Origin of the sequence: Klenkia terrae (assembly GCF_037083865.1) — a bacterium.
In the GTDB taxonomy this organism is placed as follows: domain Bacteria; phylum Actinomycetota; class Actinomycetes; order Mycobacteriales; family Geodermatophilaceae; genus Klenkia; species Klenkia terrae.
Window position 1 is genome coordinate 1 of the sequence record NZ_JBAPLV010000023.1, and the last position, 56,359, is coordinate 56,359.

At 74.8% G+C, this 56,359-nt stretch carries 56 protein-coding genes and 2 tRNA genes (1 of these 58 cut by a window edge); 30 read left to right on the plus strand and 28 right to left on the minus strand.

All coding sequences use genetic code 11. The features are described 5' to 3' along the window. Nucleotides 1-85: 85 nt before the first annotated feature. Nucleotides 86-1,105, minus strand: a complete 1,020-nt coding sequence (locus UXQ13_RS18060; protein ID WP_336392644.1) for an LLM class flavin-dependent oxidoreductase — start codon at nt 1,103-1,105, stop codon at nt 86-88. A gap of 115 nt (nt 1,106-1,220) precedes the next feature. Continuing rightward, nucleotides 1,221-2,303 carry an alkene reductase gene (locus tag UXQ13_RS18065; protein ID WP_336392645.1) on the minus strand — a complete coding sequence of 361 codons (1,083 nt, stop codon included), beginning with the start codon at nt 2,301-2,303 and terminating at the stop codon, nt 1,221-1,223. 199 nt (nt 2,304-2,502) lie between these two features. Between UXQ13_RS18065 and UXQ13_RS18070 the strand changes: the two genes are divergently transcribed. Continuing rightward, entirely contained in the window at nt 2,503-4,260 is a 1,758-nt protein-coding gene (locus tag UXQ13_RS18070; RefSeq protein ID WP_336392646.1) for a putative bifunctional diguanylate cyclase/phosphodiesterase, read from the plus strand. 15 nt (nt 4,261-4,275) lie between these two features. Here UXQ13_RS18070 and UXQ13_RS18075 read toward each other — a convergent pair whose 3' ends face one another. After that, entirely contained in the window at nt 4,276-5,034 is a 759-nt protein-coding gene (locus tag UXQ13_RS18075; RefSeq protein WP_336392647.1) for an SGNH/GDSL hydrolase family protein, read from the minus strand. Nucleotides 5,035-5,051: 17 nt separating this feature from the next. Here UXQ13_RS18075 and UXQ13_RS18080 point away from each other — a divergent pair, with 17 nt between their 5' ends. Continuing rightward, nucleotides 5,052-5,900, plus strand: coding sequence for a transglutaminase-like domain-containing protein (locus UXQ13_RS18080; protein WP_336392648.1), 849 nt, complete (start codon nt 5,052-5,054; stop codon nt 5,898-5,900). 82 nt (nt 5,901-5,982) lie between these two features. Here UXQ13_RS18080 and UXQ13_RS18085 read toward each other — a convergent pair whose 3' ends face one another. Then, entirely contained in the window at nt 5,983-7,404 is a 1,422-nt protein-coding gene (locus tag UXQ13_RS18085; RefSeq protein WP_336392649.1) for a dihydrolipoyl dehydrogenase family protein, read from the minus strand. Nucleotides 7,405-7,438: 34 nt separating this feature from the next. Between UXQ13_RS18085 and UXQ13_RS18090 the strand changes: the two genes are divergently transcribed. The 6 genes from UXQ13_RS18090 to UXQ13_RS18115 all read left to right on the plus strand — a co-directional run bounded on the left by UXQ13_RS18090 (nt 7,439) and on the right by UXQ13_RS18115 (nt 15,728). Beyond that, the gene (locus UXQ13_RS18090; protein ID WP_225232481.1) at nt 7,439-7,951 is read left to right on the plus strand and encodes a flavin reductase family protein; all 513 of its coding nucleotides are present in this window, start codon (nt 7,439-7,441) and stop codon (nt 7,949-7,951) included. 17 nt (nt 7,952-7,968) lie between these two features. Next, on the plus strand, nt 7,969-10,569 hold the full coding sequence (locus tag UXQ13_RS18095; RefSeq protein ID WP_336392650.1) for a bifunctional FO biosynthesis protein CofGH: 2,601 nt from the start codon (nt 7,969-7,971) through the stop codon (nt 10,567-10,569). A gap of 214 nt (nt 10,570-10,783) precedes the next feature. Then, on the plus strand, nt 10,784-11,464 hold the full coding sequence (locus tag UXQ13_RS18100) for a hypothetical protein (RefSeq protein ID WP_225232483.1): 681 nt from the start codon (nt 10,784-10,786) through the stop codon (nt 11,462-11,464). Then, nucleotides 11,461-12,957, plus strand: a complete 1,497-nt coding sequence (locus tag UXQ13_RS18105; RefSeq protein WP_336392651.1) for a glycosyltransferase family 2 protein — start codon at nt 11,461-11,463, stop codon at nt 12,955-12,957. Before UXQ13_RS18100 ends, UXQ13_RS18105 begins: the two co-directional genes overlap by 4 nt. Nucleotides 12,958-13,008: 51 nt before the next feature. Beyond that, nucleotides 13,009-14,664, plus strand: coding sequence for a DUF885 domain-containing protein (locus UXQ13_RS18110; protein ID WP_225232485.1), 1,656 nt, complete (start codon nt 13,009-13,011; stop codon nt 14,662-14,664). Between the two features lie 53 nt (nt 14,665-14,717). Next, complete coding sequence (locus UXQ13_RS18115; protein WP_225232486.1) at nt 14,718-15,728, plus strand: NADPH:quinone reductase; 1,011 nt, start codon at nt 14,718-14,720, stop codon at nt 15,726-15,728. 25 nt (nt 15,729-15,753) lie between these two features. Here UXQ13_RS18115 and UXQ13_RS18120 read toward each other — a convergent pair whose 3' ends face one another. The 5 genes from UXQ13_RS18120 to UXQ13_RS18140 form a co-directional block, all read right to left on the minus strand. Then, a complete protein-coding gene (locus UXQ13_RS18120; protein ID WP_225232487.1) occupies nt 15,754-16,005 on the minus strand; it encodes a Txe/YoeB family addiction module toxin in 252 nt (83 codons plus the stop codon). Then, entirely contained in the window at nt 16,002-16,247 is a 246-nt protein-coding gene (locus UXQ13_RS18125) for a type II toxin-antitoxin system Phd/YefM family antitoxin (protein WP_225232488.1), read from the minus strand. The genes UXQ13_RS18120 and UXQ13_RS18125 overlap by 4 nt, the downstream gene beginning before the upstream one ends. Before the next feature lie 154 nt (nt 16,248-16,401). Continuing rightward, entirely contained in the window at nt 16,402-17,559 is a 1,158-nt protein-coding gene (locus tag UXQ13_RS18130; protein ID WP_225232489.1) for an acyl-CoA dehydrogenase family protein, read from the minus strand. A 3-nt stretch (nt 17,560-17,562) separates the two neighbouring features. Beyond that, entirely contained in the window at nt 17,563-19,584 is a 2,022-nt protein-coding gene (locus UXQ13_RS18135; RefSeq protein WP_336392652.1) for an acetyl/propionyl/methylcrotonyl-CoA carboxylase subunit alpha, read from the minus strand. 24 nt (nt 19,585-19,608) lie between these two features. After that, the gene (locus UXQ13_RS18140) at nt 19,609-19,782 is read right to left on the minus strand and encodes a hypothetical protein (RefSeq protein WP_225232491.1); all 174 of its coding nucleotides are present in this window, start codon (nt 19,780-19,782) and stop codon (nt 19,609-19,611) included. A gap of 95 nt (nt 19,783-19,877) precedes the next feature. Between UXQ13_RS18140 and UXQ13_RS18145 the strand changes: the two genes are divergently transcribed. Continuing rightward, entirely contained in the window at nt 19,878-20,405 is a 528-nt protein-coding gene (locus UXQ13_RS18145; RefSeq protein WP_225232492.1) for a ferritin, read from the plus strand. Nucleotide 20,406: 1 nt separating this feature from the next. Here UXQ13_RS18145 and UXQ13_RS18150 read toward each other — a convergent pair whose 3' ends face one another. Beyond that, nucleotides 20,407-22,020 (minus strand): carboxyl transferase domain-containing protein, encoded by a 1,614-nt coding sequence (locus UXQ13_RS18150; protein WP_336392653.1) that lies wholly within the window; start codon nt 22,018-22,020, stop codon nt 20,407-20,409. Between the two features lie 68 nt (nt 22,021-22,088). On the opposite strand from UXQ13_RS18150, the gene UXQ13_RS18155 reads away from it, so the two are divergent. Continuing rightward, nucleotides 22,089-22,685 (plus strand): SACE_7040 family transcriptional regulator, encoded by a 597-nt coding sequence (locus UXQ13_RS18155; RefSeq protein ID WP_225232494.1) that lies wholly within the window; start codon nt 22,089-22,091, stop codon nt 22,683-22,685. An 18-nt stretch (nt 22,686-22,703) separates the two neighbouring features. Here UXQ13_RS18155 and UXQ13_RS18160 read toward each other — a convergent pair whose 3' ends face one another. Genes UXQ13_RS18160 through UXQ13_RS18170 form a run of 3 tightly spaced genes read right to left on the minus strand, consistent with a single transcriptional unit; the run spans nt 22,704 to nt 25,682 of the window. Then, entirely contained in the window at nt 22,704-24,494 is a 1,791-nt protein-coding gene (locus UXQ13_RS18160) for a hypothetical protein (protein WP_336392654.1), read from the minus strand. A gap of 57 nt (nt 24,495-24,551) precedes the next feature. After that, nucleotides 24,552-25,457, minus strand: coding sequence for a hypothetical protein (locus UXQ13_RS18165; protein WP_336392655.1), 906 nt, complete (start codon nt 25,455-25,457; stop codon nt 24,552-24,554). A 54-nt stretch (nt 25,458-25,511) separates the two neighbouring features. Next, on the minus strand, nt 25,512-25,682 hold the full coding sequence (locus UXQ13_RS18170; RefSeq protein ID WP_336392656.1) for a hypothetical protein: 171 nt from the start codon (nt 25,680-25,682) through the stop codon (nt 25,512-25,514). A gap of 126 nt (nt 25,683-25,808) precedes the next feature. Here UXQ13_RS18170 and orn point away from each other — a divergent pair, with 126 nt between their 5' ends. From orn to UXQ13_RS18200, 6 genes are all read left to right on the plus strand, one after another. Then, entirely contained in the window at nt 25,809-26,453 is a 645-nt protein-coding gene (gene orn, locus UXQ13_RS18175) for an oligoribonuclease (RefSeq protein WP_336392657.1), read from the plus strand. Nucleotides 26,454-26,496: 43 nt separating this feature from the next. Next, nucleotides 26,497-26,572 (plus strand) — tRNA-His (locus tag UXQ13_RS18180). 90 nt (nt 26,573-26,662) lie between these two features. Then, on the plus strand, nt 26,663-27,259 hold the full coding sequence (locus UXQ13_RS18185; RefSeq protein WP_336392658.1) for a sigma-70 family RNA polymerase sigma factor: 597 nt from the start codon (nt 26,663-26,665) through the stop codon (nt 27,257-27,259). Then, on the plus strand, nt 27,256-28,326 hold the full coding sequence (locus tag UXQ13_RS18190) for a hypothetical protein (protein WP_336392659.1): 1,071 nt from the start codon (nt 27,256-27,258) through the stop codon (nt 28,324-28,326). Before UXQ13_RS18185 ends, UXQ13_RS18190 begins: the two co-directional genes overlap by 4 nt. 116 nt (nt 28,327-28,442) lie before the next feature. Continuing rightward, entirely contained in the window at nt 28,443-29,309 is an 867-nt protein-coding gene (locus tag UXQ13_RS18195) for an ABC transporter ATP-binding protein (RefSeq protein WP_336392660.1), read from the plus strand. After that, the gene (locus tag UXQ13_RS18200) at nt 29,306-30,151 is read left to right on the plus strand and encodes an ABC transporter permease subunit (RefSeq protein ID WP_336392661.1); all 846 of its coding nucleotides are present in this window, start codon (nt 29,306-29,308) and stop codon (nt 30,149-30,151) included. Before UXQ13_RS18195 ends, UXQ13_RS18200 begins: the two co-directional genes overlap by 4 nt. A gap of 73 nt (nt 30,152-30,224) precedes the next feature. On the opposite strand, the gene UXQ13_RS18205 is transcribed toward UXQ13_RS18200, so the two are convergent. After that, complete coding sequence (locus UXQ13_RS18205) at nt 30,225-31,448, minus strand: L,D-transpeptidase (RefSeq protein WP_336392662.1); 1,224 nt, start codon at nt 31,446-31,448, stop codon at nt 30,225-30,227. A 169-nt stretch (nt 31,449-31,617) separates the two neighbouring features. Between UXQ13_RS18205 and UXQ13_RS18210 the strand changes: the two genes are divergently transcribed. After that, nucleotides 31,618-31,690 (plus strand) — tRNA-Lys (locus UXQ13_RS18210). Nucleotides 31,691-31,759: 69 nt separating this feature from the next. Next, nucleotides 31,760-32,125, plus strand: coding sequence for a hypothetical protein (locus tag UXQ13_RS18215; RefSeq protein WP_336392663.1), 366 nt, complete (start codon nt 31,760-31,762; stop codon nt 32,123-32,125). On the opposite strand, the gene UXQ13_RS18220 is transcribed toward UXQ13_RS18215, so the two are convergent. Next, on the minus strand, nt 32,109-33,266 hold the full coding sequence (locus tag UXQ13_RS18220; RefSeq protein WP_336392664.1) for an MFS transporter: 1,158 nt from the start codon (nt 33,264-33,266) through the stop codon (nt 32,109-32,111). The two genes, UXQ13_RS18215 and UXQ13_RS18220, sit on opposite strands and share 17 nt — an antisense overlap. 69 nt (nt 33,267-33,335) lie before the next feature. Here UXQ13_RS18220 and UXQ13_RS18225 point away from each other — a divergent pair, with 69 nt between their 5' ends. Further along, nucleotides 33,336-33,869 carry a gluconokinase gene (locus tag UXQ13_RS18225; RefSeq protein WP_336392665.1) on the plus strand — a complete coding sequence of 178 codons (534 nt, stop codon included), beginning with the start codon at nt 33,336-33,338 and terminating at the stop codon, nt 33,867-33,869. Here UXQ13_RS18225 and pruA read toward each other — a convergent pair whose 3' ends face one another. Together pruA and UXQ13_RS18235 are read right to left on the minus strand one after the other, a co-directional pair. Beyond that, a complete protein-coding gene (gene pruA, locus UXQ13_RS18230; RefSeq protein ID WP_336392666.1) occupies nt 33,870-35,495 on the minus strand; it encodes an L-glutamate gamma-semialdehyde dehydrogenase in 1,626 nt (541 codons plus the stop codon). It lies immediately after the preceding gene. A gap of 91 nt (nt 35,496-35,586) precedes the next feature. Further along, the gene (locus tag UXQ13_RS18235; protein WP_336392667.1) at nt 35,587-36,513 is read right to left on the minus strand and encodes a proline dehydrogenase family protein; all 927 of its coding nucleotides are present in this window, start codon (nt 36,511-36,513) and stop codon (nt 35,587-35,589) included. Between the two features lie 96 nt (nt 36,514-36,609). Here UXQ13_RS18235 and UXQ13_RS18240 point away from each other — a divergent pair, with 96 nt between their 5' ends. The 3 genes from UXQ13_RS18240 to UXQ13_RS18250 are packed head-to-tail and all read left to right on the plus strand — an operon-like array spanning nt 36,610 to nt 40,812. Continuing rightward, on the plus strand, nt 36,610-37,746 hold the full coding sequence (locus tag UXQ13_RS18240; protein WP_336392668.1) for a PucR family transcriptional regulator: 1,137 nt from the start codon (nt 36,610-36,612) through the stop codon (nt 37,744-37,746). A gap of 13 nt (nt 37,747-37,759) precedes the next feature. After that, on the plus strand, nt 37,760-38,428 hold the full coding sequence (locus UXQ13_RS18245) for a biliverdin-producing heme oxygenase (protein WP_336392669.1): 669 nt from the start codon (nt 37,760-37,762) through the stop codon (nt 38,426-38,428). Then, nucleotides 38,425-40,812 (plus strand): SpoIIE family protein phosphatase, encoded by a 2,388-nt coding sequence (locus UXQ13_RS18250; protein ID WP_336392670.1) that lies wholly within the window; start codon nt 38,425-38,427, stop codon nt 40,810-40,812. The genes UXQ13_RS18245 and UXQ13_RS18250 overlap by 4 nt, the downstream gene beginning before the upstream one ends. Nucleotides 40,813-40,818: 6 nt before the next feature. On the opposite strand, the gene UXQ13_RS18255 is transcribed toward UXQ13_RS18250, so the two are convergent. Genes UXQ13_RS18255 through UXQ13_RS18265 form a run of 3 tightly spaced genes read right to left on the minus strand, consistent with a single transcriptional unit; the run spans nt 40,819 to nt 43,674 of the window. Then, on the minus strand, nt 40,819-41,829 hold the full coding sequence (locus UXQ13_RS18255; RefSeq protein WP_336392671.1) for an NAD(P)-binding domain-containing protein: 1,011 nt from the start codon (nt 41,827-41,829) through the stop codon (nt 40,819-40,821). 49 nt (nt 41,830-41,878) lie between these two features. Further along, on the minus strand, nt 41,879-42,649 hold the full coding sequence (locus UXQ13_RS18260; protein ID WP_336392672.1) for a class I SAM-dependent methyltransferase: 771 nt from the start codon (nt 42,647-42,649) through the stop codon (nt 41,879-41,881). Further along, nucleotides 42,646-43,674 (minus strand): methylenetetrahydrofolate reductase C-terminal domain-containing protein, encoded by a 1,029-nt coding sequence (locus UXQ13_RS18265; RefSeq protein ID WP_336392673.1) that lies wholly within the window; start codon nt 43,672-43,674, stop codon nt 42,646-42,648. The genes UXQ13_RS18260 and UXQ13_RS18265 overlap by 4 nt, the downstream gene beginning before the upstream one ends. A gap of 146 nt (nt 43,675-43,820) precedes the next feature. Here UXQ13_RS18265 and UXQ13_RS18270 point away from each other — a divergent pair, with 146 nt between their 5' ends. Next, nucleotides 43,821-44,774, plus strand: coding sequence for an ATP-binding protein (locus UXQ13_RS18270; protein ID WP_336392674.1), 954 nt, complete (start codon nt 43,821-43,823; stop codon nt 44,772-44,774). 10 nt (nt 44,775-44,784) lie between these two features. Here the strand turns inward: UXQ13_RS18270 and idi are convergent, their stop codons facing one another. The 6 genes from idi to paaA all read right to left on the minus strand — a co-directional run bounded on the left by idi (nt 44,785) and on the right by paaA (nt 49,384). Continuing rightward, nucleotides 44,785-45,432 (minus strand): isopentenyl-diphosphate Delta-isomerase, encoded by a 648-nt coding sequence (idi, locus tag UXQ13_RS18275; protein ID WP_336392675.1) that lies wholly within the window; start codon nt 45,430-45,432, stop codon nt 44,785-44,787. 14 nt (nt 45,433-45,446) lie between these two features. Then, complete coding sequence (gene paaE, locus UXQ13_RS18280; protein WP_336392676.1) at nt 45,447-46,523, minus strand: 1,2-phenylacetyl-CoA epoxidase subunit PaaE; 1,077 nt, start codon at nt 46,521-46,523, stop codon at nt 45,447-45,449. Then, nucleotides 46,524-47,033, minus strand: coding sequence for a 1,2-phenylacetyl-CoA epoxidase subunit PaaD (gene paaD, locus UXQ13_RS18285; RefSeq protein WP_336392677.1), 510 nt, complete (start codon nt 47,031-47,033; stop codon nt 46,524-46,526). Beyond that, entirely contained in the window at nt 47,030-47,941 is a 912-nt protein-coding gene (paaC, locus tag UXQ13_RS18290; RefSeq protein WP_225232519.1) for a 1,2-phenylacetyl-CoA epoxidase subunit PaaC, read from the minus strand. Before paaC ends, paaD begins: the two co-directional genes overlap by 4 nt. A gap of 124 nt (nt 47,942-48,065) precedes the next feature. Next, complete coding sequence (gene paaB, locus UXQ13_RS18295; protein WP_380092203.1) at nt 48,066-48,437, minus strand: 1,2-phenylacetyl-CoA epoxidase subunit PaaB; 372 nt, start codon at nt 48,435-48,437, stop codon at nt 48,066-48,068. Beyond that, the gene (paaA, locus tag UXQ13_RS18300; RefSeq protein WP_336392678.1) at nt 48,434-49,384 is read right to left on the minus strand and encodes a 1,2-phenylacetyl-CoA epoxidase subunit PaaA; all 951 of its coding nucleotides are present in this window, start codon (nt 49,382-49,384) and stop codon (nt 48,434-48,436) included. The genes paaB and paaA overlap by 4 nt, the downstream gene beginning before the upstream one ends. A gap of 130 nt (nt 49,385-49,514) precedes the next feature. On the opposite strand from paaA, the gene UXQ13_RS18305 reads away from it, so the two are divergent. The 7 genes from UXQ13_RS18305 to paaZ all read left to right on the plus strand — a co-directional run bounded on the left by UXQ13_RS18305 (nt 49,515) and on the right by paaZ (nt 55,274). After that, complete coding sequence (locus UXQ13_RS18305; RefSeq protein WP_225232521.1) at nt 49,515-49,766, plus strand: type II toxin-antitoxin system Phd/YefM family antitoxin; 252 nt, start codon at nt 49,515-49,517, stop codon at nt 49,764-49,766. Beyond that, nucleotides 49,763-50,143 (plus strand): type II toxin-antitoxin system VapC family toxin, encoded by a 381-nt coding sequence (locus tag UXQ13_RS18310; protein ID WP_336392679.1) that lies wholly within the window; start codon nt 49,763-49,765, stop codon nt 50,141-50,143. Before UXQ13_RS18305 ends, UXQ13_RS18310 begins: the two co-directional genes overlap by 4 nt. A gap of 16 nt (nt 50,144-50,159) precedes the next feature. Next, nucleotides 50,160-50,834: a dihydrofolate reductase family protein gene (locus UXQ13_RS18315; RefSeq protein WP_336392680.1), complete on the plus strand. Its 675-nt coding sequence runs from the start codon at nt 50,160-50,162 to the stop codon at nt 50,832-50,834. A 69-nt stretch (nt 50,835-50,903) separates the two neighbouring features. Further along, nucleotides 50,904-52,238, plus strand: coding sequence for a phenylacetate--CoA ligase PaaK (gene paaK / locus UXQ13_RS18320; RefSeq protein WP_336392681.1), 1,335 nt, complete (start codon nt 50,904-50,906; stop codon nt 52,236-52,238). Continuing rightward, nucleotides 52,235-52,834: a TetR/AcrR family transcriptional regulator gene (locus UXQ13_RS18325; protein ID WP_225232525.1), complete on the plus strand. Its 600-nt coding sequence runs from the start codon at nt 52,235-52,237 to the stop codon at nt 52,832-52,834. The genes paaK and UXQ13_RS18325 overlap by 4 nt, the downstream gene beginning before the upstream one ends. Further along, nucleotides 52,831-53,199, plus strand: a complete 369-nt coding sequence (locus tag UXQ13_RS18330) for a hypothetical protein (RefSeq protein WP_336392682.1) — start codon at nt 52,831-52,833, stop codon at nt 53,197-53,199. The genes UXQ13_RS18325 and UXQ13_RS18330 overlap by 4 nt, the downstream gene beginning before the upstream one ends. A 23-nt stretch (nt 53,200-53,222) precedes the next feature. Then, complete coding sequence (paaZ, locus tag UXQ13_RS18335; protein WP_336392683.1) at nt 53,223-55,274, plus strand: phenylacetic acid degradation bifunctional protein PaaZ; 2,052 nt, start codon at nt 53,223-53,225, stop codon at nt 55,272-55,274. Nucleotides 55,275-55,281: 7 nt separating this feature from the next. Here the strand turns inward: paaZ and UXQ13_RS18340 are convergent, their stop codons facing one another. Further along, nucleotides 55,282-56,001, minus strand: a complete 720-nt coding sequence (locus UXQ13_RS18340) for a uracil-DNA glycosylase (protein WP_336392684.1) — start codon at nt 55,999-56,001, stop codon at nt 55,282-55,284. A 48-nt stretch (nt 56,002-56,049) separates the two neighbouring features. Then, nucleotides 56,050-56,359 carry the 3' portion of a VOC family protein gene (locus UXQ13_RS18345; RefSeq protein ID WP_336392685.1) on the minus strand. The gene runs 86 nt beyond the window's last position, so the window shows 310 of its 396 coding nt (coding positions 87-396); the start codon falls outside the window, past its right edge; the stop codon is at nt 56,050-56,052.

A 56,359-nucleotide genomic window follows, 5' to 3' on the forward strand; every position in this document is an offset into this window, starting at 1 on the left:
CGGTCGCTGCAACTCCCGAAGTGCTCGGGTGTTGCAGCGACCGTTAGAACCCGCCCCCGGGTGCGGGGCCGTCGTCCGTGCGGGGTCAGGCGCTGCGGGTCCAGCCGATCGCCGGGGCGACGTCCCGGACGATGGTCTCCAGCAGCCGGACGTTGTAGTCCACGCCGAGCATGTTGGGCACCGTGAGCAGCAGGGTGTCCGCCTCGCGCACTGCGGCGTCCTTGGCCAGCTCCTCGGCCAGCTGGTCCGGCGGGCCGGCGTAGTTCTTGCCGAACCGCGAGCGGGCGCCGTCCAGGATGCCGACCTGGTCCTCGCCGGACCGATCGCCGAAGTACATCCGGTCCTCGTCGGTGACCACGGGCATCACGCTGCGGCTGACCGAGACGCGCGGCTCGCGGTCGAAGCCGGCGTCGGCGAACGCGGCGCGGTAGCGCTCGATCTGCTCGGCCTGCAGCTCGTCGAACGGGATGCCGGTGTCCTCGGTGAGCAGGGTCGAGCTCATCAGGTTCATGCCCTGGCGGCCGGTCCACTCCGCGGTGCCGCGGGTGCCCGAGCCCCACCAGATCCGGTCGCCCAGCCCGGCGGCCTGGGGCTGGATGCCCAGCCGTCCGGTCACCCCGCCGGTCATCCGCGGGTCGGCGTCGGCCACGCCCGCGCCGGCGATCGCCGCGCGGAACAGGTCGGTGTGCTGGCGGGCCAGGTCCCCGCCGTCGTCGTCGAAGGCGTAGCCGAAGGCCGTGGCCCCGCGCAGCGCCGTCTCCGGTGATCCCCGGCTGATGCCCAGCTGCAGCCGGCCGTCGGCGAGCAGGTCGGTGATCGCCGCCTCCTCGGCCATGTACAGCGGGTTCTCATAGCGCATGTCGATGACGCCGGTGCCGATCTCGATCCGCGAGGTGCGGGCGGCGACGGCGGCGAGCAGCGGGAACGGCGCGGCGAGCTGCCGGGCGAAGTGGTGCACCCGGAAGTAGGCGCCGTCCAGGCCGAGCTCCTCGGCGGCCACGGCCAGCTCGACGCTCTGCACCAGGGCCTCGCGGCCGGTGCGCACCTGCGACCCCCGGCCGGGGTTCCAGTTCCCGAAGCTCAGGAAACCGATCTTCTTGTCCATGTCGTGACCTCCTCGGTCGCTCGATTGAACACTCAACCACCCATCGGTGTTCCTGCACAGCAGCCGGGCCCGACCGCAGGGTGCGATCGGGCCCGGGGAGGGTGCTGCGCGCGGGTCAGGCGCCGGCGGTGCTCAGCGTCGGGTAGTCGGTGTAGCCCTTCGCGCCGGCCCCGTAGAAGGTCGAGCCGTCCGGGGCGTTCTCCGGGTGGCCGCCGACCCAGCGCTCGACCAGGTCCGGGTTGGCGATGACCGCGCGACCCACGGCGACGACGTCGGCGTGGCCGGACTCGACGTAGCCGATCGCCTCGTCGCGCTCGGTCGGCGTGGCGAAGCCGGTGTTGGCCATCAGCGGGCCGCCGAATCGCCGCCGCAGGTCCTGGACCAGCTCACCGGCCGGGTCGGCGTGCAGCACGGACAGGTAGGCCAGGCCCAGCGGCGCCAGGGCGTCCACCAGGGCGCCGTAGGTGGCGCGGGCGTCGTCGGCGTCGGGCTCGACCACGCCCTGCACGCCGTGCTGGGGGGAGATGCGCAGGCCGACCCGGCCGGCGCCGATCTCCGCGGCGACCTCGGTGACGACCTCGACCACGAAGCGGGCCCGGGCCTCCGGGCTGCCGCCGTAGACGTCGGTGCGGGTGTTGGCGTCGACGGCGAGGAACTCGTGCAGCAGGTGCCCGTTGGCACCGTGCACCTCGACGCCGTCCAGGCCGGCGTCCACCGCGCGGCGGGCGGCGGCGACGAACTCCGCCTTGACCGCGACGGCCTCCTCGGTGGTCAGCGCGTGCGGCACCGGGTAGGGCAGCTTCCCCTCGGGGGTGTGCGCCTCCCCCGGGACGGCGATGGCCGACGGCGCCACGATCCGGTCGGTGCCGGTGATCGCGGTGTGCGACACCCGGCCGCCGTTCATGAGCTGCATGACCAGCCGGCCGCCGCGGGCGTGCACGGCGTCGGCGACCCGGGCCCAGCCGGCGGCCTGCTCGTCGGTGACGATGCCGGGCTGGCCGGGGTAGGAGCGGGACTCGTGGCTGGGGTAGGTGCCCTCGGTGACGATGAGGCCGAGGCCGGCGCGCTGGGCGTAGTGCTCGACGACGAGGTCGCCGGGGATGCCGGCGTCACCGGAGCGGGTCCGGGTCAGCGGGGCCATGACGACGCGGTTGGCGAGCTCGAGGTCGCCGAGCTGCACGGGTGAGAACAAGTCCATGTCCGGCCCAGCCGTGCCGGGACGCCCAGGATTCCGGTGTGCGGTGCGAGTCACGCCACAGCACCTCCGCCGGGACTCGTCGTCCCACCGGCCACTTCTGACAGCAGAACTCCCATCCTGTGACGGAACATGTCTCCTCAGTTGCGACGCACCACCGGAGTTGCGCCGTCCGGGCCGTTCCATGGGCGACAGTGTGCCGGTGAGCCTCTCCGTCCCGCCGACCCCGCCGACGCCCGGCGGCCCCAGCGGGCCGCGGGCGGTCGACACCCTGCTCGCCGACCGGGGCCAGCTCTTCCGGGCGCTGTTCCTGTCCGCGCCGATCGGCAAGGCCGTCGTCGCCGTCGACGGGCGCATGCTCGTGGTCAACCCCGCGCTGTGCACGCTCACCGGGCGCACCGCCGACGAGCTGGTCGGCGAGCACCTCGACGTGCTTGCCCACCCCGACGACACCCCGGTCGCCGACCAGCCCGGCATGCCGGTGCCCGGCCGCACACCGCTGGACCCGCACCTGGAGGTCCTGGGCGAGCGACGGCTGCAGCGCGCCGACGGCAGCACCCTGTGGGTGCAGCAGGCCCGCGAGCTGGTGCACCGCACCAACGGCGACCCGCACTTCGTCGTGCTGTCCCTGGTCGACGTCACCGACCGCCGGCGCGCCGAGGAGGACCTGGTCCGCCGGGCGCTGACCGACCCGCTGACCGGGCTGCCCAACCGGCGCTCGCTCACCGACCGGCTGCAGCACGCGCTGAACATCTCCCGCCGCCGCGGCGGTCCGGTCGGCCTGGTCTACCTGGACCTCGACCGGTTCAAGGCGGTCAACGACTCCCTCGGCCACGAGGCCGGCGACCAGCTGCTCTGCCAGGTGGCCGACCGGCTGCGCTGGTCGACCCGGGTCGAGGACACCGCCGTCCGGCTGGGCGCCGACGAGTTCCTGGTGCTGGCCGAGGAGGTCGTCGACGTCGACGGCCTGCGGACCCTGGCCGACCGGCTCATGCGGGTGCTCGACGACCCCTTCCACGTCAACGACCGCGAGATCGTGCTGTCGGCGAGCATGGGCCTGACCCTCACCCTGGGCCAGGACGCCGCCCCCGATGCCCTGCTCAAGCAGGCGCACGGGGCGCTCATCCGGGCCAAGGCCAACGGCGGCCGGGGCCGGATCGAGGTGCACGACGAGGCGCTCAGCGGCGGCGACGTCGACCAGCTGCAGCTGGAGAGCGACCTCCGGCACGCCGTGGACGCCGGCGAGCTGCGGCTGTTCTACCAACCCATCGTCGCCCTGGCCGACGAGCGGCTGCTGGGCTACGAGGCGCTCATCCGCTGGCAGCACCCCACCCGCGGGCTGCTGCCCCCGGGTGCCTTCCTCGAGGCCGCGGAGAACAACCGGCTGACCTCCAAGCTGGGCGCCTGGGTGCTCCGGCGGGCCTGCACCGACGCCGCCGACTGGGACCCGGAGCTGCGGGTGCACGTCAACATCTCCGCCCGGCACCTGGCCGAGCCCGGCTTCTCCGAGCTGGTGGCCACCGCGCTGGAGGAGTCCGGTCTGGAGTCCGGCCGCCTGGAGCTGGAGATCACCGAGTCCACCGCGCTGTTCGCCGCCGAGGCGACGCTCCGCTCGGTCTCCGAGGTCACCGCCAGCGGGGTCACCCTGGCCCTGGACGACTTCGGCACCGGCTACTCGGCCATCACCGCGCTCCACCGGCTGCCGATCCACACCGTGAAGATCGACCGCTCCTTCGTCGCCGACGTGGTCACCGAGCCCTCCACGGCCGCGCTGGTCCAGGGCCTGCTGCAGCTGGGTCAGGGCATGGGCCTGGAGGTCATCGCCGAGGGCATCGAGGACGAGGAGCAGGCCACCTGGCTGCGCGAGCACGGCTGCACGATGGCCCAGGGCTACGCGTTCGGCCGGCCGGCCCCGCTGCCGCCCCGGGAGCCCGTCGAGCAGGTCGCCACCCCGGCCTGAGGCGGGGAGCCGGCGTCAGACGGGGGTCGGCACCGGGCGCTTCGCCGTCCGGCCGTCCCCCGACGACCGGCCACGCACCCGACGGCCCACCCACGGGACGACGAACGAGCGCACCCACGCCACCTCGCCGGCGATCCGCTCCCGGCGGGGCAGCACCGGTGCGGGGTCCAGCGGCACCGCCCAGCCCGGGTCGACGTCCACCCCGAGGACGGCGGCCGCGGCCAGCGCGGTCCGGCGGTGGCCCTCGCTGCCCAGGTGGAGGCGGTCGACGTCCCACATCCGGGCGTCCTGCACCCAGGTGGCGCCCCACTGGTCCAGCACGTACGCACCCTGCCGGGCGGCGATCGACCACAGGTGAGCGTTGTAGACCGCCGACCGGCCACGGGTCCGGCCGATCAGCGGGGTCTGCCGCGGGTCGACGCCGGTGGCCAGCAGGACGTCGGCGCCCGCGGTCCGCAGCTGCACCACCGCGGCCTCCATCGCGACGGCGAGCGCGTCGGGGTCGGCGCCCGGGCGCAGCAGGTCGTTGCCGCCGGCGACCAGGCTCACCAGGTCCGGCGCGAGCTCCAGGGCGACGGGCAGCTGCTCGTCGAGCACCTGCTGCAGCAGGCGTCCGCGCACGGCGAGGTTGGCGTACTCCACCCCACCGCCGGCGGCGGCGAGGTGCCCGGCGAGGCGGTCGGCCCAGCCGACGAGCTCGTCCGGGCCGGTGCCGGGATCACCGACGCCCTCGGTGAAGGAGTCCCCGATCGCCACGTACCGCTGCCATGCCACCGGACCATCCTGACCCGGTGGCCGACGACACACCGCGCGGGTTCGACCCGGGGGCGGCCGGACCGGGATCATCTGCGGCCATGCGCACCGACGTCGCCTGCTCGCTGACCATCTCCTCCCCCGTGCCGGCGACGGCGCTGCTGCAGGTCGCGGTCGCCGCGCCGACCACCGAGGAGCTGACCATCCTGTCGGCGGGCCAGCCGCGGCACGCGGTGGAGACCCAGGTGGACGGCGCCCGGGTGCACAAGCTCGAGGTGGCCGCCGGGGAGACCACCATCTCCTACAGCGCGTCGGTCGAGTCCGGCGGCGCGCCCCGCGAGGTCACCGCCGCCGACTGGGCGGAGTACCTGCGGCCCTCCCGCTACTGCCCGTCGGACCAGGTCGAGGGGTTCGCCGCCCGCGAGTTCGACCAGGACGTCGAGCGCGGCGCGCTGGTCGGCCAGGTCGCGCAGTGGGTCACCGACCGGCTGGTCTACGTCGCCGGCGCCAGCCGGCCGGTGGACACCGCCATCGACACGCTGCTGGCCGGCTCCGGCGTCTGCCGGGACTACACGCACCTGACCGTGATGCTGCTGCGCGCGCTGGAGGTGCCGGCCCGGCTGGTCGCCGTCTACGCCCCCGGCCTGTCGCCGATGGACTTCCACGCCGTGGTCGAGGCCGACGTCGACGGGGTGTGGAAGACCGTGGACCCGACGCGGCTGGCGCCGACGTCGTCCCTGGTCCGGATCTGCCACGGCCGCGACGCCGCGGACACCGCGTTCCTGTCGCTGTTCGGCGGCCGGGCGACGCTGGGCCGGATGACGGTCACCGCCACCGTCGACGGCGACCTCCCGGCCCCCGACGCCGCGCCCTACCCGCTCCCGTAGAGCCCCGCAGGGACGATCTCGTCCGGCCGCGCCGCAGGGGCCCGGCCCGAGCCTGCGAGGGGTGGGGGGCGGTGTGGTCCTTCTACTGATCCCGGAGGGTCTCCAGGAGGCGCAGCCAGACCTCGTTCATCGTCGGGTAGGCCGGGACGGCGTGCCAGAGCCGGCTGATCGGCACCTCGCCGACGACGGCGATGGTCGCCGCCTGCAGCATCTCCGAGACGCCCGGGCCGACGAAGGTCAGGCCGACCAGCACCTGCCGGTCGGTGTCCACCACGGCCACGGCCTTGCCGGCGTAGCCGTCGGCGAACAGCGCCGACCCGGCCACGTTGCCCAGCTCGTACCGGACGACGGTGTGCGCGATCCCCTGCTCCTCCGCCTGCGCGGCGGTGATGCCCACCGAGGCGACCTGCGGGATGGAGAACGTCACCTGCGGGGTGGCCGCGGCGTCGGCGGTGGCGACGAACGGTGACCAGTCGGCCATCGAGACCTGCTCGCCGGTGGCCCGGGCGACGATCGCCGCGGCGGCCTGGCGGGCCTGGTACTTGCCCATGTGGGTGAGCAGCCGGCGGCCGTTGGCGTCGCCGACGCCGTAGAGCCAGTCCACGCCGCGGACCCGGAGGGTGTCGTCGACGTCCAGGTACTCCCCCGGCGCCAGGCCGACGGTGTCCAGCCCGATGTCGCCGGTGCGCGCCCGGCGCCCGGCGGCGACCAGGAACTGGTCGCCGCGCACCTCGCCGGCGCCGGTCACCACGACCACCCCGTCGCCGTCCTTGCGCACGGCGGTCACCGAGGTGTTCAGCTGCACGTCGACCCCGCGGTCGCGCAGGGACGCAGCCACCGCGTCACCGGCCTCGGGCTCCTGGCCGGCCAGCAGCCGGTCACCGCGCTGCAGCAGCGTCACCTGCGAGCCCAATGCGGACCACGCGGTGGCCATCTCCACGCCCACCACGCCGCCGCCCAGGATCACCAGCCGGCCGGGGACCTGCTGCGCGCTGGTGGCCTCGCGGGCGGTCCAGACCTCGACGTCGTCGATGCCCTCCAGCGGCGGGACGGCGGCCTCGGACCCGGTGCAGACCACGACCGCGTGCCGGGCGGTGAGCGTGCTGGTGCTGCCGTCGGCGGCGGTCACCACGACCCGCTTCTCGCCGTCCAGCCGGCCGGCGCCGCGGACCAGCGCGATCCCCGCGCCGTCGACCCAGGTCACCTGGCCCGAGTCGTCCCAGTTGCTGGTGAAGGAGTTGCGGCGGGCCAGGGTGGCCGCGACGTCCTGCTCACCGGTGACGGCCGCCGCGGCGCCGCCGACCGCGCGGGCCTCCTCGAGCACCTCGGTGCCGCGCAGCAGCGCCTTGCTGGGCATGCAGGCCCAGTAGGAGCACTCGCCGCCGACCAGCTCGCTCTCCACGAGGACGGCGGTCAGCCCGCCCTTCACGACGACGTCCGCCACGTTCTCGCCGGTCGAGCCGGCTCCGATCACGATCACGTCGAAGGTCTGGTCCGCAGTCACCGGCACAGTCTCGCCCGTGTGGTCGACTGGCCGCATGCCGGTCGACCCCGCGGACTTCGCCCAGGCCCTCCGCCAGTACGCCGCCGGGGTCGCGCTGCTGTGCGTCCAGGACGACATCGACGACGTCGGGACGACGGTCAGCTCGGTCATGAGCGTCTCGGCCGACCCGCCCCTGGTGGCCGTGGCGCTGACCACCGGCGGCTACCCGCTGGAGGTGCTGGAGACCGTCGGGTCCGGCGCGCTGACCCTGCTGGCCGCCGAGCACGAGATCGTGGCCAGCCGGTTCGCCTCCGCCGGGCGGCCCAGCGCACGGCACCTGCTGGAGACCGTGCCCTGGCAGCGGGCCGAGCACAGCGGCGCCGTCGTGCTCACCGGCGGGGTCGCCGCGCTGGACTGCCGGGTGGACCGGCTGGTCGAGGCCGGCGACCACACCGTGGTGCTGCTGGAGGTGCTCGCCGTCCCGGTGCTGGACGAGTCCCGCGACCCGCTGCTGCGGCTGCGCGGCCGCTGGACCGACGGGGCGGGCCGCGCCTTCCGCCGTCCGTAGGGGTTCACTGGGCATCGATGTCCGACGCACCCTTCTCCGAGTCCGCCGTCCGCCGCGCCCTGGTCCGGGCCGAGCGGGGGGTGGCGCTGGACGCCCTCGAGGCCGAGACGCTGCTGTCGGCCCGCGGCCTGGCCGCCGGCGACCCGCTGGACCGGCTGCTCACCGCGGCCACCCGGGTGCGCGACGCCGGCCTGGCCTCCGCCGGCCGCCCCGGGGTGGTCACCTACAGCCGCAAGGTGTTCATCCCGCTGACCCACCTGTGCCGGGACCGCTGCCACTACTGCACGTTCGTCACCACGCCCGGCCAGCTGCGCGCCGAGGGCAAGGCCCCGTTCCTGTCCCCCGACGAGGTCGTGCAGATCGCCCGGGACGGCGCCGCGCTGGGCTGCAAGGAGGCCCTGTTCACCCTGGGCGACCGGCCGGAGGACCGCTGGCCGGTCGCGGCCGAGTGGCTGGAGGCGCACGGCTACGACTCCACCCTGGGCTACCTGCGGGCCATGGCGATCCGGGTGCTCGAGGAGACCGGGCTGCTCCCGCACCTGAACCCCGGCGTGCTCACCTGGGAGGAGATCCAGCGGCTCAAGCCGGTCTCGGCGTCGATGGGCATGATGCTGGAGACCACCGCCACCCGGCTGTTCACCGAGCCCGGCGGCCCGCACTTCGGCTCCCCGGACAAGGACCCCGCCGTCCGGCTGCGGGTGCTCGAGGACGCCGGCCGGTCCGCCGTCCCGTTCACCACCGGCGTGCTGCTGGGCATCGGCGAGACCCCGGCCGAGCGGGTGGACGCCGTGCTGCAGATCCGGGCCGCGGCGCAGCGGCACGGGCACGTGCAGGAGACGATCGTGCAGAACTTCCGGGCCAAGCGGCGGACGGCGATGGCCGCCGCCGACGACCTGGGGCTGCAGGAGTACCTGGCCGCGGTCGCCGTCACCCGGTTGCTGCTGGGCCCCAAGCACCGGGTGCAGGCCCCGCCGAACCTCACCGACCCGACCGAGCTGGGCCTGCTGCTGCGGGCCGGCGTCGACGACTGGGGCGGGGTCTCCCCGCTCACGCCCGACCACGTCAACCCCGAGCGGCCCTGGCCGCACATCGACACCCTCACCGAGCTGACCGCGCAGGCCGGGTACACCCTCCGCGAGCGGCTGGCCGCCCAGCCCGGCTACGTGCAGCAGCCCGAGCCGTGGCTGGACCCCCGGGTGCGCCCGCACGTCACCGCCCTGGCCGGCCCGGACGGGCTGGCCGTCGAGGGCCGCAGCCCGGTCGGGCTGCCGTGGCAGGAGCCCGACGAGACCTGGGGCGCCTCCGGGCGGGTCGACCTGCACACCTCGATCGACACGGAGGGCCGCACCGACGACCGGCGCAGCGACTTCGACGCCGTCTACGGCGACTGGGCCGAGCTGCGGGAGCGCACCACCGGCGCCCGCAGCGGGCTGTCCACCGCGATCGCCGCCGGCGACCCCGAGGTGCACGCCGCCCTGGCCCACGCCGAGGCCGACCCGGCCGGGCTGACCGACGCGCAGTACCTGGCCCTGCTCGGCGCCGACGGCGACGACCTCGAGGCGCTGGCCGCCCTGGCCGACGCGGTCCGCCGCGACGTGGTCGGCGACGACGTCACCTACGTGGTGAACCGGAACATCAACTTCACCAACGTCTGCTACACCGGCTGCCGGTTCTGCGCCTTCGCCCAGCGGCGCACCGACGCCGACGCCTACACGCTGTCCCTGGAGCAGGTCGGCGACCGGGTCGACGAGGCCTGGGCCGGCGGGGCGACCGAGATCTGCATGCAGGGCGGCATCCACCCCGACCTGCCCGGCACCGCCTACCTGGACCTGGCCCGCGAGGTGAAGCGCCGGCAGCCCGACATCCACCTGCACGCCTTCTCCCCGATGGAGATCGTCAACGGCGCGGCCCGCACCGGGCTGTCCTTCCGCGACTTCCTGCTCGCCGCCAAGGAGGCCGGGCTGGACTCCATCCCCGGCACCGCGGCCGAGATCCTGGACGACGACGTCCGCTGGGTGCTCACCAAGGGCAAGCTGCCGACCGCGACCTGGCTGGAGATCGTGGAGACCGCGCACTCGGTGGGCATCCCGTCGACCTCCACGATGATGTACGGCCACGTCGACGCCCCGCACCACTGGGTCGGCCACCTGCGCACCCTGGCCGCGCTGCAGGACCGCACCGGCGGGTTCCGGGAGTTCGTCCTGCTGCCCTTCGTGCACCACAACTCCCCCGTCTACCTGGCCGGCGTCGCCCGCCCGGGGCCGACGATGCGGGAGAACCGGGCCGTGCACGCCGTCGCCCGGCTGCTGCTGCACGGCCGCATCGACAACATCCAGACCTCCTGGGTGAAGCTCGGCGACGCCGGCACCCAGGTGGTGCTGACCGGCGGCGCCAACGACCTGGGCGGCACGCTGATGGAGGAGACGATCAGCCGGATGGCCGGCAGCGAGAACGGCTCGCTGAAGACCGTCGCGCAGCTGGAGTCGATGGCCGCCGGGATCGGCCGGCCGGCCCGCCAGCGCACCACCGACTACGGGACGCCGTCGGCCGAGCGGCTGGCCACCGCCCGCACCGACGCCGGCCGCGCGGCGCTCACGCTGCGGATCAGCCCCGTCTGAGCCGGTGACGCGGAGTAGGGACGCCGGGGGTCGGTCACCCCGGCGGGTGGAAAGCGGTCCGGCCTGACCCCTTCGGGTTTGGTCATCCCCGGCGGTCCTTGACCCCTGTGACGGGCGGTAACAGGGTCATCACCAACAGCCCGGGACGACGGCGATCCGGGGTGCTCACCCTCCCCCAGACCGCGGCCCTGCGCCGCCAGCCAGGAGCTCTCCCGTGAGGCCACCCGCCCGCACCCGCCGGACCGCGAGGTCCCGCACCCTCCTCGTCGGGGCCGTGCTCGCCGGCACCGCCGCGCTCAGCGCATGCCAGTTCCCCGACGTGAGCATGAGCCCGTCGCTGGCCGACCGCTCGACCACCGCGGCCCGGACGACGTCGGCGTCGCCGACCGCCGAGCCGACCCCGACGGCCGCCGTCGAGGCCGTCCAGGTCGCCGAGCCCACCGTCGCACCCCGCCCGGCCGGCGAGCTCGACCCCGGCTCGGTGACCCACGTGGTCGCCGCCGGCGAGCGCCAGCTGGTCGTGGACTGGTGGACCTCCGGGTCGCCGACGACCTGGACCGCCGCCGACGAGAAGTCGCTGCAGCTGTCGGCCCACCTCGAGGGCGGCGACGACGCCGACCTCGAGGTCCTCGTCACCCGGTTCGCCGCCGTGCTCGACGACGGCACCACCCGCACGTCGCTGGCCGACGACCAGGGCGAATTCGCCCTGCAGGCCCCGTACACCTACGGGACGGCGCTGTCCCTGCCCGCGTCGGCCGAGGGCGCCACGTCGGTGACCGTCGACCTCCAGTTCGACCTGCTGGTCGAGACCGAGCCCGGGTCGCAGCGCTACTTCCGCCAGACCGTCCTCGACAGCCTCGTGCTGCCCCTCACCGCCCTGCAGGAGACCCCGTGACCGAGCTCGCCGTCCCCGACCTGACCACGCGAGGCATGCGCCGGTCCACCGACCGGGTCACCCTCCTCGCCCGCAGCGGGGGCGAGATCCCCGACGTCAGCACCCTGGTGCCGGCCGAGTTCTCCGACGGGCGCAGCACGTCCAGCCGTCGGCACGCCACGATCGCCTGCGTCATCCCGGCCTACAACGAGGAGGGCACGATCCGCGCCGTCCTCGCCTCGATCCTGTCCCAGACCCGCCCGCCGGACACCATCCACGTCGTCATCAACAACACCGACGACGACACCGGCGAGATCGCCGGGGAGTTCGTCGGCGAGCACGAGCGCACCGTCAAGGGCGAGACGTACTCGACCGTCGTGCACGTGCACGACATCGGGGTGAACCCGGACAAGAAGGTCGGCGCGCTGAACTACGGCTACTACGTCAGCCGCGGCCACGACTACATCCTCGGCGTGGACGGCGACACCACCCTCGACCGCTTCTGCGTCGAGTGGATGGAGAAGGAGATGGTCACCGACCAGCGCATCGGCGGCCTCTCGGCGATCTACTCCTTCGACAAGTCCACCGTGAAGGGTCCGATGGCCAAGTTCCTGGTGGCCGGGCAGCGCGCCCAGTTCGCCGGGTTCAACATGGACAACCTGGTCCGCGGCCGGAACATGGCCGTGCTCGGCGGCCAGTGCTCGCTGTTCAGCGTGCGTGCGCTGGAGCAGGTCATGTACCTCAACCACCAGGCCGCACCGTGGGTGCGCGACTCCGAGGTCGAGGACTCCAAGCTCTCCCTGCAGATCAAGGACGCCGGGTTCAGCACCAAGATCAGCGCCCGTGCCCGGGCCAACGTGGGGCCGATGGAGACCCTGCGCTCCCTGCACGGCCAGCAGGTGAAGTGGAACTACGGCGGCATCGACCTGCTGTGGCCCGGCCAGCGCGGGGACACCAAGGGCCAGCCGCTGCACCCCAACCTGCGGCTGCGCTGGTACGAGAACATCGCGATGGTGCTCAACATCTTCAGCCGCATGGCGTTCCTGCTGCTGCTGGCCGCCGCGCTGAGCATCGACGCCTTCGTGTTCAACCCGGTCTGGCTGATCCCGCCGGCGGTGGCGACGATGCTGAACCTGCGGATCGCGGCGTCCATGCACGACAAGAGCGCCTCGGACATCTTCTACGCCCTGCTGGCCGTGCCCGCCGAGCTCTACATGTGGCTGCGGATGGGGCACTTCCTCACCGCGTGGACCCAGTTCTTCGCCCGCTCGGACAAGGACAACTGGGCTGCCCAGGCCGCCGCCGAGCGTGGTCGTGGCTCGGCCTACGTGATGCCGCTGGTCTGCGCGGCGGCCACCTTCGCGGTGCTGATCTTCGCCTGGAGCCAGCAGAGCGTGGGGCTGCAGTCGGCGATCCTGTCGATCGGCTGGCCGGTGCTCTACCTGCTGACCGTGCTGCAGACGCTGTTCATGGTGAAGAAGCTGGTCCGCCGCCAGCGCGGCTTCCAGGTCTGATCCCGCTCTCCTGACGACCCGGTCATCGGCCCACCCCCCTACGGTGGGCCGATGACCCCGTTGGAGCAGCTCGCCGACCGGTTCGTCGACTCCTACGCCGCGATCGACCCGACCATCGCCACCTACCTGGGGGTCCCCGGGTACGACGACGCGTGGCCGGACCTCTCCCCCGCCGGCCTCGCCGCCCGGGCCGACCTGCTCCGCCGCACGGTGGCCGACGTCCGGGGCTGCCCCGCGGCCGACCACCGCGAGGAGGTCGCCCGGGCCGCCATGGTCGAGCGGCTGGAGTCCGAGCTCGCCCGGCTGGACTCCGGCTGGGCCGCCGCCGACCTGAACAGCACCGAGTCCCCGCTGCAGGCGTTCCGGCAGACCTTCGACTTCATGCCGGTGGACACCGAGGCCGACTGGGCCACGATCGCCGCCCGGCTGGCCGCCCTCCCGGCCGCGGTCGAGGGGTACCTCGCCGGCCTGGACGCCGCGGCCGACGCCGGCCGGGTCTCCGCCGTCCGGCAGGTCCGGCTCACCGCGGCCCTGGCCCGGAAGTGGGCCGGTACACCGCACGTCCCCGGCTTCTTCACCACGTTCACCGAGCCGGCCCCGGCGTCGCTGCGCGCCGAGCTGGACCGGGCCGTCGAGGGCGCGCACGACGCGCTGCTCCGGTTCGCCGACCACGTCGAGCGCAGCCTGCTGCCCCGCGCCCCGGAGGCCGACGGCGTCGGCCGCGAGCGGTACGCCCTGGAGTCCCGGTTCTTCACCGGCGCCGACCTGGACCTCGAGGAGACGTACGCCTGGGGCTGGGCGGAGCTGGCCCGCATCGTGGCGGAGAAGGCCGCCGTGGCCGAGACCATCGCGCCCGGGCAGGGCGTCGCCGGGGCCATGGCCGTGCTGGACGCCGACCCGGCGCGGCTGGTCCGCGGGCGCGACGCGCTGCAGCGCTGGCTGCAGGACACCGCAGACCGGGCGATCGCGGCGCTGCACAGCGTCCACTTCGACATCCCCGAGCCGGTGCGCCGGATCGAGGGCCGGCTGACCCCGACCTCGGGCGCCGGCGTCTACTACTCCAGCCCGACCGAGGACTTCAGCCGCCCGGGCCGGATGTGGTGGTCGCTGCCCGACGGCGTGGACGAGATGACCACTTGGCGGGAGACAACCACGGTCTTCCACGAGGGCGTGCCCGGCCACCACCTGCAGATCGGCCAGACGGTGCACAACTCGGCCTCGCTGAACCGGTGGCAGCGGATGCTGAACTTCTGCTCCGCGCACGCCGAGGGCTGGGCGCTGTACTCCGAGCGGTTGATGGGCGAGCTGGGCTTCCTGGACGACGCCGGCGACCGGCTGGGCATGCTCGACGCCCAGGAGCTGCGGGCCGCCCGGGTGGTGCTGGACATCGGGGTGCACCTGGACCTGCCGATCCCGCCCGGGCACGGCATCGACGCCGACCGCTGGAGCTACGACGTGGCGCTGCAGTTCCTCCGCGACCACGTGTCGATGGACGACCAGATGCTGGTCGACGAGCTGCACCGCTACCTGGGCTGGCCCGGCCAGGCGCCGGTCTACAAGGTCGGCGAGCGGGTCTTCCTCACCTGCCGTGAGGAGGCCCGGGCCCGGCACGGCGAGGCCTTCGACCTGGTCGAGTGGCACCGCCAGGTCCTGGACCTCGGTCCGCTGGGCCTGGGTCCGCTGGCCGAGGAGCTCGCCCGCCTTTAGCCGTCCGGAGCCCCGGTGCTGCGGGCGGGGGCCGGGAGGGGTAGGCAGGGGGCGTGCGAGCGATCACCTACACCCAAGCCGGTGGCCCCGACGTCCTGCAGCTGACCGAGCTGCCCACCCCCGAACCGGGGCCGGGTGAGGTCCGGGTGCGGCTGGCGTACTCCGGGGTCAACCCGACCGACTGGAAGTCCCGCAGCACCGCCGACCCCGGCGACAGCGGCAAGACCCCGGACCAGGACGGCAGCGGCACGGTCGACGCCGTCGGCCCCGGCGTGGACGCCGGCCGGGTCGGCGAGCGGGTGTGGGTCTGGGAGGCCGCCTGGCAGCGCGCCACCGGGACCGCGGCCGAGTACACCGTCGTCCCCACGCACCAGGCGGTGCCGCTGGGCGAGCACGGCTTCGACCTCGGCGCCGCGCTGGGCATCCCGTTCATGACCGCGCACCGTTGCCTCACCGTGGCCGAGGAGCTGCCCGACCGGATCGGCCCCGGCACCCTGGAGGGCCGGGTCGTGCTGGTGCAGGGCGGCGCCGGCGCGGTCGGCAACGCGGCGATCCAGCTGGCGCACTGGGCCGGCGCGACGGTGATCGCCACGATCAGCTCGCCCCGCAAGGCGCAGCTGGCCGCCGCGGCCGGCGCCGACCACGTCGTGGACTACACGACCCAGGACGTGGTCGCCGAGATCAAGAAGATCAGCCCGCGCGGCGTGGACGCCGTCGTCGAGGTGTCGATCGTGGCCAACGCCGCGAAGGACGTGGACGTGCTGGCGCCGCACGCGTCGGTGGCGATCTACGCCGACGACGGCGGCACCGAGTTCACCCTGCCGGTCCGCGCACTGATGGGCCCCAACGCCCGCTTCCAGTTCGTGCTGGTCTACACCGCGCCGGCCACGGCCAAGGGCCACGCGGTCGACGACATCACGGCTGCGCTGGCCGCCGGGGCGATCCGGGTCGGCGAGGACGCCGGGCTGCCGCTGCACACCTACCCGCTCGCCGACACCGCCGCGGCGCACCAGGCCGTGCAGGACGCCGTCGTCGGCAAGGTGCTGGTCGACGTCACCGCCTGAGCCCGCGGGGAGCGGCGCGCCGAGGTCAGTAGTGGCGGCGCGCCTGCAGCACGACCAGGTCGTCGCCGTCCACGAGGTAGACCAGCCGGTGCTCCTGGTCGATGCGTCGCGACCAGCAACCGGACAGGTCTCCGCTCAACCGCTCGGGCTTCCCCGTGCCCACCCCCGGGTCGCGGGCAGCCTCGACGATGAGCCGGTTGACCCTGGTGAGCGTCTTCCGATCCCCCACCCACGAGGTGTAGTCACGCCAGCCGTTCGGCGTGAAGACCACCCTCACGGGAGCAGCTCGTGCTCCTGGACCTCACCGGCTCGCGCCTGCGCCAGGCTCTCCCGCAGGTGTGCAGCGTTCGCCGGGGACTGCAGGAGGAACACGGTCTCCTTCAGCGATCGGTACTCGTCCTCGGAGACCAGGAAGGCCGTGCCGTTCTTCGAGACGATCTCGACGGCTGTCTGGTCCTCGTTGACCTCCTGGATCAACGGGAAGAGCCGCTGGCGCGCTTCGCTGGCGGTGACGGACACGGGACCTCCATCGACGAGTGGTACCGGAAACTGTACCGCCTCGACGGGTGGTGGGCGTCCACCTGCGCGGGAGTCCGTCCTCCTGCACCAGCTCTGGTGCAGGAGGACGGACTCCGGCGCACCCCCCTGATCGACGCTGGGGAGTACGGAGGGGTCAGGCGCCGACGCCGAGGGAGCGGGCGATGAGCATCCGCTGCACCTCGCTGGTGCCCTCGCCGATCTCCAGGATCTTGGCGTCCCGGTAGAACCGGCCGACCGGGAACTCGTTCATGAAGCCGTACCCGCCGTGCACCTGGGTGGCGTAGCGGGCGTTCTCCATCGCCATCTCCGAGCTGTACAGCTTGGCGATCGCGGCCTCGCGCTTGAACGGCTCGCCGCGCAGCATCTTCTCCGCGGCCCGGTAGTAGGCCAGCCGCGCGGTGGAGGCCCGGACCTCCATGTCGGCGATCATGAACGAGATCGCCTGGTTGCGGCCGATGGCCTGGCCGAACGCCTCGCGCTCGGCGGCGTACTTCACGCTCTCGTCCACGCAGCCCTGGCACAGCCCGACGGCCAGCGCGGCGATCGCGATCCGGCCCTCGTCGAGGATGGACAGGAACTGGGCGTAGCCGCGGCCGCGCTCGCCGACCAGGTTCTCCTCGGGCACCCGGACGTCGGTGAAGGACAGCTCGCGGGTGTCCGAGGCGTTCCAGCCGACCTTGGAGTACCGCTGGCCGACCACGAAGCCCGGCGTGCCCGAGGGCACGATGATCGCGGAGATCTCCTTGCCGCCGTCGGGCTTGGTGCCGGTGACGGCGGTGACGGTGACCAGCTCGGTCAGGTCGGTGCCGGAGTTGGTGATGAACGCCTTGGACCCGTTGATCACCCACTGGCCGTCCTCGAGCTTCGCCGTCGTCCGGGTGGAGCCGGCGTCGGAGCCCCCGCCGGCCTCGGTCAGCCCGAAGGCGCCGAGCGCCTCACCCGCGCACAAGCGGGGCAGCCACTCCTTCTTCTGCTCCTCGGTGCCGAACCGGAAGATCGGCATCGCGCCGAGGGAGACGCCGGCCTCCAGCGTGATGGCCACCGAGGAGTCGACCCGGGCCAGCTCCTCCAGCGCCACGCAGAGGGTGAAGTAGTCACCGCCGGAGCCGCCGTACTCCTCCGGGAAGGGCAGGCCGAACAGCCCGAGCTCGCCCATCTGGCGCACGATCGCCGTGGGGAACTCGTCGGCCTCGTAGAAGGCGCCGATCTGCGGGCGCACGACCTCGTTGGCGAACTCGCGGACCATCGTCCGCAGCGCCTCGGTCTCGGTGTCGAGCCGATAGTCCAGCATCGCTCAGTCCTCCTCGGGGGTCCGCGGGATCACCACGGCCACCTGCTCGTCCAGCCGGACCTGTTGGCCCGCCGTCACGGGGAGCTCGTCGACCACGCCGTCGATCGGCGCGACCAGCACGTGCTCCATCTTCATCGCCTCGACGACGAGCAGCGGGGTCCCCGCCGTCACCTCGTCGCCGACCGCGGCCCGCACCAGGGTCACCGTCCCCGGCATCGGGGCGGTCACCACGCCACCGGCCAGCGCCGCCGTCCCCGCGCCCGCCGTCCGCTCGACCAGCCGGAACGGCAGCGCGAAGCCCTCGGCGCCCAGCCAGACGGTCGAGCCGTCCCGGGCCAGGGCGTACCAGGTGGTCACGTCGTCCAGCGAGACGGCCAGCCGGCCGTCCTGCCGCCAGGCGCGGGCGCGCATCGGCTCGCCCTCGCCCACCCGGACCTCGCCGTCGCCGGCCCGACCCCGGGTGCGCACCACGACCGGCTCGCCGCCGGGGACGACCAGCCGGCGCGGGGTCCACGCGTGCTCCCCGACCCGCCAGCCACCGGGCACCGTCCACGGATCCACCACCACTGCCCCGCCCTGCCCCCGGATCCCACCCGTGCCGCCCGTCTCGTCGTCCACCAGCAACGACATCGCCACCGCCGCGTAGATGCCGGCCGGCGGGTCCTCGGCGCGGGTGAGCTCCTCGCCGCGCCGCTCGATCAGCCCGGTGTCCAGGTCGCCGGCCACCACGGCCGGGTCGCTGAGCAGCGCGCGCAGGAACGGCACGTTGGTGGTCACGCCCAGGATGGCGGTGCGGCCGAGCGCGGCGACCAGCCGGCCCCGCGCGGTCTCCCGGGTGGGGCCCCAGGCGATCACCTTGGCCAGCATCGGGTCGTAGTCCGAGCCGACGACCCCGCCCTCGACCAACGAGCTGTCGACCCGGATGCCCTCGCCGACCGCCTCGGTCAGCGCGACGACGGTGCCGGCCTGCGGCAGGAACCCGCGGGAGGGGTCCTCGGCGTAGACCCGGGCCTCGATGGCGTGCCCGCCCAGCTCGACGTCGGCCTGCTCGAAGGGCAGCTGCTCCCCCGCGGCGACCCGGACCTGCAGCTCGACCAGGTCCAGCCCGGTGATCGCCTCGGTGACCGGGTGCTCGACCTGCAGCCGGGTGTTCATCTCCAGGAAGAAGAAGTCCCGCGGGTTGTCGGCGTCGACGATGAACTCGACCGTGCCGGCCCCGGTGTAGCCCACTGCGGCCGCCGCGTCGACCGCGGCCTGGCCCATGGTGGCCCGCATCCGCGCCGACAGCAGCGGCGACGGCGCCTCCTCGATCACCTTCTGGTGCCGGCGCTGCAGCGAGCACTCCCGCTCACCGAGGTGGACGACCGAGCCGTGCGCGTCGGCCATCACCTGCACCTCGATGTGCCGGCTGTTGCCCACGTACCGCTCGACCAGCAACGTGTCGTCGCCGAAGGAGGACCGGGCCTCGCGGCGGGCGCCGGCGATCTGCTCGGGCAGCTCGTCGGCCGACCGGACCACCCGCATGCCCTTGCCGCCGCCACCGGCCGAGGGCTTGAGCAGCACCGGGAACCCGGCCTCGACGGCGGCCGCGGCCACCGCGTCGTCGTCCATCCCGGGCTCGGAGGACCCGGGGACGACGGGGACGCCGGCGGCGCGCACCGTGGCCTTGGCCCGGATCTTGTCGCCCATGGCCTCGATGGCGGCGACCGGCGGCCCGATGAAGGTGATGCCCGCGGCCTCCAGGGCCCGGGCGAACTCGACGTTCTCGGACAGGAAGCCGTAGCCGGGGTGCACGGCCTGGGCACCGGTGGCCCGGCAGGCCTGCAGCACCCGCTCGATGGACAGGTAGCTCTGCGCGGCCGGGGCCGGGCCGATCGGGACGGCGAGGTCGGCGACCCGGGTGTGCAGCGCGCCGGCGTCGGCCTCGCTGTAGACCGCGACGGAGCGGATGCCCATCGAGCGCAGGGTGCGGATCACCCGCACCGCGATCTCGCCGCGGTTGGCGACCAGGACGGTGGTGAACATCAGGCGTCCACCGCCGTGCTCAGGTCAGGCTGCGCGCCCCAGGACCTTGTCGGCCTTGCCGACCTTGACCAGCCGGCGCTTCTTGACGGTGTAGCCGGGCGGCAGCGTGCCCTCGGCGAGCGCCCGGAGCGGGCAGCGGCCGCAGCGCGGCTTGTCGACGCAGCACTTCTTCTTCGGCATGCGCTGCTGCTTGGCCACGGGGTGAGGTTAGCCATGCCTGCCTCGCTGCGGAAGGGGTGGGAGGGGGTGCCCGGTACCGTTCGGTCGACGTCCGCCACCGAAGAGGAGACACCGTGGCCGCCGAAGCCTTCGTGAACCAGCTCAACGTGCAGATCGGCAACGAGTTCGCCGCGCACCAGCAGTACGTCGCGTGCGCCGTCTACTACGACCAGCAGACGATGCAGCAGACCGCGCAGCTGTTCTTCGACCAGGCCGCCGAGGAGCGGACCCACGCGATGATGATGGTGCGCTACCTGCTCGACGCCGACGCCGAGGTGCGCATCCCGGCCCTGCCGGCCCCGATCAACGACTTCTCCGACGTGGTCGCGCCGATCGCGCTGGCCCTGGAGCAGGAGAAGCGCGTCACCGAGCAGATCAACGAGCTCACCGCGGTCGCCCGCCGCGAGAACGACTTCGCCTCCGACCAGTTCATGCAGTGGTTCATCAAGGAGCAGGTCGAGGAGGTCAGCAAGATGAGCGACCTGCTGGCCGTGGCCAAGCGCAGCGCGCACGACGTCGAGCAGATCGAGGACTACGTCCAGCGCGAGGCCGCCGCCGGCGAGGGTGCCGACCCCACCGCGCCGCGCATCGCGGGCGTCTGACTCACATCCGGAAGACGCCATAGCCGACCTCCTCCAGGGGGGCGTGCGAGCACGCGGTGAGCGCGAGACCGAGCACGGTCCTGGTGTCGGCGGGGTCGATGACCCCGTCGTCCCAGAGCCGGGCGGTCGCGTAGTAGGGGTGGCCCTGCTCCTCGTACTGCGCGCGGACCGGGGCCTTGAAGGCCTCCTCGTCCTCGGCCGACCAGGTCTCCCCGCGGGCCTCGAGCCCGTCGCGGCGGACGGTGGCCAGCACGCCGGCGGCCTGCTCGCCGCCCATCACCGAGATGCGAGCGTTGGGCCAGGTCCAGAGGAAGCGGGGCGAGTAGGCGCGGCCGCACATCGAGTAGTTGCCGGCGCCGAACGAGCCGCCGATGACCACGGTCAGCTTGGGCACCCGGGCGCAGGCGACGGCGGTGACCATCTTGGCGCCGTGCTTGGCGATGCCGCCGGCCTCGTAGTCGCGGCCGACCATGAACCCGCTGATGTTCTGCAGGAACAGCAGCGGCACCTTGCGCTTGTCGCACAGCTCCACGAAGTGCGCGCCCTTGACCGCGGACTCGCCGAACAGGATGCCGTTGTTGGCCACGATGCCCACTGGGTGCCCGTGGATGCGGGCGAACCCGGTGACCAGGGTCTGCCCGTACAGCGCCTTGAACTCGTGGAACCGGCTGCCGTCGACCAGCCGGGCGATGACCTCGCGGACGTCGTAGGGCGTCTTGCTGTCCGGGGGGACGACGTCGTACAGGCTCTCGACGGGGTACGCCGGCTCCTCGGTGGGGACGACGTCCCAGGGCGCGGGCGCCACCGGTCCCAGGGTGCCGACGATCTGGCGGAGGATCTGCAGCGCGTGCTCGTCGTCCTCGGCCAGGTGGTCGGTGACCCCGCTGACCCGGCTGTGCAGGTCTCCCCCGCCCAGCTCCTCGGCGGTCACCACCTCACCGGTCGCGGCCTTCACCAGTGGCGGACCGCCCAGGAAGATCGTGCCCTGCTCGCGGACGATCACGGCCTCGTCGCTCATCGCCGGCACGTAGGCACCGCCGGCGGTGCAGGAGCCCAGGACCGCGGCCAGCTGCGGGATGCCGCGGCGGGACAGCTGCGCCTGGTTGTAGAAGATCCGGCCGAAGTGGTCGCGGTCGGGGAACACCTCGTCCTGCCGGGGCAGGAAGGCCCCGCCGGAGTCGACCAGGTACAGGCACGGCAGCTCGTTCTGCAGCGCCACCTCCTGGGCCCGCAGGTGCTTCTTGACCGTCATCGGGTAGTAGGTGCCGCCCTTGACGGTGGCGTCGTTGGCGACCACGACCACCTCGCGGCCGGCGACCCGGCCCACGCCGGTGATGATCCCGGCGGCCGGGGCGTCGCCGTCGTAGAGGCCGTGCGCGGCCAGCGGGGACAGCTCCAGGAACGGACTGCCCGGGTCCAGCAGGGTGTCGACCCGGTCGCGGGGGAGCAGCTTGCCGCGGTCGGTGTGCCGGATGCGGGCCCGCTCCCCGCCACCGCCGGCCACCGCGCGCAGCTGCTCGGCCAGGTCGTCGGCCAGCGCGCGGTGCCGCTGGGCCCACCCCCGGGCGACCTCGGGGTCGGCGGGCGGGGTACTGCTGAGCACCGGCGCATCCACGGGCACAGGTTAACCACGGTTCACGTCGCCGGTCCAGCAGGAGGTGAACTCCGGTTAACATCTCGGGCATGACCGCGGAGCCGGACAGCGCGCTGCACGCCGATGCCGCGCGCCCGTCGCGCCGCGAGCAGATCCTGCAGGCCGCCGCCCAGCTGTTCGCCGAGCGCGGGTCGCGCAGCGTCGGGGTCGACGACGTCGGGGCGGCGGTGGGGGTGACCGGCCCGGCGATCTACCGGCACTTCGCCAGCAAGGACGCGATGCTGGCCGAGATGCTGCTGCGGATCAGCGAGCGCCTGCTGGCCGGGGCGGAGCAGGTGCTCACCGACGCCGGCGACGACCCGGCCGACCAGCTGGCCGGCCTGATCGCCTTCCAGGTCGACTTCGCCCTGGACAACCCCGCGCTGATCACCGTGCAGGACCGCGACCTGGGTGCGCTGGCGGAGGCCGACGCCCGGCAGGTCCGCCGGCTGCAGCGGCGCTACGTGGAGCACTGGGTGGGGGTGCTGGCCGCGCTCGCGCCCGAGGCCTCGACCGCGGAGTGCCGCGCCCGCGCGCACGCCCTGTTCGGGCTGATCAACTCCACCCCGCACAGCGGCGGACGGCTGTCCCGCCCGGCGATGCAGGCCCGGCTGACCGCGATGGCGCTGGCGGCCGCGACCGCCTGAGCCGCAGCCTGAGCCGGGTCAGCGGGTGGGGACCAGCTCCACGCCGTCGTCGGCCAGCTGCTGCAGCGCCCCGGCGTCCCCGGCGGCGTCGACCCACGAGGTCTCCACGATGACCGCGACGTCGTCGGCCAGCAGGCTGGCGTAGTCCGCGTCCGACAGCGCCTCCGGGCCGCCGGTGTACCGGGACCCCTCCCGCAGCAGGTCGCTGACGTTGCCGGTGCCCGACACGTCGGTCAGCGACAGCAGCGCCTGCGCCCGGGTGGCGTCGGGCATGGTCACCCGGGCCACCGACACGACCGCGGGCACGCCGTCGACCTCGGCCGACCACAGCGACCGGGACAGCCCGAGGCAGTCGGTGGTGCCGAAGAAGCTGGTGACCGCACCGTAGGAGTGGCTCCGGCAGCTGATGTCGTAGGAGACCACCTCGAGGGTGTACTCGGTGTCGCCGACCACCTGCGTGGTGCCGACCGGCAGGCCGGCCGGCGTCGCCGGGCCGGTCGTGGTCGGGGCCGCCGAGGAGGTGGGGGTGACCGTGGGTGCCGCGGCGTCGTCGTCGGACCCGCTGCGGGTGAGCAGGAACCCGCCGACGCCGAGCAGCAGGACCAGCACCAGCGCGCCCAGCACGACCAGCAGGCCGCGCCGGGACCGGCGGGGTCGCTCGCGCTCGGGCGCCTGCGGCGGGGCGGCGGTGGCCCAGGCGGGCGGGCGGTGCTCCTCCTGCCGGGGTGGGTGGGGGTCGTCGGCGAAGATGCCGCCGATGCCGTCGGTCTGGTCGACCTCGGCGGGCGGCGCGCTGCGCGGCACGATCGCCTGGGTCTCGTGCCAGGCCGGCTCGGGCTCCTGCTCCCGCTGGGTCGGGGCCGCACCGGTGGACGGGCCCCCGGTGAGCGACACCGTGTCGTGCGCGGGGCGCGGGGCCGGCGCCTGCTCGGCGGCGACCGCGGCCGCGGCCAGCGCCGCCGCGGCGGCGGGGTCGACGAGCGGGCCGTTCGGCCCGCCGACCGGCGCCCCGGAGGACCCGGGACCGGTCGCCGGCCAGTCGGGCACCAGCGGGGTGACGGCCGGCTGCACGCCGGTGGGCGTCGCGGTGGGTGCGGCGGTCCGCACAGCCGGCTGGCTGGCCAGGGTGGCCGGGGCCAGCAGCTCCCGGCGGCGCAGCACGTAGGGCGAGTAGGGGAAGCCCTCGCCGTTGAGCTCCTCGACGGCGGGGCTGCGGCCGCGGACGCCGAGCGCCTCCAGGGCGGCCCGGACGTCGGCCGTCGTCCAGAGGCGGGGGTTGTCGGTGCCGGCGTAGCGCCCGGCCCGGGCGATGCCCAGCAGCAGGGAGCGGGACTCCAGCAGCGCGACCTGGTCGCCCTCGCCGAGGTCGCCGTCGGCGGGGACGAGCCCGGTGAGCTCCCCGTGCAGCACGGTCAGGCGGGCGATCCGGCCGGGCTCCAGCCCGGCCCGGCGCAGCCGGACGGCGGCCTCCATGCCGGCCCGCATCAGCCCGTCCAGCGGCGTGGAGCCGCCGCCGGCCAGCCGCAGCACGTCACCGGGTCCGGCGCCGGGCCCGATCGTCCAGGAGCCCTCGGGCAGGACGGTGACCACGCCGGACTGGCGGACCACCTCGACCACCCGGACGACGGCGATGCCCTCGGGCACCAGCACGACGGCGTCGCAGATCCGGCGGTCCATCGGACCGTCGGACAGCGCCAGGGAGGCCACCAGCGCGCCGCGGACCGAGCCGCCGGTGTCCCAGCTGCCGAGCTCGGTGAAGAAGGCGCGCTCGGCGGCCGTCTCGAGCCCCGAGGGCGGAAGGATCAGCACCGGGCCTCCTGGGTCATCGGGTCCGACGGTACGACATCTCCGCGACCCGACCGGGACTCACGGTGCTGGCGCGCCGCCTGCGACCGCTGCGGCGCGGTGGTCCAGGGCCAGCGGGGCCCGCCACCTGGCCCACCGCCCGGTGCGCCCGACCCGGTCGACCACCCCCCACAGGACGGCGAAACCGATCCACACCACCGGGGCGACCGACCACTGCCACGGCGGGATCACCGCGACGAACTCCTGCACGAAGGCGGCGGCGAACACCGCGGCGGCGACGGGGACACCGGCCGCCCAGCCCGGCACCCGCCAGGTGACCGCGCAGTCGACCAGCACGGCCCCGGCCAGCAGCATCACCGGCAGGACCGAGGGCGGGAAGCCGGTGGCGGCCAGCAGGCCCCACACGACGGCCCGGTAGCCCAGGTAGGTGGCGGTCAGCAGGGTCGCCGTCCACCGCAGGCCGACGACCTTGCGGGCGACCACGAGGGTCAGCAGGCCGACGCAGACCAGCCAGGCCGGGTGCACCCACGGCGGCACCGGCAGCATGAAGCTGGTCGGCGAGGACCCCTGGCCGGCGGCGAAGTCCAGCAGCTGCTGCTCGGCGGTGGTGTGCCCGTCGCGGTAGGCGGCCAGGGACAGCACGCCGTACTCCTGGTGCTGGTTGGGGAACAGCACGTTCTCCAGGAAGAACAGCCACAGCCCCAGGTGCACGGCCGTCCGGACCCGGCCCGGTGCGGCGTACAGCCACCAGCCGCGGATCGCGCCGGCCAGCATGATGCCGGTGCCGACGTAGAGCAGGACGTGGCTGGGGCTCCAGCTGGTGATGTCCAGGCCGTTGACCCGGTGGTTGATGATGTCCACCGGCACGGCGACCAGGAACGTCGCCGTCCCCACCTGCATCCAGCGCAGCGCCCGGCGGTCCACCCCCCGACCGCTGCGGCTGTGCACCACGACCAGGGCGACCACGAGCACGGTGCCCGCGGAGTTGAGCAGGTGCGGCGGGGCGAGGTCGTCGCGCAGCTACGTGAAGTGCCAGGAGACGTCCCACGAGGAGCAAAGCATCGTCAGCGCGAAGGCCAGCAGCCAACCGCCGCAGAGCCAGCGCAGCGCGGCCAGCGGGTGCCGGGCGACGGCGCGCACGGAGGCGGGCGCCGTCCGGCCGACGTCGGCCAGGTGGGTGTCCAGCGTCATGGGGAGCGCTCCTGCGGCAGGCGAGACCGCAGCGCACCGGCGCCGGGCCCTCAGGTCGGCCCTCCGCGCGCCGCGCCGTGCGGCGGGTGGGACCTCGGGGGTCGGTGGTGCGTACTGTCCGGTTCCGTGGCAGGCAACGGAGCGCACAACCTGGTCTGGATCGACTGCGAGATGACCGGGCTGGACCTGGCGTCGGACAAGCTCGTCGAGATCGCCGTCGTGGTCACCGACTCGGAGCTCAACGTCCTCGACGAGGGCCTGGACGTGATCATCCACGCCGACGAGGACGCCCTCGCCGGCATGGACGACGTGGTGGTGGCCATGCACGCCAAGTCCGGGCTCACCGAGGCGGTGCGCGCGTCGACGGTGACCCTGGCCGAGGCCGAGGAGCTGGTGCTCGCCTACGTCAAGCGGTTCGTCCCCGAGCGCCGCAGCGCCCCGCTGTGCGGGAACTCGATCGGCACCGACCGGGGATTCCTGGCCCGGGACATGCCGACCCTGGACGACCACCTGCACTACCGGATGGTCGACGTCTCCTCGATCAAGGAGCTGGCCCGCCGCTGGTTCCCCCGGGTGTACTTCAACCAGCCGGCCAAGGGCCTGGCGCACCGCGCGCTGGCCGACATCCTGGAGTCCATCCGGGAGCTGGCGTACTACCGCGGTGCGGTGTTCGTGCCCGCGCCGGGACCGTCCACCGAGCAGGCCCAGGTCGCCGCGGCCGCGGCGACCGACACCTACGCGTCGCTGCTGGCCCCTCCGCAGGCTCCCTGAGCACTCCGGTACTCTTCCAACGCCCCGTTCCGCGGGTGCGACGGTGGGTGTAGCTCAGCTGGTAGAGCGCCAGGTTGTGATCCTGGATGTCGCGGGTTCAAGTCCCGTCACTCACCCCACCCGGTCCCCCGGTCAGCCACCGCTGGCCGGGGGATCGTCGTCTCCGGGCATCGGTGTCACATCCCGGGGGTGGGCGGTGCTGACAGGGTGTGGACCTCGTCGCGACCGGAGCCTCGACGGGACCGGCCGGCCGGCTGGTCGCCGTCGCGTCGGCCGGTGCCAGGAGAAGGGACTCCCCGGCCGTGGCCGACCGCCAGCTGCACGCCGTGCGCGGTGACCTCGAGCAGGTGTTCCGCCGGCACTACCCCGCCGTCGTCGCCGTCGCCGCCCGCGTGCTCGGCGGGCGCGCCGAGGCCGAGGACGTCGCCCAGGAGGTGTTCCTGTCCTTCGGGCGCTCCACGGTGCCGGCCGGCGAGGCGGGCGGCTGGTTGTCGGTGGCCGCCGCGCACACCGCGCTGAACCACCTGCGGTCGGGACGCCGGCGCAGCGACCGCGAGGTCGCGGTCGTCAGCGGCGAGCCCACCACCGTCCCGGACGTCGTCGACGACGTCCTCGCCCGCGAGGCCCACGGGCAGGTGCGCGCCGCCCTGGCCGCGCTCCCCCGCACCCAGGCCGGGGCCCTCGTGCTGCGGCACAGCGGGCTCAGCTACGCCGACGTCGCCACCGCCCTCGACCTGTCCCCCGGATCCGTCGGCACGACCCTCCGTCGTGCCGAGGCCGCCCTGCGCAAGGAGCTGCACCAGTGAACCGTCACCCGAACCCCGGCGTGCTGCGCCGCCTGGTCGACGAGCCGGCCGGGGTCACCGACGCCGACCGCGCCCACGTCGCCGGCTGCGCCGACTGCCTGACCGGGCTGGCCGACGCCACCGCCGACGCCACCGCCGCCGGCGCGGCCCTGCGCACCCGGGCCGACGACGTCGACGTGCCCGCGGCCTGGGACCGGCTGTCGGCCGCGCTCCCCGCCGCGGCGTCGCCGGCCCGCACCGCCCGGCGACGCGGCCGGGCGCCGCGGGCCGCCGGCGTGCGCCGCCCGCTGGCCGCGGCCGTCGCCTTCGCGGCGGTGCTGTCGGTGGCCGGGGTGGCTGCCGCCAACGACTGGCTGCCGGTCTTCCGCACCGAGCAGGTCGCCCCGGTGGCCTTCGACAGCGCCGACCTGGTCGCGCTGCCCGACCTGAGCGCCTACGGCACCGTCGAGGTCACCGGCGACGGCGACCTGCACACCGTCGCCGACCCGGCGGCCGCCGCCGCCGAGACCGCCCTGGACGTGCCCGAGGTCGCCGAGCTGCCCGGTGGCGTCGTCGGCGACCCGAGCGTGCAGGTGGGTGGCCAGGCCTCCGCCGTGTTCACGTTCTCCAACGACCTCGCCGCGCAGGCCGGTGGCCAGGCGCCGCCGGCGGGGCTGGACGGCAGCCAGGTCCGGCTGGTCGCCGGCCCGGGCGTGGCCCAGATCTGGTCCTCGGCGTCGGGCGTCCCGGCGCTGGTAGTGGCCACCGCCGTCGCGCCGTCGGCGGACTCCTCCGGGGTGCCCTTCCAGACGCTGCGGGACTACCTGCTGTCGCTGCCCGGCCTGCCCGACGACCTGGCCGCCCAGCTGCGCACCTTCACCGCCGACGGCTCGACCCTGCCCCTGCCGGTGCCCGCCGACCTGGTGGACAGCTCCTCGGCCGACGTGGACGGCGTCACCGCGACTGTGCTGGAGAGCCGCGACCGGTCGATGGCCGCCGTGGTCTGGGTCGAGGACGGCGTCGTCACCGCCGTGGCCGGCTCCCTGGGCGCCGACGAGGTGCTCGAGGTCGCGCGGGGGCTGCGCTGACCACCACGCCGGGCGACGCAGCCCTGCGCGCCGCCGCCGAGCTGGTCGCCGGGCTGCCGCCCGCGCCCGCGGCCTGGTGCACCGGGCTGCGCAAGCGGTACCGGAAGCAGACCGCGGTGCACGACGTCTCCCTCCAGGTGGGCCGGGGCGAGGTGGTCGGGCTGCTGGGCCCCAACGGGGCCGGCAAGACCACGGTGATCAAGATGCTGCTCGGCCTGGTGCGGCCCGACGGCGGCGAGGCGCTGCTGCTCGGCCGCCCGGCCGCCGAGCCGGCGGCCCGCGCGGGCGTGGGCTACCTGCCCGAGCTCTTCCGGTACCAGCCGTGGCTCACCCCGGCCGAGGTGCTGGCCCTGCACGTGCGGCTGGCCGGGGCCGCGGTCAGCGACGCCGAGCGGCGGGAGTGCCTGGCGACCGTGGGCCTGGCCGGGCGGGGCGACGACCGGGTCGGCGGCTTCTCCAAGGGCATGCAGCAGCGGCTCGGTCTGGCCGTCGCGCTGGTCGCCCGGCCGGAGTTCGTCGTCCTGGACGAGCCGACCAGCGCGCTGGACCCGCTGGGCCGCGCCGACGTGCGCGACATCGTGCTGGACCTGCGGTCCCGCGGCGTCGCGGTGCTGCTCAACTCCCACCTGATCGGGGAGGTCGAGCGGGTCTGCGACCGGGTGGTCGTGCTCGACCGGGGTCGGGTCGCGGCCGCCGGCACGCTGGCCGAGCTGCTGGGCCAGCGCGAGCTGCGGCTGCACCTGACCGGGCTCACCGCCGAGGCCGAGGCCCGGCTGGCGCGGACCGGCGGCGTGCACCGGGAGGGCGACTGGCTGACCGTCGCCGTCCCCGCCGACGACGAGACCGTGGCCCCCGCACTGGTGCGCGACCTGGTCGGCCTGGGGGTGTCGGTGCACGCGGTCGAGCCGGTGCGGATCAGCCTGGAGGACCGGCTGCTCGGCATCCTGCGCGAGGGCGCCGCGGACCGGGCGGCCCAGCCGTGACCGTCGTGCTGACGGTGGCCGCGCTGACCGTGCGCGAGGCCTCCCGGCGGCGGGTGGTGCTCGCCCTGGGCGTGCTCACCGCGGCGCTGGTGGGCCTGAGCGCGCTGGGGTTCACCCGGCTGGCCGGGGAGTCGCTGACCAGCGGCGAGGCCCGGCTGGTCGCCTCGATCCTGCTGAACCTGGTGATGTTCGGCTTGAGCCTGGTCGCCGCGCTGGGCACCGCGTTCCTGGCCGGCCCGACGCTGGCCGGGGAGACCGAGTCGGGCACCGCCCTGTCGATGCTGGCCAGGCCGGTCCGGCGCTCGGCGTTCCTGCTGGGCAAGACGCTGGGCCTGGTCGCCTTCGGCAGCGGGTTCGTCGTCCTCGCCGGGCTGGCCGAGATCCTGGTGGTCGGGACGACGGTGGACTACTGGCCGCCGTCGCCGGTGACCGCCCTGCTGCTGCTGGGCGCGCAGACCGCGGTGCTGCTCACCCTCACCGTGCTGCTGTCGACCGTGGTGTCGCCGATGGCGTCCGGGGTCATCGCGGTGGGCCTGTTCTGCACCACCTGGGTGGCCGGCGTCGTCGGGGCGATCGGCGGGTCGCTGGGCAACGACGCGGTCGAGCGGGTGGGCAGCATCTCGCGCATCCTGCTGCCCACCGACGGGCTGTGGCGGGGCGCGATGAACGCCTTCCAGGACCCCGGCGCGCTGGCCGCGTTCGGCGGCGCGGACCAGGGGGCCGGCGCGTTCCCGTTCCTCAGCGTCTCCCCGCTCACCCCGGTCTACCTGGGCTATGCGGCGCTGTGGGTGGCGATGGTCTGGGGCCTGGCGGCCCTCGCCTACTCCCGCAAGGACCTCTGACCGGCCGGGTGCCCGGACGCACGACGGGCTCCCGATCCGCCGGGTGGATCGGGGGCCGTCGTGGTGGTGCGGGTCAGCCCAGCGCGCTGCCGGCCACCCACTGGTCCCACGGGATGGCCCAGTCGTAGATGTCGCCGTCGGCGCGGGACAGCGTCGGGCCGACGGAGTTGACGATCTCCACGACGTCGCCGGGCTGGCTGAAGTCGTAGAACCACTGCGCCCGGTCGGTGGACAGGTTGATGCAGCCGTGCGAGACGTTGCTGGAGCCCTGCTGGCCCACCGACCACGGCGCGGCGTGCACGAACTCGCCGTTGTTGGAGATCCGCGTGGCGTACTGCACGTCGGTCCGGTAGCCACCGGGGGCGTCGACGGCCAGGCCGAAGGTCGAGGAGTCCATCGTGATGTCGGCGAACTTCTCCAGCACCACGTGCGCGCCGTTGCGGGTCGGGTTGGCGTTGCTGCCGGCGCTCATCGGGTAGGTCTGCACGACCTGGTCACCGGAGGACACGGTGAGGGTGTGCGTCGCGGCGTCGGCCACCGACACGTGCTTCTCGCCGACGGAGAAGGACACCGATCGGTCCTTCTCGCCCCAGATGCCGTCGCCCATGTCGACGCCGTAGAGGTTCGCGTCGATGGTGACCTGGGTGTTGGCCGGCCAGTAGGTCGAGGGCCGGAAGTGCACCTCGGAGTCGCTGATCCAGCTCCACCGGCCGTCGGTGGGCGTGGAGCTGGTGACCACAAGGTTCCGCTCGACCTCGGCCTTGTTGGTGACGGCCTCGTCGAAGTAGACCCGGATCGGCATGCCGACCCCGACGGTGGTGCCGTCCAGCGGGCCGATCGAGGGCGTGGAGACCGAGCCCGGGGTCACCGTGGTGAACGAGCCGGAGGCGTCGCTGCTGGCGCCGTCGACGTTCTCGGCGGTCGCGGTGACCGTGTAGATGGTGCCGTAGGCCAGCGGCGCCGACGGCGTCCAGAGGCTGGTGACCCCGGCGGCGTCGGCGGCCGGGGCCGGCACCTCGCTCAGCGTGCCGGCGACCGGCGCACCGGCGCCGTCGGTCACGGTCACCTCGGTGACCGAGCCGCCGACGACCGTGGCCTGCAGCGGGGTGGCCGGGGAGACGTCGGTGGCGCCGTCGGCGACCGACAGCGACACCACGGCGGGGTCGGCCGGGGCGGCGCTGGTGCCGGCGGCACCACCGCCACCGCTCGAGGCCTCGGGACCGCACCCGACGAGTGCGACGAGCACCCCGGCGGTCCCCAGCGCCAGCACGGCACGTCGGTTGAACTGCAACGACACGAAGATTCCCCTCACCCCACTGCCGGTCGCAGCGGATCGCGACCGGCGGTCGCCCCAGTGTCCACCCCGGGACTGACAATCCGCTGTCACCGAGGACACGCCACCCCGGCTCGCCACCGGGTCCCCGGGACGTGTATCTTTCTCCGAGTCGCTGGTGATCAGCGGCGCCGCGCCATTAGCTCAATTGGCAGAGCAGCTGACTCTTAATCAGCGGGTTCGGGGTTCAAGTCCCTGATGGCGCACCCACCCCAGATCGGCCCCGTCCCCACCGGACGGGGCCGTTCTGCTGTCGGGACCCCCGGGAGGACCAGATGAGCACGGCCGAGGACGGACGACGACGCGCCGAGCAGTACCTGCGCCTGGTGGCCGCCGGGGAGCAGTCCGCGGCCGACGAGCTGCTCGCCGGGGTCACCGACCTGGCGGAGCTGACCTACCTGGGCGCGGCGTTCACCGCGATCTCCCGCAGCGGGGCCCGCACCCTGTCTCCCGCCCACCGCGCTCAGGCCACCGGCCGGCACATGCGGCTCACCGCGCTGCGCGACAGCGCGAAGCGCGACCCGGCGGCGCTGCGCACCTGGCTGGCCGCCCTGGCCGGCGAGGCGGTCTTCGTGCGCGGCATGCTCGACGTCGCCGCCGCGCGCGCCGCCCAGGACGGGCCGGTCAGCGGGGCCGGGTGACCCGCAGCGCGAGCGGCACGGCCAGCACCAGCGCCGCGGCCAGCACCGCGTAGGCCAGGTCCAGCCCGAGCGCGGCGGCCAGCACGCCCACCGCGAGCGCGCCGATGCCGGTGCCGGCGTCGAAGGCGGCGTTCCACACGGCGCTGGCCGTCGTCGTCCCGTGTTCCCCGGCGCGGGCCATGGCGACCACGATGGTCGTGTTCTGCACCCCGCCGAACGCCGCGCCGAAGGCGGCGGCACCGAGCAGCACGGCCACGTCGCTGCCCAGGCCCAGGGACAGCGCGGCCAGACCGGCGGCACCCACGAGCAGCGCCGGCGGGAGCACCACCCGGCTGCCCACCCGGTCGGCCAGCACGCCGCCGCCCCAGCGGGCCACCGCGCCGACGACGCCGAAGACCAGCAGCGCCGCCGTGGCCACGAGCCCGTCCGGGCGGGCGATCGGCAGGAAGGTGACCAGGCCGGCACCGGCCAGGGTGACCACGAGCAGCACCGCGGAGGGCCCGAGCGAGGCCCGCACGGCCGGTCCGGACGGCTGGCCGGACGCCTGGGTGACCGCCCCCGGCACGGCCCGGACCAGCGCCGGGACCGCCGCCAGCCCCAGCACCGGGACGGCGGCCAGCCACGCGACGACCGGGAAGTGCCCGCCCAGGGTGAGCGCCACCCCGCCGGGCACCGCGGCCAGCGTCGGCACCGCCAGCGCCAGTCCGTAGACGCCGAGCGCCTCGCCGCGCCGGGACTCCGGCACCGCCCGCGCGGCGATGGTCGAGCCCAGCACGGTGAGCACGCCGAACCCTGCCCCGCGCACCGTCGAGACCGCCGACAACCAGGCCAACGAGTCGCCCAGCAGGTACAGCGGGGCGGGTGCGCCGAGGGCGAGCAGGCCGGCGGCGAACACCGGGCCCAGCCCGCGGCGGGCGACCAGCCGTGGCACCGCGACCTGGGTGAGCACGGTGGCGGCGAGGAACACCGTCGTCACCAACCCGGCCGCGGCGACGCCGGCACCCGAGCGCACCGCGTAGGAGGGCAGCGCCGACAGCGTCGCGGCGTAGCTGGTGAACCCCAGCACCGAGGCCGCCAGCAGCGCCCGGACGGCGGGCACCCGCCACACCGCACCCGTCTCCTGCACGTCTCCCCCGGTCATCAGCTCCGCGATCATGCCTGCCGCCCCGGGGCCAGGAGCCCCCGGGCTCCCGTCCCCTACGGTCGTGGGATGGCCGCCTCCCCCCGACCCGCGCCCGTCTCCGTCGTCGTCATGGGGGTGTCGGGCACCGGCAAGACCACCGTCGGCGTCGGCATCGCCGAGGCACTGGGGTGCGACTTCGTCGAGGGCGACGACCTGCACCCGGCGGCCAACGTCGAGAAGATGCGCTCGGGCACCCCGCTCACCGACGAGGACCGCTGGCCCTGGTTGCGGGCGGTGGCCGGCCGGGTCGGCGAGCACGAGGCCGCAGGCACCGACCTGGTCATCACCTGCTCGGCGCTGCGGCGGGAGTACCGCGACCTGCTGCGCGACGGGCACCCCTCGGTGTGGTTCGCCCACATCGACACCCCGCGCGAGGTGCTGGAGCAGCGGCTGCGGGAGCGGAAGGGCCACTACATGCCCGGGTCGCTGCTGGACAGCCAGCTGGCCACCCTGGAGCCCCTCGCCGACGACGAGCCCGGCCACGCCTACACCGGGCAGGGCTCGGCGCAGCAGACCGTGGACGGACTGCTGGCCGAGCTCGCCGACGAGCGGCCCCGCTGATCAGCCCATGTAGGGGTAGGCGTGCGACCGGGGCGGGGCGAAGGTCTCCTTGACCACCCGGGTCGACGTCCAGCGCTGCAGGTTCTGCGCGGCGCCGGCCTTGTCGTTGGTGCCCGAGGCGCGGGCGCCACCGAAGGGCTGCTGGCCGACGACGGCGCCGGTGGGCTTGTCGTTGACGTAGAAGTTGCCCGCGGCGTTGCGCAGCACCCGGGCGGCGTGCGCGATCGCCGTCCGGTCCTGGGCGATGACCGCACCGGTGAGGGCGTAGGGGGCGACGGACTCCATCTGGGCGAGGACGGCGTCGTAGTCGGCGTCGTCGAACACGTGGACGGCGAGGACGGGCCCGAAGAACTCGGTGCGGAACACGTCGTGCGTCGGGTCGGTGCCCTCCAGCACGGTCGGCCGGACGAACCAGCCCTCGGCGTCGTCGCAGGTGCCGCCGGCGACGACCGAGAGCGCGGAGTCGCCGCGCGCCCGGTCCAGCACGCCGGACAGCTTCGAGAAGGACTTGGCGTCGATGACCGCGCCCAGGAAGTTCGAGAAGTCGGTGACCGGCCCCATCGGCAGCGAGTCGACCAGCCCGGCGAGGTCGTCGCGCAGCCGCGTCCACAGCGAGCGCGGCACGTAGGCCCGCGAGGCGGCCGAGCACTTCTGGCCCTGGTACTCGAAGGCGCCGCGGACCATCGCAGTGCGCAGCACCTCGAGGTCGGCGGAGGGGTGGGCGACGACGAAGTCCTTGCCGCCGGTCTCCCCGACGACCCGCGGGTAGGTGCGGTAGTCGGCGATGTTCGCGCCGACGGTGCGCCACAGGTGCTGGAAGACCGGCGTCGAGCCGGTGAAGTGGATACCGGCCAGGTCGCGGTCGGCGAGCACCACGTCGGAGACCGCGACGCCGTCGCCGGGCAGCATGTTGATGACCCCGTCGGGCAGGCCGGCGGCCTCGAGCAGGCGCATCAGCTGGTGGGCGGCGAACTGCTGGGTGGGCGCGGGCTTCCAGACCACCGTGTTGCCCATCAGGGCCGGCGCGGTGGGCAGGTTGCCGGCGATGGCGGTGAAGTTGAACGGGGTGACGGCGTAGACCACGCCCTCCAGCGGGCGGTGGTCGACCCGGTTCCAGACCCCGGGCGAGGACACCGGCTGCTCGGCGTGGATCTGCCGGGCGAAGTGCACGTTGTAGCGCCAGAAGTCGGCCAGCTCGCAGGCGCTGTCGATCTCGGCCTGCTGGGCGGTCTTGGACTGCCCGAGCATGGTGGCCGCGTTCAGCGTCTGCCGCCACGGCCCGGCCAGCAGGTCGGCGGCCTTGAGGAAGACCGCGGCCCGGTCGTCCTGGGACAGCTCGGCCCAGCCGGGGGCGGCGGCCTTGGCCGCGGTCATCGCGTCGGCGGCGTCGGCGGCCGTCGCGTGCGCCGACGTCCCCAGCACCTGGGCGTGGGCGTGCGGGGCGACGACGTCGAACGCCGCGCCGCCGGCCATCCGCTGCCGGCCGCCGATCGTCGCGGTCAGCTCCTCCGGGGCCGCGGCCAGGCGGACCAGCTCGGCCTGCAGCTCGGTGCGCTCGGGCGAGCCGGGGGCGTAGTCGAGCACCGGCTCGTTGCGCGGGGCGGGGACCTGGGTGATGCCGTCCACAGAAGGAGCTCCTTGGATCGAGTAGGTGGTGCGGCTGCCCTTCAGGGGCCCGCGGCGAGCGTGCGAGTCGAGGGGGAAGGGTGGTCCTTCCTCAGCCTTTCGTCACGAGGGAGCGGAGGAAGAACTGCACGTTCGCGGGGCGCTCGGCCAGCCGCCGCATGAAGTAGCCGTACCAGTCGGCGCCGTAGGGCACGTAGGCCCGGACGGTGTGCCCGTCGGCGGCCAGCCGCTGCTGCTCGCCGGTCCGGATGCCGTAGAGCAGCTGGAACTCGTAGCTGTCGGCCGACCGGCCGGTGCGGCCCACCAGCTCCAGGGCCAGGGCGATCATCGCCGGGTCGTGCGTGCCGGCCATCGGGTACCCGTCGCCGGTGAACAGGATCTCCAGGCAGCGCCGGTAGGCGGCGTCGACCTCGGCCTTCTCGGTGTGCGCCACGGTCCGCGGCTCGGCGTAGGCGCCCTTGACCAGGCGGACCCGGGAGCCGGCGACGGCGAGGTCCCGGGCGTCGGCCTCGCTCCGGTGCAGCGCGGCCTGCAGGACGGCGCCGGTGCCCGGGTGGTCCCGCCGCAGCTCGGCCAGCACCGCGAGCGTGGAGTCCACGGTGCGGTGGTCCTCCATGTCCAGGGTGACCGTGGTGCCGACCGCCGTCGCCGCCTCGGCCACCGGCCGGACCAGCTCCAGGGCGAGGTCGTGGCCACCGGGCAGCGCCTGGCCGAACGCCGACAGCTTCACCGACACCTCGGCCGCCCGGCCCAGCTGCAGCGGCGCCAGGCCGTCGAGCAGGGCGAGGTAGGCGTCCCGGGAGGCCACCGCCTCGGCGCGGCTGGTGATGTCCTCGCCGAGGTGGTCGAGGGTCACGGCGATGCCGTCGCGGCGCAGCGCGTCCACCGCGGCCAGCGCGTCGGGCAGCGTCTCCCCCGCGACGAACCGGTCGACGACCCGCCGGGTGACCGGGGTGCCGACGACGACCTTGCGCAACCCGGGACGGCGGGACGCGACGAGCAGAGCCTGACCGAGCACGAGGACCTCCGGGCGGTGGGGACTGGCTCGAACCTAGGAGTGAGGTGTCCGCGGTCACCAGCGACAGCTGTCCGGACTCCTTCGTACGATCGTCTGATGCGGGACGACCTCCAGGACCTCGTGGACGAGGTGTCCCGGCTGCTGGGCGCCCCGGCCACGCTGGAGGACACCGGGTTCACCCTGCTGGCCTTCTGCGCCCAGGGCGACGAGGTGCTCACCGGCCTGGACGCGGTCCGCACCCGCTCGATCCTCACCCGGGGGTCGACGGCGGCCACCCGGCAGTGGTTCCGCGACTTCGGCATCGACCGGGCAACCGGACCGCTGCGCACCCCGGCCGACCCCGTCGCCGGCATCCTGACCCGGCTCTGCCTGCCGGTCCGGCACCGCGGCCGGCTGCACGGGTGGCTGTGGCTGCTCGACGAGGGCCGCACCGACCTCGCCGACCCCGACCCACCGGGGCTGGCCGCCGCCCTGGCCCTGGCCGACCGCGCCGGCGAGCTGCTGGCCGCCCGGCCGGTCCCCGTCGACGTCGGCGGTGACCTGCGCGCCGCGCTGGCCGCCGACCGGCCCGCCGCCGACCGCCTGGGTGCCCGGCTCGGCGCGGACACCCCGGTCGCGGTGGTGGCCCTCCGCCCGGCCGGCGACGGGCTGCCCGCCGGGTGGGCGGCGCCGGGCGCGGGCGCGGTGAGCACCGTGGTGGGCCGGCAGGTCGCCGTCCTGCTGCCGCTGCCGCACCTGGCCGACGACCGCCCGGCCGTCGCGCTGTCGGCCGCGGCGCTGCACCGCCTGCCGACCGGCAGCACCGCCGGGGTCAGCAGCCCACGGTCGGGGTGCGGGGCGCTGCCCGACCAGTGGCGGGAGGCCGTCGACGCCGCCCGGGTGGCCGGTGCGGTGCCGGCCCTGGCCCCCGTGGCCTCCTGGGCCGAGCTGGGCGCCTGGCGCCAGGTGGTGCGCCTGGACGGACCGGACCCGGCGTTCGCCGCCCTGCTGGGCGACCCGGTGCTGACCCGCACGGCCGAGGTGTGGCTGGACCAGGCGGGCTCCCCGCAGCGCGCCGCGGCCGAGCTCGTCGTGCACCGGCAGACGCTGTACTACCGCCTGGGCCGGATCGCCGAGGTGACCGGTCTGGACCTGGCCGACGGCGGGGACCGGCTCGCGCTGCACCTGGCCGTGCGCGCGGCGCGGCTCGCCGCGAGGGGCGGTCCGCGGCCCGGACCGGGTGGCCTGATCTAGGGTCGTCGGTCTGATGACCAGGCAGCCGACCGGGCCGGACGCCGCACCACCCGACGTGATGCTGGCGCTGCGCACCGGCACCGCGGGCGAGCACCAGGAGCTCGAGGACACCCTCGACCTGCTCGACCCGGCGCTGGACGCCGTCCGGCTGGCCGCGGTGCTGGCCCGGATGCACGCCTTCTGGGTGCGGGCCGAGGACGGCCTGGACACCTGGGCGCGGACGCACCCGGGCGACGCCGCCGCGGTCGACTGGGCCGCGCGCCGGCGGGCCGGCCTGTTCGCCGCGGACCTCGCCGCCCTCGGCGGTGACCCCACCGCGCCGGCGCCCGTCGAGGTGCCCGCGCCGGCCTCCACCGACGAGGCGCTGGGCGCGATGTACGTGCTGGAGGGCTCCACGCTGGGCGGGGTGTTCATCGACCGGCACCTGGCGACCCTCCCGGGGCTGGCGCAGGCCGGTCCGCTCACGGCGTTCAGCCCCTACGGCGAGCAGACCGGCGCCCGCTGGGCGGCGTTCCGCCGGGCGGTGCGCGACCACGTCGCGCGCGGCGGTGATCCCGACGCGCTGGTCGCAGCCGCACGACGTACCTTCCGGTTGATGGCCTCGTGGTGCGCCGACGTCCAGCAGGGCGCGTCCGGTCCCGCCTCCGGACCGACCACGACCCGCGGAGGTGTCCCCGCGTGACCGAGACCCAGCCGACGCCGTGGCTGGCCCCCGGCACGCCGGTGGACCTGACCAACTGCGAGCGCGAGCCGATCCACGTCCCCGGCAGCATCCAGCCCCGCGGCGTGCTCCTCGCGGTCAGCGAGCCGGACCTGGTCGTCGAGCAGGCGTCGGCCAACCTGGCCGACGTCGTCGGCGTGACCTGGCAGGCCGCCCTCGGCCGACCGCTGGCCGACGTCCTGGGCACGGTGCCCGCCCAGGCCGTGGCCCGCAGCGCCGCCGCCTTCGGCGACCTGCGCGAGCGCAACCCCGTCGAGCTCACCCTCGACCGCGACGGCACCCCGGTCCCGGTCGACGCGATCCTGCACCGGGCGCTGCACGGCTCCCCCGGCCAGCAATCGCTCAAGGACGCGACCGGCCCGGTCGACGCGGCCGGCCGGCCGCTGGCCAGCAGCCTGGTGATCGAGCTCGAGCCGGCCTTCGGCCCGCGCCCGTTCAGCTTCCCCAACACCTACCAGGCCGTGCGCGGGACCATCGCCGAGCTGAACCGGGCGAGCGACCTGCAGTCCCTCTACGACATCACCGTCCAGGCCGTCCGCAGCCTGACCGGGTTCGACCGGGTGATGCTCTACCGCTACGACACCGACTTCAACGGCGAGGTGGTCGCCGAGGCCCAGCACGGTGGCCTGACCTCCTTCCTCGGCCTGCACTACCCGGCCTCGGACATCCCGGCCCAGGCCCGGGCGCTGTACGAGAAGAACTGGATCCGGCTGATCTCCGAGGTGCCCTACACCCCGGCGGTCATCCACCCGGTCGACCACCCCGCCACCGGGCGGCCGCTGGACCTGACCTACTCCACGCTGCGCAGCGTCTCCCCGATCCACGTCGAGTACCTGGTCAACATGGGCGTGGCCTCGTCGATGTCGATCTCGCTGCTGCGCGAGGACAAGCTGTGGGGCCTCATCGCCTGCCACCACTACGCCGGTCCGCACGCCCCGCCCTACGCCACCCGCGCGGCCGCGGAGTTCCTGGCCTCCACCCTGTCGCTGCGGCTGGTCGACCGGGCGGCCGAGGAGGAGGTCCGCCGGGCGCTGCGGGCGCGCTCCACGCTGGCCTGGCTGACCGCGGCCACCCTGGACGAGGAGCGCCCGCTGGCGGACTCCCTGCTGGGGACCCCCGATCTGCTCGACCTGGTCCCGGCCGACAGCGTCGTGGTGCACCTGGAGGGCCACACCGCCGTCCGCGGCGTCCCGGTGGACGAGACGGTGGCCGCCCGCGTCGCCGCCTGGGCCGAGGGGCTGCGCCGCGACGTGGTCGCCACCGAGTCGCTGACCGCCGACGCCCCCGCGCTCGGCGTCCCGGTCGAGGTGGCCTGCGGCGCCCTCGCCGTCCCGCTGCCCGAGGGCCAGTGGGTGGTCTGGCTGCGGCAGGAGAAGATCCGCTCGGTCGACTGGGGCGGGGACCCGCACCACAAGGTCCGGGTCGTCGAGGACGACGGCGAGGTCCGCATCTCCCCGCGGCAGTCCTTCGACCGCTGGCAGGAGACGGTCCACGGCCGCGCCGAGCCGTGGACGGCGGCCGAGGTCGGGGAGGCCACCGAGCTGCGGACCAACCTGCTCGAGGCGCTCTACGCCCGGACCCGACGGGTGGCCCGGGCCGCGGAGACCCTGCAGCGCAGCATGCTGTCCGAGCCCCCGCAGCCCGACCACGTGCAGATGGCCGTCCGCTACGTGCCGGCCGCGCGCGAGGCCCAGGTCGGCGGCGACTGGTACGACGCGTTCACCCAGCCCGACGGCGCCACGATCCTGGTGATCGGCGACGTGGTCGGCCACGACACCGAGGCCGCCGCGGTCATGGGCCAGCTGCGCGGCCTGCTGCGCGGCATCGCCTTCGACAGCGGCCACGGGCCGGCCGAGGTGCTGCGCCGGCTCGACCGGGCCGTGGAGGGGCTCCGGCTGGAGGCCGTCGCCTCGGTGCTGGTGGCCCGGCTCGAGCAGACGCCCGAGGAGGTCGAGCAGGGCGTCACCCGGCTGGTCTGGTCCAACGCGGGGCACCCGCCGCCCGTCGTCCTGACCGAGGACGGCCGCACCGAGCTGCTGACCGGGCCCCGGGCGGACCTGCTGCTGGGCGTGCACGCCGGTGCCCCGCGGCGCGAGCACGAGGCGACGCTGGCCCGCGGCTCCACGGTGCTGCTGTACACCGACGGGCTGGTCGAGCGCCGCGACCAGGTCTTCGACGACGGCATCGCCGCGCTCCGGGACCGGCTCACCACGCTGGCCGACACCCCGCTCGAGGAGCTGTCGGACATCCTGCTGGCCGACCTCGTCCCCGACCGGGCCGAGGACGACATCGCCCTGGTCGCCGTCCGGCTGCACCGCCAGGACCGGCCCCGCCCCGACCGGTAGGCCCGCTCAGCCGCCCAGGGTGGCCAGCAGCTCCCGGACGGCGGTGCGGCCGGCCCGGTTGGCCCCGATCGTGCTGGCCGACGGGCCGTAGCCGACCAGGTGCAGGCGGGGCTCGGCCACCACCCGGGTGCCCTCCACGGCGATGCCGCCCCCGGGCCCGCGCAGGTGCAGCGGGGCGAGGTGGTCCAGCGCGGCCCGGAAACCGGTGGCCCACAGCACCACGTCGACGTCCAGGGTGCGGGCCGGGTCGTCCCAGGCCACCCCGGTCGGGGTCATCCGGTCGGGGACCGGCAGCCGGTCCAGCACCCCGCGCTCGCGGGCCCGGCGGACCTCCCCGGTGACCGGCAGCCCGGTCACCGACACCACGCTGCCCGGCGGCAGGCCGGCCCGGACCCGCTGCTCCACCAGGGCCACGGCCGCCCGGCCGGCGTCGGGGTCGAAGTCGGTCTCCCGCCACACCGGCGGCCGCCGGGTGACCCAGGTGGTGCGGGTCACCTCGGCGACCTCGATGAGCAGCTGCAGCGCCGAGATGCCGCCGCCCACCACCAGCACGTGCTGGCCGGCGAAGTCGGCGGCCTCGGGGAACTGCGCGGCGTGCAGCTGCCGGCCGCGGAAGGTCTCCCGGCCGGGGTAGGCGGGCCAGAACGGCCGGGACCACGTGCCGGTGGCGTTGACCAGGCCGCGCGCGGTCCAGTCGCCCTCGCTGGTCCGCAGCGCGAAGCCGTCGACGGTCCGGGTCACCCGGCGGACGGCGACCGGCCGCCGCACCGGCAGCGCGAAGTGCACCTCGTACTCCGCGAAGTACCGGGCCATCGCGGTCGAGGCGCGCTCGGCGGGGTCCCCGGTCAGCGGCAGCCCGGGCAGGTCGGCGATGCCGTTGGCCCGGTCCAGCCGCAGCGAGGCCCACCGGTGCTGCCAGGCGCCGCCGGGCGCGGCGTCGGCGTCCAGCACCACGAAGTCCGCGCCCGCCCGCTGCAGGTGGTAGGCCGCCGACAGCCCGGCCTGCCCGGCCCCCATGACCACCACCTCTGCGTGCACGCCCGCGCCAACGCCCGGGGTGCCGCCGTCATGCCCGGCGGGTGGCCACCACCAGGGTCGGGCGGAGGGCCTCGGCGGCCAGCAGGTCCCCCATCCGGCCGGCCTGCCGGGCCGAACGGCCGTGCCGCGGGTCGTCGCCGTGCCGGCGGGCGACCTCGGCGTCCACCGCGTCGGCGGCGTCGTCCCAGCCGGGCGGGTTGTCGTGCAGGTCGGCCGGCGCCCGCTCGACCACGTCGAACCCGGCCGCGTCCAGCAGCCGGTCCAGCTCGTCGTCGGTGGGGAACTCGTTGCCCTCCGGGGGCGGCGACGGCAGCTCGTCCACCACCTGCACGAAGACCAGCAGGCCCAGTCGGCCACCGGGACGCAGCACCCGCCGCAGCTCGGCCAGCGCACCGGCCTTGTCGCTGGTCGTGCACAGCACGCCCAGGCTCCAGGCGGCGCCCGCGACGCCGTCGGCCAGCGGCAGCGCCTGGCCCATCGCCGCCGCGGACGGCAGCCCGAACAGGTACCGGGAGGCGTGCACCGCCCCGACCATGGGCTCGCAGCAGACCGGGCGCACCTGGCGGTCGCCGGCCACCCAGGCGGCCGGGCCACCGACCCCGGACCCGGCGTCGACCAGCAGGTCGCCGGGCGCCAGCGCCAGCCGGTCGGCCAGCCAGCGCAGGGACCCCACGCTGCCCGAGCCCCGGCACCCGGCGGGCAGGCCGTACCCCGGGCCGAGCGCCCGCACGGCCTCCTCCGTCCACGCCGCCGCGACCCCGAACTCGTCCTCCATCGCCGCGCTGTCCAGCTCGCTCATGCCTGTCCCTCCCGGATCCGTCGGGCCACCTCGGCCTTGGTGCGCGCGCCGGCCAGCACGCCGCGGTCCGAGGCGAGCCCGGACAGGTTGACCCCGACCACGCCGGGCACCGCCAGCAGCGCCCGCGCCTCGGCCACGGCGGCGGCGATCCCGGCCTCGACCGGGTCGGGTGCGGCCAGCACTCGCTTCACTACGGCGGCGTCCAGGTGCAGGCCGGGGAAGGCCTGCAGCACCCGGGCCGACCGCTCGTCGGTGTAGACCGCGACCGACGCCAGGAACGGCAGCGTCGCGCCCTCGCTGCGGCACGCCTGCACGAAGGCGGCGACCCGGGCCGGGCCGGAGACGTGGTTGAGCACGCAGAGCGCGGCGCCGGCCCGCTGCTTGAGCGCCACCCGCGCCGGCCGGGCGGCGGTCGGGGGCGCCTCCGGGGACTCCGGGACGGCGGCGCTCAACCCGACCCGGGCAGCCAGCTCGGCCAGCCGGGGTCCGTCCAGGTCGAACACCTGGGTGACCCCCGGCCGCACCCCCGGCCCCCGGCCGTCGCCGGTCACGCACAGCACGCCGTCCACCCCGACCAGCGCCAGCCCGGCCAGCTCCTGCTCCAGCACCAGCCGGTTGCGGTCCCGGCAGGCGAGGGTGACCCAGGGCCGGCCACCGGCGGCGAGCACCTCGGCGGCCAGCAGGGTCGGCGGCAGGTCGGGCCGGTTCTGGTGCTCCCCCAGCAGCAGGCCGTCCGACCCCGCGGCCAGCTCGGCGACGACCGCCCGGACCGACGCGGGGTCGAAGGGCGCCACGGTGAGGTCGGTGAGGACGACCGGCCCCGCCGCCGCCCGGGCCAGCAGGCTGCCGGGCCGGGGGGCGGGCACGGGCACCGGCTGGTCCCACGGCGGCGCCGGGTCGGCGAGGAAGGTGCACGGGTGGTCGGCCACCTCGCAGCCGCCGTCCGCGCGCACGCCGCCGCACGGGCCGAAGACCATCCGCTTGGGACAGCCGACCCGGGCGGGTGCGGGCAGCGTCGTCGTCACCCCCGGACCGCTGCCCGCCGCCGGGGGGGTGTCAACCCCTCCGGCGAACATCACACCCCGGGACGACGAGAGGGGGCCGGGTGATGTGTGCAACCCCGGATCGCGGGCATGCATGAGAAGTGCAGGTCGACGGCGGGGGTGGACACGTGAGCGGGACGGCTCCGGTGGGGTACGTGCACGCCGCTCGGCTGGGCGCCGCCGGACCCGACACCGCCGCGGCGCTGGCCCCGGTGCTCCGGGCCGGGCTCGGCGCCGGCGGCTCCGTCGTGCTGGCCTGCTCCGCGCCGCTCGCTGCCGCACTCCAGGACCAGCTGCCCGGGCCGGGTGTGCACACCGTGGACCCCGCGCCGCTGCAGGGCCGGGCGCCCGACGCGCTGGCCGGCTACTCCGCGCTGCTGGACCGGTTCGGCGGGACGCGGTCCCGCGTGCAGCTGGTCACCGACAGCGTGGGCCTGCTGGGCCCCGGGATGGCGGCCTGGCTGCAGACCGAGGCCCTGCTGAACCACGTGCTCGCCGACCGCACGGTCGACCACTTCTGCATGCTCGACGAGGCCGACCTGGGCCCGGAGGTCGCCCGCGCGCTGGCCTGCCACCCCGGCCTGCTCGGGGGCGACGGCGTGCTGGACAACCCGGACCGGCGGGACCCCGCCGAGGTGCTCCGCTCGCTGTGGGCCGCCCCGGGCCCGGACCCGCTGGAGACCACCCGACCGACGCTCGAGGTCGAGGACGTCGTCAGCCTGCGCGACCTGCGCCGGGCGCTGACCGCCAGCCTCGCCGACGGGCCGCTGGACCCCGACGAGGCCGGTGACCTGGTGCTCGCCATCGACGAGGTGGTCTCCAACGCCGCCGAGCACGGCGTGCCCCCGGTCGACGTCCGGCTGTGGGTCACCGAGCAGCGCGTGCTGTGCGTGGTGGCCGACCGCGGGCAGGGCTTCGACGAGCCGCTGGCCGGATACGGCCCGGCGCACGGCCGGGACCTCTCCGTCGGCGGCATGGGTCTGTGGCTGGCCCGGCGCGCGGTGGACCGGATGACCACCGCGCCGCTGGCGCACGGCGACGGCTGCGTCGTCCGGCTGGTCATCGACCCCCGCACCGCCTGACCCGGGCGGGTCAGGCCGCGGGCAGCAGCCCGGTGGTCTCGATCAGGTCGGCCTGCTCCCGGCACCACGGCGACCACGCGTCGCCCTCGGCGGCCTGCCGGGCGCGGAACGCCGCCCAGGTCAGCAGCTCCCACTCCCCCACCTCGTCGGTCGCCGGGGCGGGCTCGCCCACCAGCACGCCCAGGTAGACCGGGCAGATCTCGTTCTCCACGATGCCGGCCAGCTCGGCCCGGTAGCGGTAGTCCGGCAGCACCGGGCGCAGCTGCGCCACCTGCAGGCCGAGCTCGTCGGAGGCCCGGCGGGCGATGGCGTCGGCGTCGGCCTCGCCCGGCCCGGGGTGGCCGCACACCGTGTTGGTCCACATGTCCGGGAAGGTCTGCTTGGTGGCCGCCCGCCGGGTCACCAGCAACCGGCCCTCGGCGTCGAACAGGTAGGCCGAGAACGCGCGGTGCAGCGGGGTCTCCCCGTGGTGCACCAGCCGCTTGGGCATCGTGCCGATCTCCCGGCCGTCGTCGTCCAGCAGCACGATCAGCTCTTCGGCGATGGCGATGGCATCGTCGTCCTCCGGACGACACGGCGGCCAGGTGCCGTCCCCAGCTGCGACGAGCCCGTCCTGCCGCTCCTCGCGGGAGCCTCCGGCCCCCACTCTTCGCGTCACAGGGAGAAGGGTAGCTACGCGTCGAAGTCGACGGTCACCTCGGCGGACACCGGGACGGTCTGGCAGGTGAGCACGTAGCCCTTGGCCACCTCGTCGGCGTCCAGCGCGTAGTTGCGGCGCATCTCGACCTCGCCGGCGGTGACCTTGGCCCGACAGGTGCCGCACACGCCGCCCTTGCAGGCGAAGGGCAGGTCCGAGCGGACCCGCTGCGCGCTGTCCAGCACCGGCACGCCCTGCTCCAGCGCCAGCGTCGTGGACCGGCCGTCCAGCACGATGGTGACCTGGCTGGCCGGCCCGTCGACGGTCTGGTCGTCACCGCGGACCGGCTCCGGCGGCGCGTCGTCGACGAAGAACAGCTCCTGGTGCACCCGGTCGGTGGGCACGCCCAGCTCGGCCAGCAGCTCCTGGGCCTCGGTGACCATGCCGTGCGGTCCGCACAGCCACCAGTGCTCCACGTCGGGGACGTCGACCAGCGCCTGCACCAGCGTGCGCAGCCGCTCGCCGTCCAGCCGGCCGCTGGTGACCTCGGCGTCCCGCGGCTCGCGGGAGAGCACGTGCACCAGCTGCAGCCGCTCGCCGAAGCGGTCCTTCAGGTCGGCCAGCTCGTCGGCGAACATGACGGTGTTGGTGCGGCGGTTGCCGTAGAAGACGGTCACCGTGGACTCGCCGTCCCGCAGCACGGTGCCGGCCAGGCTGAGCACCGGGGTGACCCCGGAGCCGGCGACGACGAACACGTGGTCGGCCGGGGTGGAGAGGTCGGCGGTGAACGTGCCCGAGGGCGGCAGCACGTCGATGGTCTGGCCGGCGCGCACCTCGTTGACCAGCCAGGCGGAGAAGTAGCCGCCGGGCACCTCGCGGACGCCGACCCGCGGGGCGGCACCCATCGGTGCGCAGATGGAGTAGGACCGGCGCTCGTCCCGGTCGCCGTCCACCCGGCGCAGGGTCAGCGCCTGGCCGGGGGCGAACGCGTAGTCCTCGGCCAGCTCGGCGGGCACGTCGAAGGTGACCGCGACGGCGTCGTCGGTGAGCTGCTCCACCCGGGCGACGGTGAGCGGGTGGAACTGCGGACGGCGGCGGGCGGGGGCGCTCACTCAGATCTCCTTGACGTGCTCGAAGGGCTCCCGGCAGCTGCGGCAACGGCGCAGCGCCTTGCACGCGGTGCCGCTGAACTCGCTGAGCTCCTCGGTGTCCGGCGACCCGCACAGCGGGCAGGCCGCGGTCCGGCGGGTGGGGCCCAGGTTCAGCGGGACCGGACCGTCGGCGCGCACCGGGGCGTGCCCGGGCGGGGCGATGCCGCCCTCGGCGAGCTTGCGGCGGCCGTCCTCGCTGATCCAGTCGGTCGACCACGGCGGGGACAGCACGGTGCGGACGTCGACGTCGGCGAACCCGGCCCGGTGCAGGGCGTGCACCAGGTCGGCGCGCATGACGCCCATCGCCGGGCAGCCGGAGTAGGTCGGCGTGATCGTGACGACCACGGTGCCATCGTCGGCGGTGGCGACGTCGCGCAGCACGCCCAGGTCGGCGAGGGTGAGCATCGGCAGCTCGGGGTCGGTGACGGTCTCGGCGACCGCCCGGGGGTCCCGGGTGAGGGTGTCGCTCACCAGGTGGCCGCCGGGTGCTCGCGGGCCAGGCCCTGCAGGGTGGCCAGCAGCGGGGCGAGCTCGTCGGTGTGCTCGCCGGCGCGGCCGGGGCTGGGCCGGTCGGCCGGCCACTCGGGGACGGTCAGCGTGGCCCGCTCGACCACCATCGTCAGCACGTCGCGCACCTCGTCGCGGACGGCGGCGGGGTCGACCGCGACGCCCTGCTCGACCAGGCGGCGCTCGACGTCGGTGGCGGTGGACAGGTCGGCGACCAGCGGCCAGACGGCGTCGACGGCGGCCTGGGCCCGGCGGTGCGACTCGGGGGTGCCGTCGCCCAGCCGCAGCACCCAGCGTGCGGCGTGGTCGCGGTGGTAGGTCAGCTCGGGCACGCCCTTGGCCGCGATCGCCGAGAGCACCGGGTCCCGGGTGGTGCGCAGGTGCGCGAAGAGCGCCAGCCGGTGCGTGCTGGCGACCAGCAGCCGGACCATCGTCTGCGCGAAGTCACCGCCGTCGGCCTCGGCCAGGTGGTGGTTGCGGAACTCGTCGGCGTCCCGGAAGTAGGCCAGCGCGTCCTCGTCGGGGATCGAGCCGGTGGCGTGCTCGCGGCTGCGGCCGAGGACGCCGCACGTGCCGGCGCGGGCCAGCAGCAGCCGGGCCTGGCCGAGCAGGTCCAGGCCGCAGTTGGCGATCGCGACCTCCTCCTCGAGCTCCGGCGCGCGGGTCGCCCACTCGGTGAGCCGCTGGCACAGCACGAGCGCGTCGTCGCCGAGCATCAGGCAGTACGCGCCCAGGTCGGCGGGGTCCACGCCCTCGGGCACGGTGGTGTCCACCCCGGCCAGCGGGTCGTCGAACCCGGTGCCGAACGCCCACTGGCCCTCGCCCCCGTGGGCGTGGTCCAACGCGTCGTAGACGGTCTCCTCGTGAACCACTGCGGTGCTCCTTGTCGATCGGGCCGGCCGCCCACGCGCCCCGGAGGGGTGCGGCGCAGTACGGCCCCCTCGTAGGGGTCCCGCGCTCCGAGGTACGAGGAGTGCGGGGGGACGAGGGGGTCCTTCACATGTGGGGGACGTTCTCGGGGATCTCGTAGAACGTGGGGTGGCGGTAGACCTTGTCGCCGGCGGGGGCGAACATCGGGTCCTTCTCGTCCGGGCTGGACGCGGTGATGTCCTTGGCCTGGACGACCCAGATGCTCACGCCCTCGTTGCGGCGGGTGAACACGTCGCGGGCGGCGTGCACGGCCATCTCGTCGTCGGGGGCGTGCAGCGAGCCGACGTGCACGTGGTTCAGCCCGCGCTTGCCGCGGACGAACACCTCGTACAGCGGCCAGTCCCGGCGGGTGTTGGCCCGCGTCGGCTCGGCGCCGCTGGGGATCTCCGGCCCGGTGGGGACGGCGCCGTGCCCACCCTCCGCGGTGGTCTCGCTCATGCCGAGTGCTTGTCGGCGTAGGCGGTCGCGGCCTCGGTCACCCAGGCGTTGTCGTCGCGGGCGGCCCGGCGGCGGGTGATCCGCTCGGCGTTGCACGGCCCGTTGCCGGAGATGACCTGCTTGAACTCGGTCCAGTCGATCTGGCCGAACCGGTAGCGGCCGGTCTCGGGGTCCAGCGCCAGCTCGGGGTCGGGCAGCGTGACGCCGAGGGCCTCGGCCTGCGGGACCGACATGTCGACGTAGCGCTGGCGCAGCTCGTCGTTGCTGTGCCGCTTGACGCCCCAGGCCATCGACTGCGCCGAGTTCGGGCTGTCGTCGTCCGGCGGGCCGAACATCATCAGCGAGGGCCACCACCAGCGGTCCACGGCGTCCTGCACCATGGCGCGCTGCTCGGGGGTGCCGCGCATCATCGTCATCAGCAGCTCGTAGCCCTGCCGCTGGTGGAAGGACTCCTCCTTGCAGACCCGGATCATGGCGCGGGCGTACGGGCCGTAGGAGCTGCGGCACAGCGGGACCTGGTTGCAGATCGCCGCGCCGTCGACCAGCCAGCCGATGACGCCGCAGTCGGCGTAGGTCAGCGTGGGGTAGTTGAAGATCGAGGAGTACTTCTGCCGGCCCTCGATGAGCTTGTCGGTCAGGTCCGCCCGGTCGGCGCCGAGGGTCTCGGCCGCGGAGTACAGGTACATGCCGTGGCCGGCCTCGTCCTGCACCTTGGCCAGCAGCACGGCCTTGCGGCGCAGCGACGGCGCGGCCAGCAGCCAGTCGCCCTCGGGCTGCATGCCGATGATCTCGGAGTGCGCGTGCTGGGCGATCTGCCGCACCAGGCCCTTGCGGTAGGCCTCGGGCATCCAGTCGCGCGGCTCGACCCGGCGGTCGGCTGCGATGGTGGCGTCGAAGTGGGCCTGCAGCTCGTCCTCGGTGGGGCGGGCGACGGTCGGTGCGGACATCTGCGAACCTCCTGCGGTCATTTACTGACCATCCGGTCGGTAATGAGTGTGCCCGGGATCCCGCCGGCGCACAACCCCTGCGTCGGGCGCGTCGTGGCCATCGTGTAGCACATGTGCAACACTGCTGGTCGTGACGACCGTCGGGCTCCGCGAACTCCGGCAGCAGGCATCGGAGCTGCTGCGCCGGGTGGAGGACGGCGAGCAGGTCCTCATCACCGTCGCCGGCCGCCCCAGCGCACGCCTCGTCCCGGCCGGGACGAGGACCTGGCGACCCTGGAGCGACATCGCCGAGCTCTTCGACGGCCCGGGCGACCCGACCTGGGCCGCGGACCGGGACCTCGTCGACGACGGCCTGCGCGATCCGTGGGAGGACGCCCGATGAGAGCGGTGCTGGACACCAGCGTGGTCGTCGCCCACGACGTGCCTCCCCTGGACGGCGAGCTGGCGATCAGTGCAGCCACCCTGTCGGAGCTGCACTTCGGGGTCCTGGTGGCCGCCGACCCCGCCGCCCGCGCCGAGCGCCTCCGCAGGCTCTCCGTCCTGCAGCGCCGGTTCGACGCCCTGCCGGTGGACGACGCGGTGGCCGCCAGCTACGGCCGGCTCGCCGCCGCCGTGGTGGCCGTCGGTCGGCAGCCACGTGCCCGCACGATGGATCTGCTCATCGCCGCCACCGCGCACGCCCACGGCGCCCGCCTCTACACCCGCAACGCATCGGACCTGCGCGGCGTCGAGGACCTCCTCGAGGTCGTCCCCGTCTGACGTCCCGCCGAGTGCGATGAGTCCTGGCGCGCGCGGCGGTCCCCTCCTCGACGACCCGCCCACCACCGAGGAGCACGCCATGGGCCAGATCCACCTCGAGCTGTTCGCCACCCTCGACCTCGTCGGCCAGGCGCCCGGCGGACCGGACGAGGACCCCTCCGGCGGGTTCGGCTTCGGCGGCTGGCAGGCGCCGCTCGTGGACGACGTCGCCGGTGCCCAGGTCCAGGCTTCCTACGAGGGCACCGAGGCGCTGCTGCTGGGCCGGCGGACCTACGACATCTTCGCCGCGTACTGGCCGCAGCAGACCGACGCGTTCGCCGACCTGTTCAACGCCGTCCCGAAGTACGTGGCCTCGCGCGGCACCCCGGACCTGTCCTGGGCGGGGTCCACCCAGCTCGGTCCGGACCTGGCGACCGCGGTCCGCGAGGTCCGCGACCGGCACGCGGTCACCAAGGTGGTCGGCAGCCTGGACCTGGTGCAGACCCTGCTGCGCGAGGAGCTCTTCGACGAGCTGCACCTGTGGCTGCACCCGATCACGCTCGGGCAGGGCAAGAAGGTGTTCGCCGAGGGCACCGTGCCCTCCACCCTGCGGCTGCTCGCGCCACCGGCCGCCGCGCCCACCGGCAGCGTCCTGCTGCGCTACGGCCTGGTCGGGGGCGCCCCGGCCACCGGGGACATGACCGCGGGTTGACAGCGGCCACCCCGGAGGTCTTGCATGACTGACCGAACGGTCAGTAATCCTGCAGCTCCGGGAGTCCCCGTGACGACGACGTCCGCACCGCAGCGCCTCGGCGAGGCCCCCGACCCGGCCCTGCTGGACCCGGCCGAGCGGATGGGCACCGACGAGCTGCGCGCACTCCAGCTCGAGCGCCTGCAGTGGACCCTGCGGCACGCCTACGAGAACGTGCCGCACTACCGGCGGGCCTTCGACGCCCACGGCGTGCACCCCGACGACTGCCGCTCCCTCGCCGACCTGGCGAGGTTCCCGACCACCTCCAAGGCCGACCTGCGGGACAACTACCCCTTCGGCATGTTCGCCGTGCCCAAGGAGCAGGTCTCCCGGGTGCACGCGTCCTCGGGGACCACCGGCAAGCCGACCGTCGTGGGCTACACCCGGCGCGACATCGACACCTGGGCCACCGTCATGGCCCGCTCCATCCGGGCCGCCGGTGGCCGCAGCGGCGACGTGCTGCACAACGCCTACGGGTACGGGCTGTTCACCGGCGGGCTGGGAGCGCACTACGGCGCCGAGGCGCTGGGCTGCACCGTCGTCCCGATCTCCGGGGGGATGACCCCGCGCCAGGTGCAGCTGATCGGGGACTTCGGGCCCCGGATCATCATGGTGACGCCGTCCTACATGCTCGCGCTGGTCGACGAGTTCGAGCGCCAGGGCGTGGACCCCCGCTCCTCCAGCCTGCAGATCGGCATCTTCGGCGCCGAGCCGTGGACCGAGCAGATGCGCCGGGAGATGGAGGACCGCCTCGACATCGACGCCGTGGACATCTACGGCCTGAGCGAGGTCATGGGCCCCGGCGTCAGCCAGGAGTGCGTGGAGAGCAAGGACGGCCTGCACGTCTGGGAGGACCACTTCTACCCCGAGGTCGTGGACCCGCTGACCGCGGAGCCGCTGGCCGACGGCGAGGAGGGCGAGCTGCTGTTCACCTCGCTGACCAAGGAGGCGCTGCCGATCATCCGGTACCGCACCCGCGACCTCACCCGTCTGCTGCCGGGCACCGCGCGGCCGGGCATGCGCCGGATGCAGAAGGTCACCGGCCGCACCGACGACATGATCATCCTGCGCGGGGTGAACCTGTTCCCGACCCAGATCGAAGAGGTCGTGCTGCGCACCTCGGGGCTGTCGCCGCACTTCGCCCTGGAGCTGTCCACCCGCGGCCGGATGGACCACCTGGTCGTCTCGGTCGAGGCCCGCCCCGACTGCCCGCCCGAGCGCCGCTCGCCGGCCGCCGCCGAGGTGCAGGTGCTGCTCAAGGAGACGGTGGGGACGTCGGTCGAGGTGGTCGTCGTCGACCCGGAGACCCTCCCGCGGTCGATGGGCAAGCTGCAGCGGCTCACCGACCGGCGCGCCCGACCGTGACCGCGCCGGTCCCGGCGCAGGTCCGGCGCGGCCGCCCCGGGCACTCGCTGGACTCGCTGCTGGACGTCGCCGTCGCGGTGTTCAACGAGCGCGGCTACGAGGCCACCTCGATGGACGTCCTGGCCGACCGGCTCGGGGTCACCAAGTCCGCGATCTACCACCACGTGCGGTCCAAGGTCGAGCTGCTGGAGCTGGCGCTGGACCGGGCGCTGGACGGGTTGTTCGCCGTCCTGGCCTCGACCGGCGAGGGACCGGCGGTCGACCGCCTCGAGCAGGTCGTGCGCGGGTCGGTGGGTGTGCTCGTCGCCGAGCTCCCGTTCGTCACCCTGCTGCTGCGCGTGCGCGGCAACTCCCCCGTCGAGGCGCACGCACTGGGCCGGCGGCGCGAGTTCGACCGAGCGGTCACCGAGCTGGTGCGCGACTGCGTGGCCGAGGGGTCCGTCCGCCCGGACGTCGACCCCGCGCTGACCAGCCGGCTGCTGTTCGGCACGGTCAACTCCCTCACCGAGTGGTACCGACCCGGCGGCGGGCTGTCCGCCGAGGCCCTCGCCGACGGCCTGGTCACCACGCTGTTCTCCGGGTTGCGGGCGTCGTGACCGTCCCGGGTGCCGAGTTCGTCCGGGCGCTGGCCGCCAAGGACACCGCCGGCCTGCTCGCCGTCCTCAGCCCGACGGTGGTGTTCCGCGGGATGACCCCGGGCCGCTTCTGGGAGGCCGGCACCGCCGAGGCCACGGTGCACGAGGTCCTGTACGTGTGGTTCGAGCCCGCCGACGTCGTCGAGGAGGTGCTGTCGGTGGAGACCGCCGACGTCGCCGACCGGCACCGGGTCGACTACCGGCTGGTCGTCCGCAACGACGACGGCCGGCACCTGGTCGAGCAGCGCGCCTACTACGACCTGGACGACGAGGGCCGGATCGCCGCGGTGCACGCCGTGTGCGCCGGCTTCCGCCTTCTGCCCTGACCCGCGCGACCCGAGGAGCACCGATGACCGCTGCACCCCTGCTCGAGAGCTACGCCGCCGGCCGCTGGTGGGCCAGCGCCGACGAGGGCACCCCGCTGCCCGACGCGGTCACCGGCGAGACCGTCGCCCGGATCGGCAGCCGCGGGCTGGACGTCGCCGGGATGGTCACCCACGCCCGCGAGGTCGGCGGACCGGCGCTGCGCGAGCTCACCTTCCACCAGCGCGCCGCCCTGCTCAAGGCGCTCGGCGCGCACCTGATGGCCGGCAAGGCCGAGTTCGCCGCCCTGTCGCACCGCACCGGGGCCACCGACGGGGACAACGTCGTCGACATCGACGGCGGGTTCGGCACGCTGCTGTCCTACGCCTCGACCGGGCGCCGCGAGCTGCCCGACGACGTCCTGGTGCTCGACGGCCCGCCCACCCCGCTGGGCCGCGGCGGCACCTTCCTGGGCCAGCACGTCTACACCTCGATGACCGGCGTCGCGGTGCAGATCAACGCCTTCAACTTCCCGGTCTGGGGGATGCTGGAGAAGCTGGCCCCGGCGTTCCTGGCCGGGCTGCCCACCATCGTCAAGCCGGCGTCGCAGACCGCCTACCTGACCGAGGCCGTGTTCCGCGCGATCATCGCCACCGGCCTGCTGCCCGAGGGCTCGGTGCAGCTGCTGAGCGGGTCGGCGTCCGGGCTGCTGGACCACCTGGACGGCCGGGACCTGGTCGGGTTCACCGGGTCGGCGTCCACCGCGGCGCTGCTGCGCGCGCACCCGGCGGTGACCGAGCGCGCGGTGCGGTTCAACGCCGAGGCCGACTCGCTGAACTGCTCGGTGCTCGGCCCCGACGCCGGCCCGGACACCCCAGAGTTCGCGCTGTTCGTCGACGGCGTGGTCACCGAGATGACGGTCAAGGCCGGGCAGAAGTGCACCGCGATCCGCCGGGCGATCGTGCCCCGCCAGCACGCCGACGCCGTGGTCGAGGCCATCGGCGCGCGGCTGGCCGACGTCGTGGTCGGTGCCCCCGGAGCGGACGGCGTGACCATGGGCGCCCTGGCGTCGGTGGACCAGCGCGACGAGGTGCTGCGCGCGGTCGACCGGCTGCGCACCCACGCCCAGCTCGTGGTCGGCGACCCCACCGACTTCGCGGTCACCGGCGCCGACCGGGAGCGCGGGGCGTTCCTGCCGCCGATGCTGCTGCGCTGCGACGACCCGGCCGCCCCCGAGCCGCACGACGTGGAGGCGTTCGGCCCGGTCGCCACCGTGCTGCCCTACGACGGGCTGGCCGACGCGGTCGCGCTGGCCCGCCGCGGCCAGGGCTCGCTGGTCGCCTCGCTGGTGACCCACGACCCGGCGGTCGCCCGGCAGTTCGTGCTCGGCGCCGGGTCCGCCCACGGCCGGGTGCACGTGCTGGACCGGGACGACGCCGGGGAGTCCACCGGCCACGGCTCGCCGCTGCCCGTGCTGGTGCACGGCGGGCCGGGCCGGGCCGGCGGCGGCGAGGAGCTGGGCGGGGTCCGCGGCGTGCTGCACCACATGCAGCGGACCGCCGTCCAGGGCTCGCCCGACCTGCTCACCGGGGTGGGCAACCGCTGGGTGACCGGCGCCGCGCGCCGCGACGACGGCGTGCACCCGTTCCGGAAGTCCCTGGCCGAGCTGCGGATCGGGGACTCGGTGACCGCCGGGCCGCGGGAGATCACGCTGGCCGACATCGAGCACTTCGCCGAGTTCACCGGCGACACGTTCTACGCCCACATGGACGAGGCGGCCGCCGCGGCCAACCCGCTCTTCGGCGGCCGGGTGGCGCACGGCTACCTGATCGTCAGCTGGGCCGCCGGCCTGTTCGTCGACCCCGACCCGGGCCCGGTGCTGGCCAACTACGGGGTGGACAACCTCAGGTTCCTGACCCCGGTCAAGCCGGGCGAGCAGGTCACGGTGACGCTGACCTGCAAGCAGATCACCCCGCGCGGGGGCGCCGACCACGGCGAGGTCCGCTGGGACGCCGTGGTCGTCGACTCGGCCGGGGCGCCGGTGGCCACCTACGACGTGCTGACCATGGTCGCCAAGACCTGGCCGCCGGCCGCCTGAGGCCCGGTCAGGCGGCGGGGAGCTGGTCGACCGGCGGCAGCGACCAGTCGACCGGCTCGGCGCCCTGCTCGGCCAGCAGGGCGTTCACCCGGCTGAACGGCGTGCTGCCGAAGAACCCGCGGCTGGCCGACAGCGGCGAGGGGTGCGGCGACGCGACGGACGGGACGGCGCCCAGGTGCGCCTCCAGCCCCTGGGCGTCCTTGCCCCAGAGGATCGCCGCCATCGGCTGGCCCGCGCCGGCCCGCTCCACCAGCACCCCGATGGCGTGCGCGGTGATGTGCTCCCAGCCCTTGCCGCGGTGCGAGGCCGGCGTCCCGGGCCGCACGGTCAGCGACCGGTTGAGCAGCATCACCCCGCGGTCCCGCCACGGCGTCAGGTCGCCGTGGCGGGCGGGCTCGATGCCCAGGTCGTCGTGCAGCTCCTTGTAGATGTTCACCAGGCTCTTGGGCAGCGGTCGGACCCCGCGGTCGACGGCGAAGCTCAGCCCGATCGGGTGGCCCGGCGTGGGGTAGGGGTCCTGCCCCACGACGAGCACCCGGACGCCGGCCAGCGGCGCCTGGAAGGCCCGGAACACGTGGTCGCCGTGCGGTAGGTAGGGCCGACCGGCGGCCACCTCGTCGCGGAGGAATTGCCCCATGGCGGCGATCCGGTCCTCGACCGGGGCCAGGGCCTCCGCCCAGTCCGGTGCCATCAGTCCCCGGTCGACCAACCCGCTCAGCGCACCCACCCGGCCAGCGTGCCACCGGGTCGGCCGGCCCGCAGCCGGGTCAGCGGATCACTTGGGGGCCATGAGCTCCAGCGCGACGTGGTCGGGGTCGCGGAACTCGAGGATCCAGCCCTGGCCGATGTCCTTGACGCCCTCGTGCGGGATGCCCAGGGAGTCCAGGTGCCGGGCGGCGTCGTCGATCTCGGCCTTGGAGCCGACCTTCAGGGCGAGGTGGTCCAGGCCGGTGCGGTCCTCGTCGAAGCGGTCGTCGGCCACCGGGCGCAGGCCCAGCAGCGTCGAGCCGTCGATGGCGTAGATGACCCCGCCGAAGGCGAAGGCCGGGTCGCCGTCCTGGCCGTCGATGGCCACCGGGAGGCCG

Excerpts from the sequence above, each read along its gene's own strand:
- UXQ13_RS18060 (WP_336392644.1), bottom strand. The coding sequence starts at position 1,105 with ATGGACAAGAAGATCGGTTTCCTGAGCTTCGGGAACTGGAACCCCGGC.
- UXQ13_RS18065 (WP_336392645.1), bottom strand. The coding sequence starts at position 2,303 with ATGGACTTGTTCTCACCCGTGCAGCTCGGCGACCTCGAGCTCGCCAAC.
- UXQ13_RS18090 (WP_225232481.1), top strand. The coding sequence starts at position 7,439 with ATGCCGGTCGACCCCGCGGACTTCGCCCAGGCCCTCCGCCAGTACGCC.
- UXQ13_RS18095 (WP_336392650.1), top strand. The coding sequence starts at position 7,969 with ATGTCCGACGCACCCTTCTCCGAGTCCGCCGTCCGCCGCGCCCTGGTC.
- UXQ13_RS18110 (WP_225232485.1), top strand. The coding sequence starts at position 13,009 with ATGACCCCGTTGGAGCAGCTCGCCGACCGGTTCGTCGACTCCTACGCC.
- UXQ13_RS18130 (WP_225232489.1), bottom strand. The coding sequence starts at position 17,559 with ATGCTGGACTATCGGCTCGACACCGAGACCGAGGCGCTGCGGACGATG.
- UXQ13_RS18135 (WP_336392652.1), bottom strand. The coding sequence starts at position 19,584 with ATGTTCACCACCGTCCTGGTCGCCAACCGCGGCGAGATCGCGGTGCGG.
- UXQ13_RS18155 (WP_225232494.1), top strand. The coding sequence starts at position 22,089 with ATGACCGCGGAGCCGGACAGCGCGCTGCACGCCGATGCCGCGCGCCCG.
- UXQ13_RS18170 (WP_336392656.1), bottom strand. The coding sequence starts at position 25,682 with ATGACGCTGGACACCCACCTGGCCGACGTCGGCCGGACGGCGCCCGCC.
- UXQ13_RS18215 (WP_336392663.1), top strand. The coding sequence starts at position 31,760 with ATGAGCACGGCCGAGGACGGACGACGACGCGCCGAGCAGTACCTGCGC.
- UXQ13_RS18220 (WP_336392664.1), bottom strand. The coding sequence starts at position 33,266 with ATGACCGGGGGAGACGTGCAGGAGACGGGTGCGGTGTGGCGGGTGCCC.
- UXQ13_RS18225 (WP_336392665.1), top strand. The coding sequence starts at position 33,336 with ATGGCCGCCTCCCCCCGACCCGCGCCCGTCTCCGTCGTCGTCATGGGG.
- UXQ13_RS18240 (WP_336392668.1), top strand. The coding sequence starts at position 36,610 with ATGCGGGACGACCTCCAGGACCTCGTGGACGAGGTGTCCCGGCTGCTG.
- UXQ13_RS18245 (WP_336392669.1), top strand. The coding sequence starts at position 37,760 with ATGACCAGGCAGCCGACCGGGCCGGACGCCGCACCACCCGACGTGATG.
- UXQ13_RS18255 (WP_336392671.1), bottom strand. The coding sequence starts at position 41,829 with ATGGGGGCCGGGCAGGCCGGGCTGTCGGCGGCCTACCACCTGCAGCGG.
- UXQ13_RS18260 (WP_336392672.1), bottom strand. The coding sequence starts at position 42,649 with ATGAGCGAGCTGGACAGCGCGGCGATGGAGGACGAGTTCGGGGTCGCG.
- paaB (WP_380092203.1), bottom strand. The coding sequence starts at position 48,437 with ATGAGCGAGACCACCGCGGAGGGTGGGCACGGCGCCGTCCCCACCGGG.
- paaA (WP_336392678.1), bottom strand. The coding sequence starts at position 49,384 with ATGTCCGCACCGACCGTCGCCCGCCCCACCGAGGACGAGCTGCAGGCC.
- UXQ13_RS18310 (WP_336392679.1), top strand. The coding sequence starts at position 49,763 with ATGAGAGCGGTGCTGGACACCAGCGTGGTCGTCGCCCACGACGTGCCT.
- UXQ13_RS18315 (WP_336392680.1), top strand. The coding sequence starts at position 50,160 with ATGAGTCCTGGCGCGCGCGGCGGTCCCCTCCTCGACGACCCGCCCACC.
- paaZ (WP_336392683.1), top strand. The coding sequence starts at position 53,223 with ATGACCGCTGCACCCCTGCTCGAGAGCTACGCCGCCGGCCGCTGGTGG.